Genomic DNA, 56882 nt, shown 5'->3' with positions numbered 1-56882 from the left:
CAGCTTGTTGTCGCCGTAGTCGTAAGCCATGATGACGAGTTCGTCGGCCATTTTAGCCAACGTTCCATAATCGTACCCTTTGTATTCGCCGTTCAGCGGCGGCACTGCGAGCGATACCTTGATTCCGTCCGGCTTGACGGCGGAGACGAGCTGCTTGACGTAGGCATTCAGCGCGGATTGCGCCATGACGGGATCGTCATGCCAGCCGAGTCCTTCAAAATCGAGCATAATCCCGCCGAACGCATGATCCTTCGCAAGCGTATGCAGCCGTTCGATCGAAGCGTCCCGCAGCGCCTTGTCGGTCAGCATCTTCATGAGCTGTCCCTTGCCGTCCTTGCCCAGAACGGCCAAGTAGCTGCCCGAGCCGTTCGCATTGACCTGCGCGACGATCGACTCCGGCGTATCCGCGCCGGCGGCTTGCGGCCAGTACCATCTGTCGCCGGTCGTATCCGTTAAGGTGATTGCCCCGTTGTAATCGACCTGGCTCCAGCCGAATGCAACGTCATTCATATCCTTCGTCAGCGGTAACTGACTGTACGCCGATACCGCGTAGAAGCCAAGCAGCCGCATTTCGCGCTGCGGCGATATGACGCGTACCGTTTTCGCCGGTCCGTCCCACGCGACTGCAGCCCCAAACGTTTGGCTAAAAAACGCAAGCGGTACGAGCACCGAATCGCCAGACATGATAGGGGCTGCGTTCAATGCATATTTAACGCCATTAATCGTGGCGGATTTCTGATCCAGCTTCAGCTGTACCTCGACCGCATTTCCGGCAGCGCCTTGGCCCTTGGCGATCACCGATTTGGTTGCGGGCACCCATACCGCGTCGACACCGAGCGCTTGGGCGAGCGAACGGAACGGCAGCATGATCGATCCGTTGCGATTGATCGGCGGCACGGATACGGGAAGCTTCACGTCGTCGAGCTCGATTGTAATTGCTTGGGCAGCGACCGCAGCCGACGCATTCTGCGCGCCGATCGGCAGCAGAATAGCCGAAGCCAGAACGGCCGGCAGCCATCGTTGAACCGTTTTAGGCAGTTTCATGGTTTAAGCTCCTTTTCTACCAAGCCATCTATGAATCTCTTCATTAGACGCTTCAGAAGAGCAGGAGTTGCTTACTTCCGCTAAAAAATCCCTAAAGAGGAGAATGATAGCGTCGCCCTAGAACGAATCTCTCATCTGTTTAACGACATAAAATAAATCGTCCTTTGTACGAACGTACGCACGCATGCTGCTCGGAGGGCGATTTTATCGCAATTAGTTTACATAATATATTTTATGATTCAATTATTATTCAGTCCATTCCGACCTCAATAATCCCATTTGGATCACGTCCGCATATCGGCCGTTTCGATACAGCTTTTCCCGCTGCCTCCCCTCCTCGACAAAGCCGCACTTCAAATAACTACGATAAGCCCGTTCGTTAAAATCGTATACCTCCAGTTCCAGCCGATTGAGATTGAGCTCGTTGAACGCATAACCGCACAGCAGCCGCATCGCCTCGGTCCCTAGCCCCTGACCGCAGCGCGCGAGCGTGCCGATCACGATGCCGATTCGCGCGTATCGATTTTTCCAATCGATCGTGTCCAGGCCGATCTGCCCGACGTACAGCTCCGTATCCGCCTCCGCGATCACGAAGCCGCGGTTATCCGGCCGTTGATCCATCATGTCGGCGAGAAAGCCCTCGGTCGACTCCAGACCTTGCGGAAAAAGAAAGATATCCGAAAGAAATCCCGTAATCGCTTCATCGTTCACCCACTGGCGGATCGGCACGAGATCCTCGTGGCGATATTCGCGCAGGCGCACCCGTTTCCCGATAATGTGCGGCATCCTAGGCATGTCTCCTTCTATCTTAAAATGTAGTTCCTTTATTCCCGCCGGTAAGCAGCTCTATCCATCCGTCAGGAAGCGTGACCGGATGTCTATGGACCGAAGATAGCTTGAAGGAAGCGACCAGATCGACAGGCTTCAGCGCTTCGATCCGATCGTGCAACCCGCCGAGCCAGGCGAGAAATCCGACGATCCGCTCTGCCCGGATGTCGTATTGTTCGCGAAGCTCCGATAGCGACACCGCCCCGTGCCGTTTGGACAGCCGGCTGCCGTCCGCGCCAAGCACGAGCGGCGAATGCGCAAAGCGCGGCGGCGTGCTGCCAAGCGCGTCGTACAACGCCAGCTGCCTGGGCGTCGAGTCGAGCAGATCCCAGCCGCGCAGCACGTCGGTAATCTCCATCTCGATATCGTCTGCGACGACGGCAAGCTGGTAGGCCACGATACCGTCCGCGCGCCGCACGACGAAGTCTCCTCCGCTCGCGCCGGCGAATACGGTCTCGCCCGCGATGCCGTCCTCGAATCGATAGGTCGCCACTTCGTCCATCGCAAAGCGCAGCGACGGCGTCTTGCGCAGCGCTCGCTCCGCACGCTCGGCCGCGGTCAGATGCCGGCAGGTGCCCGGATACGCCGGCCCTTCGGCGTCAAGGCCATGCGGCGCGCTCGCCGCAGCCTGCAGATCGGCGCGGCTGCAATAGCACGGATACAAGCGACCTTGCCGCTGCAGCTCGTCCAGCACGCGATCGTATTGCGCCGTCCGCCTGCTCTGCTCGTATGGAGCGTGAGGTCCGCCGACGTCCGGCCCTTCATCCCAGTCCAAACCGAGCCACCCGAGCTCGTGCGGCAGCAGCTCGGCGAGCTCGGGCTTGCAGCGCTGCCGGTCCAGATCCTCCAGCCGTAGCACGATCTCTCCTCCAGCCGACCGAATCTGCAGCCAGGCCAGCAGCGCCGTCATCGCGTTGCCCAGGTGCAGCCTGCCGGACGGCGTAGGCGCGAATCTGCCGCGAATTACCTTGCCGCTTAAAGTCATTTCCCTTCCCCTTTCTCCGATGATCGGTCTTGTAGCATAATAGGATTCATACTGAGTTCATATAACGACGTCAAAATATGTACTACACAGCAGGCTAAGTCAGGCAAAATTCCCTGCGCAAGCCTCCAATCCGAATTCAAAAAGGTGGCCGATACCGATGGCGCGCATTCTTATTGTAGACGATGATCCGCATATCCGCGAGCTGCTCGGTCACTTCCTGTCGGCCGAGGGCTTCGAGATCCAGGAAGCGACCGACGGCCAAGAAGCGCTGGCCTTGCTGGCCGACTCGGCGTTCGATCTGGTCGTGCTGGACATTATGATGCCGAACATGGACGGCTGGGAGCTGTGCCGCGAGCTGCGGACGCACTACGAGCTGCCCGTGCTCATGCTCACCGCGATGGGCGAGACCGCCCAGAAGGTCAAGGGCTTCCAGCTCGGCACGGACGATTACATGGTCAAGCCGTTCGAGCCGGCTGAGCTGGTCGTACGCGTCAAGGCGCTCATGCGCAGGTACAAGATCGCGGTGTCCCACCAGACGCAGATTGGCCGCGTGCTGATGAACCGCCAGACGTTCGAGCTGGAGCTTGACGGCCAGCCGCTGACGCTGCCGCTCAAGGAGTTCGAGCTGCTGTTCAAGCTGGCGAGCCATCCCGGCCAGACGTTCTCCCGCGATCAGCTCATCGAGCAGATCTGGGGCTTCGATTACGAAGGCGACGAGCGTACGGTCGACGTGCATATCAAACGGCTGCGCGAGCGGTTCCCCGACGACTGCGGCTTCCGGATCACGACGATCCGCGGCCTCGGCTACCGGCTGGAGGTGCTTGCTTGAACCGCAGCTTCTGGAGGCTCGCAAGTCTATGGCGCAAGTTCGCGCAAAGCCACAAGGAATATCGCGCGCTGCATAAGCAATTCGAGACCCGGATGCGCGAGCAGCGCCGGAGCGAAGCGCTTGCGGCCGGCGGGACGCGGGCCTGGTTCGAGAAACTGCCGCCCTCTTTGCACGCGCTTACCGGCTTCACCGTATTCCTGTCCTGCTACTCCGTCCTTTGGACAGCCGCGCATTTTTTACTCCGCGCCGTAAATCTTTACTTGCCCATGCGCAGCACGCTGCGCGAGTATTTAACGCTGATTCTGACTTTTTTCCTGTTCGGCCTGTCGATTGTGGTCATCCGTTATTTATTCAGGCCGGAAGCGAAGGCGATGCAGCTCGTGAACACGCTGACCGATGCCATGTCGCGCATGGGCAAAGGGGACTTTAACGTTAACGTCGAGGTCAATCCCAGATACGCGGGACAATATTATGAGGTCGTCAAAAACTTCAAGCAGATGGCGGCCGACCTGGGACAGATCGAGGATATGAGGCAGCAGTTCGTTGCCAACGTCTCGCACGAGATTCAGTCGCCGCTCACATCGATCAAAGGCTTCGCGCAAGCGCTCAAGTCGGACCGTCTCTCGGAGTCGCAGCGCCAGCATTATCTGGACATTATCGAAGCCGAGAGCGAGCGCCTGTCCAGGCTTAGCGACAATCTGCTCAAGCTCACGACGCTCGAGTCCAAGCGCCCGCCGTACCAGCCGCGCCCGTACAGACTTGACAAGCAGCTGCGGCAAGTCGTGCTCGCGGCCGAGCCCCAATGGCAGGCCAAGCGTCTGGAGCTCGACATCCGGCTCGCCGAATGCGAGCTGGAAGCCGACGAAGAGCTGCTGCGCCAGGTGTGGGTGAACTTGCTGCACAATGCGATCAAATTCGCGCCCGACGGCAGCACGCTTGGCCTCTCGCTGTCCATCACCGGCGAGAGCGTCGCCGTGCATGTCGAAGACACGGGACCCGGCGTTCCGGCAGAGCATCTTCCCCGGTTGTTCGAGCGGTTTTACAAAGCCGACAAATCGCGCAACCGCGCAACCGGCGGCAGCGGCCTCGGCCTGTCCATCGTCCAGCGGATCGTGCAGATGCATCATGGCGAAGTGTCGGTCGCGAACCGGCTCGTCGCCGGCATGCGCGTCACGGTCGAGCTCCCGCTCTCGCAAAGCGAATCGCAGCCTTGAGACTTCTCCTTAGAGTCACAAAAAAGAGTCGCAAAAAAAACTGCCGTCCCGATATGGAGACGACAGTTTTTTTTCATATCTTTGAACCTATAGCTTGAATGCGCTCACGGCTTGCTTGAGCTCCGCGGCGACGCCCGACAGCGTGCGCGACGAGGACGCCAGCTCCTCGCTGAATGCGAGCTGCTCCTCCGCGGATGCCGCGGCCTCCTGCGTCATCGAAGCGGTCATGGACGCCATATGGCCGATATTGGACACCGACGCGGATACCTCCTCCGAGCTCGCAGCCAGCTGCTCGGCGGCCGCTGCCGCCTCCTGGACGCGGGACGATACCTCGTACGATGCGCTCGCGATCTGCTTGAAGGCGTCTGCCGCCTCGTTCACGGCCGAGCTGCCGGCATGTACTTCCTCGATGCTCGTGCTCATCAGCGCGGACATCGATTCGACTTGCTCGCGCACCTCGGTGATCAGCGTGTATACGTTGCCGACGGATTCGTTGGTTTGGGTGGCAAGCTTGCGCACTTCGCCTGCGACGACCGCGAAGCCCGCGCCGTGTTCGCCGGCCCGCGCCGCTTCGATGGCAGCGTTCAGCGCGAGCAGGTTAGTGCGCGACGCGATCTCGCCGATGATGCCCGTGACCTCCCCGATCTGATGGGACTTCGCGACGAGGCTCGTAATTTGTTTGCCCGCAAGTCCGACGGTCTGCTCGAGCGAAGCCATGCGCTCCGTCACGTTAACGATGCGATCCGTTCCCGTCGTGGCCGCCGAAGCGGCGCCTGCGGACAGCTCCGCGACCTCGGAGGTCGTCTCGGCGATTCTGCTCACGCCCTCCGCCATTTCCTCCATGACTCTGTCGCATTCCGCCGCCGACTTGGCCTGGCTTTCCGAATTGGAAGCGATCAGGGAAACGGACTCCGCGATCTGGACCGAAGCCCCCTTGTTCTGATCGGAACCGCCGGACAGCTGAATCGACGACGTAGCGAGCACCGAAGCGCTGTCCTGCATCTGGCGGACGGAGCTGCGCAGCTTCGCTACCGTATCGTTCAGCCTCGTCAGCAGCGTGCCGAACTCGTCGCTTCGCTTGGTGTCCAAAATGGAGATCTGGAGATCCCCCGCAGCCACGCGGCTCAGCGCGTCCGTCACCTGCTTCAGCGGCATCGTAATGTTGCGGATCATAAGCCAGGAGAGCGCGATGGCCAGCAGTACGATGGCGATCCCGATGTAGAAGACGATCGATGCGCTGCTGTGGAACAAGTCGTCGTTGTCCTTGACGCTGCTCGCGGCGCCTTCGTGATTGAAGTCGATCAGCTTGTCCACGTCCTGATCGAGCGCCGTGAAGGCTTCGGATGCCTTGCTTGAGCTTGCCTGATCGCCGGCCTTCTGCGTCGAAGCCGCATAGCTTGTCTTGAACAGCGCCCAATCGCGCTGCAGCGCCTCATAGAGCTGCTTGTCCTCGTCGTTCGCCACCGAGCCTTTATACCCGTTAACGCTATTCTCGATCTCCGGGAATAAAGCGGCCATCTGTTCGGTCGCCTTCTTTTTGGCTGCTTCGTCGGTAGTGACCAGGGACTGGTAATACAGGTTTGTAATCTCTTGCAGATCGATTTTGATGTTGCCCATCGTTTCTACACCGCTTAACCAGTCGTTTCCGATCTCTTGGGCTTGCGTGTTCATCCTGCTCATATTGGCCAGGCTAATAAAGCCCAGCGCCACAAGCGCGACGAGTATGGCACTAAACGCCCCTACCATCTTTTTGCCGACCGTCCATTTCATCGTTGACTGCCTCCCCCGCCGCACGTCCGGCTCATCCTAATGTTGTTTTCCTTTAATCATATCGGTGCAATGTTAAAAAAACTTAACAAATTTCGTAGTTCTTGAAGACGAATTTTGATGGAAAATAAATGATATTGGCGAAAGATGTCGCGGTTTAAACGTAAATTACAGACAAAAACCCCGCAGCTTCCGTTGAGGAAGATACGAGGTTGCTTGTGCACTATCGACGGCTCATTATAAGAAGATCGTTCCATGGGCCCTCGCGATGTCGCCAGCGTCGTTCATTCATCGCAAAGCCTGCAAATGTACATCTTTTCATGCCGATATCGCCTATTGTAAGTAGAATAGATGCAAAAGCGCAGGTATTTCCCTTCTTCTGCCCGATTTCCGGCTTGCGCTTTGCCTTTGCCTGCATATTTGCAGGTATTTCAACGCATCCATGGCTTGGCGGAAAACTACCTGTACAAATGCAGGTTTTTCGGCCCGCAGAACCACAAAAACATCGAAAAGCATCGGAACGCCTTAAGCTGCGCTTACCGCCAGTCACGAATCGCGTTTTGCCCAACCGAATTCGGTTCCCGCTCATTTACGGGTTCGGAGACAGCGCGATAAATCGGGCGTAAGCAGCATCCCAGGAAGCCTTGTCCGCAGGCTCGTACGTTTCGACCGGAAAAGAGGCCGATACGAGGCGTCTGGCTTCCGCCAGATCGGCGATCTCGCCTTGGGCGACGAACTGCAGCAGCAGATTGCCGATCGCGCTGGCCTCCGCGGGCCCCGCGAGGACCGGCCGTCCGATCGCGCTGGCCGATAGCCGGCAGAGCAGCTTGTTCTGTATGCCGCCGCCGACCATGTGAAGCCCCGCAAACGCACGGCCGGTGAGCGACTCTGCCTGCTCGAGCGCCTGCCGGTAACGCAGCGCAAGACTCTCGAGGATGCACCGGGCAAATTCGCCCTGGTCCCGCGGCTCCGGCTGGCCGGTCTCCCGGCAGTAGGCACGGATTTTAGAAGTCATATCGGACGGTCCGTAAAAGCGCGCGTCGTCCGGATCGATCAGGCTGCGCAGAGGCTTGGCCGATTCCGCGAGCAAGGCGAGCTCCGGGTAGCCTACTGGCGTGCCGTTTTCGTCCCATTCCCGTTTGCATTCTTGCAAAATCCACAAGCCCATTATGTTTTTTAGCAGCTGATACGTACCGCCGACGCCGCCTTCATTGGAAAAGGACATGTCCAGCGTCTCGGGCTTAAGTACCGGCTCCGTCAGCTCCGTACCGAGCAGCGACCAGGTGCCGCAGACGAGGTAAGCGAACGGCTCGTCTCCCGCCGGCACGGCGGCGATTGCGGATGCCGTATCGTGCGAGCCTACGGCCACGGCCTCTACCGGGGGAATCCGCAGCTCCTCCAGCACCTCGTCCGACAGATTGCCGATTCGGGTGCCCGGCGCGACAGGCTCGAGAAACAGCGTCTCCGGGATGCCGAGTTCTCGCATCAGCTCCGTGTTCCAGCTTCGCGTGCGCGGATCGAACAGCTGCGTCGTCGTCGCCATCGTGAACTCGCAGGCAGGCACGCCGGTCAGCAGGTAAGTGAGCAGATCCGGCGTCAGCAGCAGCGTCTTGGCCGCGGCTAGCTTCGCCGATCCGGACCGGCTCATGGCGTAAAGCTGGTAAACCGTATTAAAAGGCATGAACTGAAGCCCGCTCGACGCGAAGAGCGCTTGTGCGCCGAACCGTTCGCTGAGCGCCTCGATCAGCCCTTCCGTCTGCGCATCGCGGTAGTGATACGGATTGCCGAGCAGCTCGCCGCCTTCGTCGATCAGGCCGAAGTCGACGCCCCACGTATCGATGCCGAGCGTCCGCGGCTCGTAGCCTGCCTGGAACGTCTTGCGGATGCCCCGCTTAATCTCCTGCAGCAGGCGCAGAATATCCCAGTGCAGGTGCTTGCCTACGCGCACGGCGTCATTGTCGAAGCGGTGCATCTCCGCCACCTTAAGCGTGCGGGCGCCGCCGGCTTCCTTGCTTAGCTCGCCGACATAGGCGCGGCCGGAGCTCGCCCCCATATCGAACGCAAGCGCCGTAACCCGCTCCGATCCGCCGCTTGCAGCCGTTGTCTCGCTCATCGCCCGTTCCTCCGCTTATTTCATTTTTTGCAGCAGCTCGATTCGATACGCCTCGCTCTCCAGCGACGCGATTTCCTTGTACTCTTCGTCCGTCAGCGCCTTGGGCGTCTTGATGGCGCTCGCGATCAGCCAGATCTTGGCGCTCTCCTCGACGACCTCGGTGCGGTAGTAGGCTTCGCGAAGATTGCGTCCCGTCGTGACGAGGCCGTGGTTGCCGAGCAGGATAGTGCTGTAATCGTTCACCTTGGCGACGACGGCGTCGGCGAGGCGGTCGGTCGTCGGCAGCACGTAAGGGACATAGGTCGTCGTACCTACAAGCGCGGCCTGGTCGGGGAACATGACCGGCAGCTCTTCGGCTACAAGCGTGAAGGCGATGCAATACGGCGGATGCGTATGGACGATCGCTCCGATGGCCGGGTTGGCTCTGTAGGCGTACAGATGCATCAGTACCTCGGACGACGGGCGCAGGCCGATATCGGTAATGTCGCCGCTCTCGATATCCACCTCGACCCACTGCTCTGGCGCGATCTCGTCAAGCGCGAAGCCGCTCGGGGAAAGGTACATTTTGCCCTCGTGCCGGGCGCTCAGGTTGCCGCCGGGTCCGACGACCAGTTTGTTCGATACCGTCTTGCGCGCGTATTTGCACAGCTCATTGCGAATATCCGTGGCGCTCATGCGTGATTGACCTCCAGGTAAGTAGAATGATTGCGTATAAGGAATGGATCAAATAGACGAAAGGATTAAACCCGACGAGAGCCGCCCGGAGCGGACGGCTTCGTTTTTTTGCCTTTTATTTGTAAAGCGGACCGAAGTTCGCGCAAGCTCTGAAGTCTGCGCCTTCGATGCCGTCGGTGCCGAACAGGCCCCAAGCGCGAGGACGGAAGACGCGCTCCTCGGCGACGTTGTGCATGCTGACCGGGATGCGAAGCATCGAAGAGAGCGTGATCAGGTCCGCGCCGATATGGCCGAAGCTGATCGAGCCGTGGTTCGCGCCCCAGTTGTCCATGACGTCGTAAACGGTACGGAATGCGCCCTTGCCGGTCACGATCGGCGCGAACCAGGTCGTCGGCCAGGTCGGGTCGGTGCGCTTGTCGAGCGCGTCATGCACTTCCGGCGGCAGCTCGACCGAATAGCCTTCGGCGATCTGCAGCGTCGGGCCGATGCCCTTGACGTAGTTCAGGCGGGACATCGTCATCGGCATGCCGCCTTGCGTCAGGAAGTCCGACGAATAGCCGCCCCCACGGAAGTATTCCGCGGACGCCGGGCGCCAGCTCGTCGCGTCGAGACACTTTTGCGCCTCTTCGGCCGAAATGTCCCAGAAAGGCTTCATCGCCGGCTTGCCGTCGATCGTTTGTTCGCCGGTGCCGTCCATCGTCGCGGATCCCGAGTTGATCAAATGCAGCAGTCCGCCCGCGGCAGCGCCAGTCAATTTGTGACCGGTAACTCTCTCCACCGAATCGGGTCCCCAATACGTCCGCACGTCGGCGAAAATCTGCGCGGTGTTGCTGAGCAGGTAGCCCATCAGCATCGGAATGCCGTTCAAGCTGTCGTTCTCCGTCGCTACAATATAAGGCGAGCGGATGCCGTTCCAGTCGAACGAGGAGTTCAGAATCGTCTCCAGAAAGTCGCCGTTCGGGAAATGATCGGTCCAAGCGCGCTGTCCCTGGAAGCCGGATACGATCGCGTTGTGGCCCATGGCTTCTTCGCCGAAGCCCAGCTCGGCGAGTCGCGGATTGCCGATCATCAGGTCGCGGGCGATCTGCGTCATTTTGACGACGGTCTCCCAATCCTTGTCTTTGTCCGCGCGGCTCTTCTGCAGGCGCTCCGGATTGTTGTCCGGTCCCTCCTTGCAGTTCTCCTTCACCCACGCGAGCGCCTTCTCGAACTCGGCCGGATCGTAGATCTCTTCTTCGATGCGGCGCACGAACTCGGACATATCGACATACTCCGTGCGCATGCCCAGATACTCCTGCAGCAATCCGTCGTTTACGATCGAGCCCGCGATGCCCATGGATACCGAGCCCATCGATAAGTACGATTTGCCGCGCATGATTGCGACCGCAAGGCCCGCGCGCGCAAAGCCGATCAGCTTCTCGCGCACGTCCTCCGGTACGGTCGTGTCGCCCGAATCCTGCACCTGCTCGCCGTAAATGCCGAACGCCGGCAGACCCTTTTGCGCATAGCCGGACAATACGGCGGCCAGATAGACGGCGCCCGGACGCTCGGTTCCGTTGAAGCCCCACACGGCCTTCGGCAGCGTCGGATCCATGTCCATCGTCTCGGTGCCGTAGCACCAGCATGGCGTGACGGTAAGCGAGACGCCGACGCCTGCCTTGGCGAACTTGTCCGCCGATGCTGCGGCTTCGGCGACGCCGCCGATACACGTGTCGGAGATTACGCACTCGACCGGCTCGCCGTTCGGGTACCGCAGACTGCTGCTGAGCAGCTCCGCCACGGCCTTGGCCATATTCATCGTCTGGTCTTCAAGCGATTCGCGCACGCCCTTGCGACGGCCGTCGATCGTCGGACGAATGCCGATCTTGGGAAACCCGCTTCGGAACCTGTAAGCATTGTCAGTCATGAATGATGCCTCCTTGAAAGCGATTAATATGTTATCGATAACTCTAAATTAACAACGAAACGTCTTGCTGTCAATCCATGACTTTTGTAAGATAGATATTAAGCATACGGCGGCTTTATGAAAGGATTGGACGCGCATGGTCACCATCTACGATATCGCGGAAAAAGCCGGCGTCTCGGCAATGACGGTGTCTAGAGTTATCAATAACACAGGGCGAATAAGCGAGAAAACGCGGACGAAAGTGAAGCTCGTCATGGACGAGCTCGGCTACGTCCCGAATCAAATGGCGCGCAGTCTCGTGCTCCAGGAGACGCGTCTGCTTTTTCTTATGATTACCGATATAACAAACCCTTTTTACACGACGCTTGCGCGCGGTGCCGAGGATGCGGCGAAAAAGCACGGCTACCGGCTGCTGTTCGGCAATACGGACGAGGATCTCGAGAAGGAGAACGATTACATCGACGCCGTGCTGAAGACGCGGGCGGATGGCGTGCTGCTGGCCCCCGCGGGCGATGCGTCTCTCCCTCACCTGGAGATGCTAAGGCGCCATCGCGTTCCGTTCGTGCTGCTCGACCGCGAAGTGCCGGGCATGGACAGCGACGTGGTCCTTGGCGACAGCAAAGAAGGCGCTCGCCAGCTGGTCAAGCAGCTGGTTGGCGGCGGCCATCGCCGCATCGCGCTCATCAACGGCGCGCGCACGATCTCGAGCGCCCGGGATCGGCTCGAGGGCTACCGGGAAGCGCTCAAGCTCAACGATCTCGCGTACGACGAAGCGCTCGTACTGGAGACGAGCTTCGGCCCGCGCAGCGACCTGTCGATCATCGAGGCTTGGCTCGATCGCATGAGCCCCCTCCCTACCGCCTTCGTTGCGGGCAATAACGTGCTGGCCATCGAGCTGATGCGCGCGCTTCGGTCCCGCGGGCTGCGCGTGCCGGAGGACGTGTCGCTCGTCTGCTTCGACGAGTTGGCCTCATACGCCGAGATGGACCCGTTCCTCACGGTAATTTCCCAGCAGGCGTATCAATTCGGACATCTCGGCATGCAGATGCTGCTTGACCGGATCCAATCGCGTGACGAGCAGCCGCATGGCTGGCGCAAGATCGTGCTGCCGGCGGAACTGATCGTGAGGCGCTCGGTGCGGCAGCTGTGACGGGAGACGGAGGGCTAGGGGTGAAGCATCGTGCTGGGGATGCTTGTCCGCCCGCTTGGTTTTGTGAGTACCATTGGCACTTGGGCAGTTACTTAAATCCAACGAATGGACCGTGGTTCCGCTAAATGTTGTTTTTAGGGCAAATAGACGTGTGTTACGGACACAGCGTCCGTTATTTGGCCAAAAACGATACTCCGAAGCATGCATAGTCACGGATAGCGGATCTGGAGTCACAAACCTTGCTGATATCCGGAGCGGTGTAGCAAAATAGCGCAGCCTGTGTCCGGAACCTGACCAGGCACATTCAAAAACGATATGGTTGCCGAAGTTATAGAGGCCGGGCCCAGCGAGGTTGATTGGCGGGAGTTGGTTTGCCGGGGTTCGTTTGCCGGGGTTCGTTTGCCGGGTTTGGACATATTGTCTGTTAGTTGTAATTTACGGTTCCGTGCAGCCCCACCTAAGAGAGGCCGTCAGGGTGATCTCCCCTGACGGCCTCTCTTAGGTGGGCGAATAACGAATCATGAGTCGCGTGGAATGCCTATTGATGGCTCATCAATCAGCCGTGCCCATGGGTCTTCGCGGCTCCTTTGCAGCAATGACTGCAAATATACATCTATTTCCGCCGATATCGGCCCTTATGAAGAGGATAGATGCAAAAGCGCAGTTATTTTACTTCGGAAACCGGATTTCCGGCTTGTGCTCTGCAATTACCTGCATATTTGCAGGCATTCCATCAAGTAACGTTGGTCTGCATAAAATACATGTATAAATGCAGGTTTTTTAATCCTCAAGCTACCGAAAAAAGCTGCGGCACGCCCAAGATGCGCCTATTGTCACAAATAGCCAAGCTACCGTCCAAGCCGTATATGCCCAGCCTTCGTCCGCAATCGATCCCAGCCCCGCTTCAGCGGGCCGCGTCGATCCGGAAGGAGCGCAAGACCGGACAGCTCGGCGATGCGTGACACGACTTCGCCCGCGCTCATCCCGTCCGTCTGTATTTGGACCTCGAACGCCTCCCGGGTCAAACCGGCCAGGCAGCGGTCGATCTGCCGGGCCGCCCAGGACCGCTCGCCCTCCCATCGGCTGCGAAGCCTTCGCAGCAGCGTCTCCCGCGACGCCGTCAGCGCATAGTGGTCGACCCTGATGCCCGAGCTGCGCAGCGCGCCGACCAGCTCGTCCATATAGCGCTCGTTCACGACCGTCATCGGTACGATGATCGGCCCTTCATGCCTCGCAGCCAGATAGGCCAGCATCTCGCGATTGATCGTCCGCCACATCGGGTAGTCCTGGAAGTCGTCGCCGTGCAGATGCCCCGGCAGCCTCGCGCGAATGTAATAGCCCGCTTCCTCCGGATCGAAGACGATCGAGCCCGGAAGCCTCCGGTACAGCTCGTATGCCGCCGTCGTCTTGCCTGCGCCGAAGGCGCCGTTGATCCAGACGATCAACGGCCCTGTCCTGCACCGCGCCTCGATTTGCGCCACCAGATGGCGCCGGCGGCGACCGCGGCTGCCGCGATCAGCAGCGACCATAGCCAGTCCAGCCGTTCCAGCGCCTCTCTCGTGCCGCTCAGCTTGCTGTCCGCGTAGGACTCCTGATAGACGGCTTTGACGTAAGAACCGCTTCCCGAGTCGACGGCGATCGCGTCTTGCACGTCGATTCCGAGAATCCCCTTGAACTCGGTGCCCTTCGGCAGCGCATTGGAGAAATTACCCTTGTAAGCGCCTTCGGTATCCGCATAGGTCGCGATCTTGCCCAGCTTCATGCCCAGCCGGTCGACAGGCACGGATTCGTCCGTAATCTTGTACAAATTGTCGTAATACACGACGAACGGCGTTTTCCAATCGGCCGCGGCGCCAATGGACGGGAAAAGCAGCAGCAGCGCTCCTAACAACAGCAGAAGCTTACGTGACATGGCCAGGCTCCTTTGGATCGATTGAATCGATGAGGAAAAAAGATGATTTGTTCACATTTTAAACCAAAAACGGGCCTTCGACCAGCCCTTGTATCACGTTATCGCCTAACGGCCAAAAAGGATGTCGAGCACCGTCCCGAGACTGCCCGGCTTGCGGCCGAGCAGCATCTCCGGATCGTAAATCTCGACCGCGCCGCAGCGCTCGCAGGAGACAAACAGGTAGTGGTGATGCTGAATGTCCCATAGCTTGCTGAGTCCCGTGCCGGTCATCGCCACTTGCTTGGCTATGCCTCCGTTGCTGCCGCATCTGCGGCAGACGAAGCGGTCCTCGAGCATCGCCGCGAGCTCGTCAACCCCCGCAGGCGCTCCGATGTCCGAAAGATCCGCAGACTCATCGCCGATCGGCACGGCGTCCGAATCGGGCGCTTCTTCATTAAAATCATCCTCGGTCACCTCGTACAGCTTGCGCCTGCAGCTCGGGCATCTCCCGGCGGCGCGCTCGATCTCAGCCTGACAATACGGACACTCCACCCCTATTCACGCTCCTCCGCTGAAGGTAACGGATAAATGCACGATCTCGCTGCGGCTCGCAAGCCGCACCGGCGGTCCCCAGGTTCCGAAGCCGGAAGAAACGACGGCGTGCAGCTTTCCTTTGCGCAAATAACCCCAGTCCAATTCGAACAGGCGACGCGTGACCCAATGGTTCGGCGCGAACTGGCCGCGATGCGTATGGCCGGAAACGAGAATATCGACGCCGGCGTCCGCAGCGGCCGAATATCCGTAAGGCTGATGGTCCATCAGCACGATCGGCAACCTGGGATCGAGGCCCTGAAGCAGCTCCGCCACCGGCTTGCGGCCTTCCGGGTCCATCGATTCCGCCGTCTTGTCCTTGCGTCCGACGACATGCAGGACGCCGTCCGGCGTCGCCCGCTCGTCGCGGAGTACGGGGATCCCGAGCGCAGCCATGCGGCCGACGTATTCCTCGATATGCCCGCCGTAATATTCGTGATTGCCTAGCACGGCATACACGCCGAGCGGTGCAGAGAGCCGTCCGAGACGCTCGGACATCCGATTGCGAACGAACGGCTCGATGACGTCGTCAAGCACGTCGCCGGCCAGCAGGATCAGATCGGGCTTGATCCGCTCCACCCGCGGGAGCAGACGGTCCAAGTGGCGGTTGCCGACGATGTTGCCCAGGTGCAGGTCGCTCACAAGCACGATGTCCATCCGCCGCCGGCCTTTCGCATCCTTCGCTACGTCAAACTCGTATTTGCGCACGATCGGCGTCCAAGCGTTCCAGGTTCCCCAAGCGAACAGAAGCAGGAGCAGGACGGCGACGATGAAACCGATCGTTTCTAATGTATTGCTATAATCCGATCCTCCCGCATAGAACAACCATACCGCCAGATCCGCGAACGGCAGTACCAGCACGGCATATTCGAACAGTCCGATATAATACGCGCCGAATACTTTAAGTCCGCGTCCCGCCGGCTTGGGCAGAAAACGAGCGCGCCCGATCAGATAGCCGAGCGCGGCCAAGGCGAGTACGGTCCAAAGGACCGCATCCGGAAAACCGGGCAGCCAGCTGTCCAGCCAAGTCTGCGCGTTCCAGCCAATAAAGAAGTTCAATCCGAGGTAAGCGGCGATAATCAGCGCAAAGTTAACGACTGCCCGCAGTCCCCCTCTTCTCATCGCGCCGCCTCCTCTGCCTCGGCATCCGGCTCGGCAATGAGCGGCGTCGGCAACTGCGCGTACAGCAGCTTAAGCCGATGGAGAGCGCGGGTGCATCCGACGTAAAGCAGCTTGGCATCCTCAGGCTTATAATCCGCCGCGTCCGCGTCCGGAATCAGGACGGCATCGAATTCGAGGCCTTTGGACAGATACACCGGCGCCACCGTAATTCCGCCTTCATAATTTTGATGCTTGGCCTCGAGTAGCGAAGCCTGAATGCCGCGTGCCGTAAGTTCGCTATAGATGCGCGCGCAGGCCGCCGCCGTTCGTCCCAGCACCGCGATGCTCTGGAGCTCCGGCTCCTTCCGCCAATCCTGGACGATCGAAGCGATCGCTTCCGTGTCTCGCGCAAGCGAAGTCCGCTCGACCTCCACAGGCTGTCCGCTGCGGAAGACGGGCCGCGCCGGCTTGACGCCGCCGCCCATTCCCCTAAGAATGCGGTTTGCGAATTCGATGATTTCCAGCGTCGAACGATAGCTCCGGTCCAGCTCGTAATAGGAAGTCTCGTCTGCGGGAAATAAACGCTTGAGCTCCTCCCAGTCGGTAATGCCCGCATAATCGTGAATGCCTTGCTGCAGGTCGCCGAGCACCGTCATCGACGTGATCCGCTGATGCTGTCTGAGCACTTGCAGCTGCGCGGGCGAATAATCCTGCGCTTCGTCGATCACGATATGGTCGTAGGCGGGAGCCGTCGGTCCTAGCAGCTTCAGGTGGATGTGCACGAGCGCTGCCAGGTCTTCTCTGGCGAAAACGGCGGTTGCCTTGCTTTTGCCCTTGCCCTTCGCCTTAGACGTTGCACCCGCGTTCTTCGCGTATTCGGCTGCGCCGTCCGCTTGCCAGCCGCCGGCCCTATAAAAGGAAGCCGCCGTATGCTGCGGCAGCTTGCCGGCATACGCCTTCCAGCGGGCGTTCGCCTTCTTGCGGACTTCGGCGTCGCTCCACTTGGCTTTGCCGATCTCGATCTCCATCCAGCGCTTGATCCGGTTCAGCACCCGTTCCCGCTTTTTCATGATCGGATCCAGCGGATTCTCCTCGGCGAACCAGGCGCGTACCTGCTCCGCCGTCAGCGTGCGCCGATCGTCCGGCGAAAACGGCTCTTCAGGCACCATCGTCCGTGCAAGCGCCTCGATCGCTTCGTCGATATCGGCGAGAAAGCCGAGGCTGCCCTTGCGCTTGGCGGGCGCATCAGCCCGACTGACTGCCGCGTCGTCCGCCTCGAACCATCGGGCCAGCTCCTCCGCCGGATCGCGCAGCTGGAGCTTCTCTCCGATCTGCTCGAGCGCCCAGTCCTCGAACGTCTGCTGGCCGATATCTCCGACGCCAAGCTCCGGCAGCACGCCGGATATATAATTCAAGAACATTTTGCTCGGCGCAAGGATCATCATGCGATCGGCGCGCACGCGGTCCTGGTAGCGGTACAGCAGGTAAGCGAGCCGGTGCAGCGCGACCGTCGTCTTGCCGCTTCCCGCCACGCCCTGGATAAAGACGGCCTTGTTTTTCTCGGTACGGATAATCGCGTCCTGCTCCTGCTGGATCGTCGAGACGATATCCCGAAGCTTGTTGTCCTTGCTCTCGCCGAGCTTGTGGAGCAGAAACTCGTCGCCTGCGGCGCCGCCCTGTTCGCCGCCTTCGGCGTAGCTGTCTACGACGCGCTGCAGCTCGCCTTCCCGCACGAGCAAATTGCGCTTCAGATAGACGGTGCCCGACACCTCTCCTTCGGGAGATTCGTAAGCCACCTCGGGATTGCCGCCCGAGAAGGCGTAGAACAGGCTCGATACCGGCGCCCGCCAATCCACGACCAGCAAGTCGTGTCCGTTCTCCTCGCCGACGCCCGACTTGCCGATGTACAGCGGCAATGGCTCGTTTTTCCCTTCCTCGCGGAAGTCGAGCCTGCCGAAGTACGGCTCCTTTTCCGACGCAGAGAGCCGGACCTTGCGCGCCTGTCGGATCGCGTCAAGCGTCTGCTCCGTATAATCGTTGCCGGTATAACGCGGTCCGATGCCGGCGATTTGATCGCGAATCGACGTCTTGGTATGTTCGAGCTTCACGGTTTCTTCACTGAATCGTTTATCTTCTGACACGAATCAAAGCTCCCTTCAAATTGATTACGGCGGATTAAGTATGGTTAAATAAAGGAAGATACATGGCTTATGCAAGTTACATAGATCGGCGAGGAGGCTATTCGATGAGCTACAACAACATTTTGGTCGCATTCGACGGTTCGAACCTGTCGCGCAAAGCAATCTCCCATGCCTCCGCGCTCGCGGAGAGCAGCGGGGCTACACTTACGGTGCTGCACGTCTACCAGGTGCCGCTCGTCAACAACGGCGACTTCATGGTCACGCTGCCGGCGGACTGGTCCCAGCAGTATATGGACCATTCCTTCAAGGTTCTTGAGGAAGCGAAGGCGCTCGTGCCCGGCACGATCAACGCGACGTTTAAGCTGATCGACGGCGATCCTGCGAACACGATTCTCGATTACGCAGGCGACAACGGCGCCGACCTCATCGTGCTCGGCAGCCGCGGACTCGGCGGCATTCGCGAGTTCGTCCTCGGCAGCGTCAGCCACAACGTCATGCAGCACGCCAAGGCGCCGGTGCTCATCGTCAAGTAATATGGATAGGACGGCATGCAGCTGCAGCCAGAGCCAATGACAAAAATCGGTCTCTTCCCGGACGGGAAGGGACCGATGTCTTTTATAAGGGGCATATGCAGGCTGAACGTGCAGGTCTGCCCTATAATATATCCTATATCGTTAGCCAAGTAAAATAATAGGAGACGCTTCTCTCCGTGCCGTTGCTTCTATAATAAATGAGATCAGCTGGCTTAAGCTTGCTCCATCGCGTCGATCGCTGCGTCCAGCAGACGCTCGTAGAGCTCGTCGTTCGACTCGATCTCCGCGTCCACCTCATCGATTTGCTCCTCGCTGCCCGACTTGCCCGCAAAAAACAGCGAATAACTCCACTCCTTGCCTTTGTCGCTCTGCAGCGCCATCTCGTATGCCGCATCATGTCCCTCGACCTCGAACACGACCTTTCCTACATATCCGTTTACTTCGTCCTTCGTCATTGTCGCCTCGCGAATGGTTACGTTCATGCCGATTCTCCTTTGTGTCGGGCCGTCGCTCGATCCTGTCTCGGCTTATTGCCCCAATTTAACGGTTTCAAAACCAATTTTGCATAAATAGCGCACATCGACCATTTGTCTAGTTGTCCAGAATTAATATTTTCTTAGTTGTTTCTCATATAGTCTCGCAAACAGCCGCGCATCAAGCTTTACGCCGCTTAGAGGGAAATGGAGGGAAAATTCGATCTGGTATATTGATTCTAGCAGCAAGCGCACCACGACTTCAACATCAGGGGGAATCGCATCCATGGCAACATCCTATAAGTTTAAGAAACTGATGGCATCGGCCGTCGCACTCACCGTTCTGTTCGGAGGCGCGGCAGCAGCTTTGCCGGCCAAGCCGGCCAGCGCCGCGGAAGCGACCGTCGCCGCCAGCTCCAAAGCATCCAGCATTATCGCCCTCGGCAAAAAATACATGGGCGTCAAATATAAGTTCGGCGCAAAAACCGGCGTTACCAGTTCCTTTGACTGCTCTTCGTTTACGCAGTTCCTGTACCGCAAATACGGCGTATCTCTGCCCCGGGAGTCCAAGGCGCAGTCCAAGTCCGGCAAGTACGTGTCCAAGGCGAACCTGAAGCCGGGCGATCTCGTATTCTTCTATTCCCCGATCCACCACGTCGGCATCTACATCGGGGGCGGCAAGGTGATCCATACGTACGGCAAGCCGGGGGTTACGATTTCGAGCATCAACTCGGGCTGGTGGAAGGATCACTATACGACCGCTCGCCGCGTCCTTTAGTCGCAAGTCATTCAGACAAGCCGTCCCCGATCGGGGGCGGCTTTTTTCCTGGTCCTGCGCTCCGGCTCGTCTCATTATAGCTTAAGCTTTCCCGAATTCGTCATTTTTAAGTCGACGACGACATCGATCGGAATATCCGTAACTTCCCCTCCCTCCGCCTTCAGCTTTTTCCATGCCTTCAGATGGTGCCGGTACAGCTCGTCCTCCAGGCCGATCAAGTCGATCTTTTTCGCGCGTCCCATCGCCAAAGACTGCTTCAACTTCTCGCGAATGCCGTTTTCCGCCCATGCTTCCAGTTGCCGTTCGCCGGCCTTTTCGTGCAGCTCGTACACGTAAGCTTGCACGGGTACGACGGCTTTAAAGGCCCCTTCTTTATTGCGGACGGCGTAGGACAAGCGCCCCTTGCCTTTCGTTACGACGAAGATGGCCACGAATTTCCCTTTATCGTCCCTCACCTCAAGAAAAGCGCCCCTTTGATCCGATAGGAACCATTTTACCCCCTGCACGGCTTTTTCATCGAGCGCTGCACGGTCTTTTCGTCCGACGATAGCATGGGCGCCGTCGTAAAAAATATAGGATTTCGGCTTCCCTCCCTGCTTCCAGCTGCTGCGGTCGAGTTTAAGCACAGGCAGCAGCGTCGTGCGGCTCGCCTCGTAAAATCGGCGCACGAAAACTTGCAGGCTCAGCATCGGAACGGCTGGCAGAGCGGGACTACGAACGCTGTGCGTGTACAGAAACGTATACATCGGCGAATTAAAAAGGGTATCCGCCGACAGCAGTTCGTCAAGCGGCTCGGTCGTCGACGCGATAAAAACGTTATAACGGACCGTTCGGCTTCGATTAATGCTGTCCAAAATGTCCGATATCCGCGATAACGCTCCTTCCTTAACGACGATTGTCATGAGATGGTCGAGAGAAGGTCTGAGCTGGGTGCTTCGATACAACGTTTCCAGCGCGAGCTGCGGGGATTCGCCTTCGCCGTGCCCGATGTAAGAAGGGAACGCCATGCCGCTTGCGCCTTCCGACTTGGCGACGTCTGACATCGTGATCAGCGCCCCGTAAATGGAGTAAAGCTCCTTCTTTTCGTCAAAATCGATCCCGAGGCTCGTAAAATAACTGGTCTCCTGGATCGAGCGCTGGTCCCAGCAAGACGTCAGGACTACGGCCATGAGGGCCAGCACAACCATACGTTTCGCAGCGCGCATACCGTTCATCTCCCCGCTCTGCCGCGCTTCGGGCTTCCTTTGCTTTTCTGATCTATATATGGCAGCTTGATGAAGGCGCCGCGCACGCGCCCCGCCTCGAACGGAGCCGCAGGCTTCAGGTAAGGCTCTCCGAACGACCTCAGCGACACCATGTACAGCAATATCGCGAACACCCCGATAAAAAAGCCGAACATGCCGAGCGCGGTCGAAAACAGCAGCACGACAAAACGCAGCAGGGTGACGGATCCGAACAGCGTCTGGTTGACGAGCGTAAAGGAAGTGACGCTCGTCACGGCGCTGACGACAAGCATCGTGGGGGAGGTAAGCCCCGCCCGGATGGCCGCGTCTCCGACGATGATGCCGCCCACGACCGCGACCGTCTGTCCGACGGCCCTCGGCAGACGCACGCCCGCTTCGCGGAACAGTTCGAACATGAAGAGCATGAGAAACATCTCGATCGCGGTCGAGATCGGAAGTCCGATACGCGAGACGACGATCGTCGCCATAAGCGGAAACGGGATCTGGTCGACGTTAAACGTTGACACCGCAACCCAAAATCCCGGCAAAGTAAGCGTGATGAACAAACCGAGCAAGCGAAGCAGCCGCTCCATCGTCACGTAATAATACGAATTGTGGAGGTCCTCCGGCGATTTGAGCAGCTCGAACATGTTGGTCGGCGCCGTATACACGAGCGGCAGGCCGTCTACGATGATCGCTACGCGTCCGGCGGCCAGGCATTCGACGATATAGTCTGGACGGCCGGTATAATCGATAAGCGGAAACAGGGAGCGGGACCTGTCGGACAGCATCTCCTCGATCTGCCCGGCGCCGTTCACGATTTCCGGAGACAGCCGCCGGATCCTTTTGCGCGCCTCTTCGACGAGCGAGCGGCTCGCGGCCGACTTTAAAAACAGCAGGTTCACTTCGGTACGGCTTTCCGTCCCCACGGTGAACGATTCTATTTTCAGATCCGGCGATTTTAATCGCTTGCGCACCAGCGCCCGGTTGACGTGCAAGCTCTCGACGAACCCGTCGCGCGGCCCCTTGACGGAAATTTCCGAAGCGGACTCCTCCGGCGCACGCTCGGGCTGCATGGGGATCGGATAAGCGAGCAACTTGCCGCGCATCACGATGATCACGCTGCCGGAAAAAAGATCTGCGAGGATGCGCTCGCGTTCGGCATCGTTCGAAGCCGAGCGCGGAATCGCGCCCGCAAGACCATCAGTGGCACCAGTACCTGACATCCATTCACCGAGCGAAGGCAGCAGCCGTTCTTTGTAAACCGCGTTGTCGACCATGCCAGGCACCGAAATGAGCGCAGCTAACCTGCCTCCCGCCGTCAGCGATTCGACTACGACGTCCGCGCATCCTTCCAGCTCGGCATCCAGCCAGTCAAGCCCGGTTGGCATGGAGATCCCCCCTCTCCCCGCGCTTGCGCAGCGCCAACGCCCATACGTAGAGCAGCATGCCGATCTGCGTCGCAAGAGCGAATGGCCGCAAGGCTTTGTAAAACAAATACTGGTTGCTGTCACCGAACGGATAGACGGTCAAGCCGATGAGGGCGATCCCCAGGATTGTCAAAGCGATTAACTTGACCTTGCGTTTCTGAATGCCGGTTAGCTCAAGCAGGACGCTGATCGCCAGCGAGGTACGTATGAGCGCGCCGCTTATCCATTGGAAGATGGCGAGAAAATCGAGATGCTCGATATAGCGGCCGACTCTTAAGATCCGCCACTGCGAAAAAGCGGGGAAACGCATGATGCCCGACTCGTGAACGCCGAATTCGCAAATGGCGGCCATGGTTGGGCCTAAGGACAGCATAATGACGAACAAACCCGTCGCGTACAAATGGATCGGGCGAAACGGCTTGTTGGCGTAAATTTGCAGCAGCAAAAACAATAAGATTTCCGTTAATCCGCTGCCCGATACGATCGCGCCCCGAAGCACAGGCCCCCAGCCGTGCTCCATCAAAGGAAGCAGCTGCGAATAGTCCTTGCGGTTCGCATTGCCGGAAGCGACGAATACGCCCAAACCCGATACGACTGGAAGGGCGATGCAGGACATATAGACGATCGCCCGCATGCCGATCAATACGGCGGCGATGCAGAGCGCCACAAATACCGCGGAAGTGATGAGCGGAGGCGTATCGGGCAAATAGGTACTATTGGTCCACGTGAGCATGTCGACAGTCGTAACGATCGCTTCCAGCAGCAAATAGCCTGCGACGACCGTTAAAATGAGCAGCTTGGAGAAAGATCCACCCTTTTTCTTGAGCCATGCGGGAAAGGGCTGCAGACCCATGTCGCGCAGTACCGCGGCCAGCGGCAGAAGCATGATCAGCATCAGGATGCCTGCCAGGAGGACGGAGATCCACGCATCTCTGCCGGCCGTCCCCAGCACGATCGGCAAAATGATGACGTGATTGACGAGTCCGACGGACAATACCAAGCTGGTGATGATAGACACGCGCCCTGCTTCGAATCCCCTCATTTACCGGAACCTCCCTTCCGGGATTAAGGTTCCCTCGGCTGGTCCCGATTATGTAAAGAGCGGCTTACTGCCGCCTGCTCTCAAGGCTGACGAGCCGCTCGCGCATGTCTGGTTCGCTGAAATCTTCGCCGATGAGGACGATCACGTCTGGAACCGGCTTCTGCGGCGTGATCGGCATGAAGTCGGATTCGCGATAAGCGAACTGGAACAAATAACGGGTGGCCGTGTCGGTAAAGGTAACGATTCCCTTGGCTCGGTACACCGAGGCCGGCAGTTCGCGCAGGAAGCGCTCGAAGTCCTCGCTCGGGAATCGCGCCGCGGGATAGTGCGTAAGCACGTGCACGTGATCGTGCAATCGCGGCTTCGAGTGGCCATGTTGGTCGTGATGGGCATGATCGTGATGGGCAGGATCGTGATAATCGTCGCGCTGTTCTTCTTTCGTCCGCAGCGGTACAGTCGCGTCGGCAGCACCCGGCAGCAGCGAGAATAGATCCTCCTCGGTCTCTCCCTTGACGGAATCTACGATCGCCGCGGAAGAGTTCCACTCGCGCAGCTGCGCGCGCACCTCCTCCGCCTCCCCCGGTCCGACGAGATCCGTCTTGCTCAGCAAGAGCAGCGCTGCGCCTCGGATCTGCTCCCGCATCAGACGAAGCGTCTTGCCGGCGCCGAGCCGCAGCCGGTCGAGCAGATGCCTCGCGTCGACGACGGTGATCAGCCCCCGCAGCTCGAGCCTCGCATACATGGATACTTCCGTCACGGCGTCCATCATCTCAAGCGGCTGCGCCACGCCGGTGGACTCGATCCAGATCACGTCCGGGCGATGCTCCTGGACGAGCTGCAGCAGCGAGACGCCCAGATCGTTTTTGACGGAGCAGCAGATGCAGCAGCCCAGCAGCTCGGCCATGGGCACGTCCTTTGCCAGCAGCTCGCCGTCGAGATTGACGTCGCCCGCTTCGTTCATGAGCACCGCCGTCTTCCAGCCTTTCGCCTTGGATCCCTCGAGCAGTTTTTGCAGCACGGTCGTCTTGCCGCTTCCCAGATATCCGGACAAAACATACACCTGTACAGGCCGCTCGCCGTTATCGTTCACTGTTGCGCACATTGCGGTTCCTCCCCCGACAAAATGAATCGACCCTCCGTCGCGGCTGCGTGGAGGGCCTCTAGGACGTTCGTTATGGCTACTCCCGGATCGCGGAGTAGAAGTTGCGGATCGGCTCGACGCATTCCGGCGTCTCGCGTTCCCGCTCGTTCACGTAGGCGCCGACCGGGTACATCATCATCTCGTCCGCCGAGATGCCGCGGATTCTGCCCAGGACGCCCCGATATTCCGTGTTCGTCTCGTTCAGCCATGCGTCGATGCCTTCATCGTCCAAAATGGCCGGCATCCGGTCCGAATACGGACCGACCATATCGTTGGGCAGCGTCGTCAGCATCGTATACGCGCGGATATCGCCGCCTTCGACGCGCGGCCACACTTCGTAAAACCCGGGGACGGCGAATGTTCCTCGCCCCTTTAGCACGAAATGGATAGGCTGACGGGCCCTGCCCTTCGTCTCCCAGCCGTAAAAGCCGCTGACGGGGATGACGCAGCGCTGCTTGTTCGTCATGCGCTTGAAGATCGGCCGGTCGCCGATGCCCGGCCCGTCCGCATTGACGGCATCGCGGGACCAATAAGGCATGAGGCCCCAACGCAGCGACTCGAGCTTGCGTTCGCGCTGCTCCTCGACGATGACTGCGGCGTATTGCGTCGGGGCGACATTGTATCTGGGCCTGTACGAACCGACGACCTGATCGATCCGGTAACGTTCGGTGAGCTCGGGCAAATCCGCGGCAAGCGAAAATCTTTGGCACATAGGGGGCACCGCCTTCTTGGGTTTCCCCCCAGTATTTGCTTGAAGGCGCCGCTTCTATTCGCCCGAAGCCCGGAGCCCGAACGTTAACGGATGGAATCCCGATTAAGCGTCCTGCGGATGGCCGGCCGGGACCAGCGCGACGGCAGCCGCGTTGGCCTCGACCTGCGCGACGTCTTTGCAGCCGGGAATGACGGCGGACACGGCGGGATGCCGCAAGCACCACGCCAGCGCCCAGGACGCCATGTCGACGCCTTCCGGCACTTCCGCGCGCTTGATCTCCTCGACTTCGCGCAGCAAGCGGTCGGCATCCTCGCGATCCCGCTTCGAACGAACGTCGTCGCTCGGGAACGTCGCGCCGGGCTTGTACTTGCCGCTCAGAAAGCCGCTTGCGAGCGGCACCCGGGCAAGCACGCCGAGTCCCTGCGCCTCGCAGGAAGGGAATACTTCCTCCTCCGGCGCGCGATCGAGCCGGTTGTATACTACCTGGATCGCCTGCGCGCCGACCTCCGTCGCCTTGGACGTCTGATAGACGTTGCGGTTGGAGCCGATCGAGATGCCGAGATGCCTGATCTTGCCCGCTTCGACCTGCCGGCCAAGCGCCTCCCAGAGTCCGTCCGTATCGAACTCGGCGTCCGGCCCGGAGTGGAATTGATAGAGATCGATATAGTCGGTCTGAAGCGCCTTCAGCGAAGCGTCAAGCTGACGCACGACGTCCTGCGGATCGTATACGTCGGTCCGCTCGAAAGGTGCGTGGAAATGATGTCCGAACTTCGTGGCGAGCACCCATTCGGAGCGGCGGCCGCGGATCGCCGGACCGATCAGCGACTCGGACAGATGATCGCCGTAGCATTCGGCGGTGTCGATCAGATTAATGCCCAGCTCGGCCGCCCTGCCCAGAATGGCGTCCGCCTCGCGCTGCTCGTAATTCCTGCCCCACTCGCCCCCGAACTGCCAAGTGCCGACGCCTACCGCGGATACTCTCAGATCGGTAGATCCTAGCTTGCGATACAACATGCCGGAGTCCTCCCTTTCATAGATGACGATTCGCTAATGTTCCATCATTTAAGATTAAGCCTCGACGGTTACCGCAGTGCCGCTTACCGCTACCATAAGCATGCCTTCCCGCACGACCTCGTAATCTACGTCGACGCCGACGATCGCGTTGGCGCCCATCCGCTTCGCTTGTTCGACCATCTCCGAGACCGCGATATCCCGCGCTTGCTTCAGCTTGTTTTCATAGGAGCCGGACCTGCCGCCGACAACGTCGGTGATCGAGGCCATGAAGTCGCGGAAGATGTTCGCGCCCATGATCGTCTCTCCGTTCACCATTCCGTAATAGGACGTAATTCTGTATCCTTCCACATTGGGCGTGGTCGTCACGAGCATGATTATAGCCTCCTTGAAGATGTTGGGAACGCCCTCATTCTATCATAACGGCCTCCCGGACAACAATGAGAGCCGCCGGCGTCCGCCGGCAGCTCTCAAGGGTTGAATTCGCTCGGAGCGGGATTCTCCTCCACTGCGAATTCGTAATCGTCGATATCGAATACCTGGACCGGGATCGCGTTCTGGACGACTTTGTCCTGGAATTCGATATGGTCGGTCAGGATCGGACTTTGCGCCCGCAGCGAAGTCAGCACGATCTCCGTCTCGATCGGGTCAAGCAGCTCGCCATACTGCATGTTCTCTGCCGCGTTGACGACGACAAGGGTCACCTTGTCGTTGATCGGCAGCGGCGGGCTCTCCCGCCATGGAGCGAGCAGCGAGCGCTCAAGCTTCTTTTTATTGAACGGATCTTCGAAGTACGCGATCATTTCCCCGATCTTGCCCTTGACGTGACGGTCGTCGTCCGGGTCGGGCATGACGGGCTCGTCGCTTTCCTTCATATCGTACAATTCCATCACTGTCGAATACGGAATCCGGTATTCCACAGGCCGTTTCGGCAGAAGCAGCTGACCATATATGGCGATCATGACCGCCTCGATGACAAAACGCCTTTCCATTGTAGCCAGTCCCCCCTAGTAGCGGCAGAAAAACCTTAAGCGCATTGCTGTACATTATATCATAAATTCGCGTCAGACATGCCGACGGCGGGTATAATAGGCCGACGTAAGGAGGCGAGTCAGGATGACGTTGACGACGGCTAGACCCAAAACGGCCGATCTTGATGGACTGCTGCGCGCGGCCGAAGCCTGCAGGATCGACACTTGCCGCGTGCGGATCGGCAGCGGCCGCGACGCGCAGAAGCTGGATTATGCGCGTACCCCGCGTTCGGCGGAGCGGCTGCACAAGGTCAACTCGGTGACGAAAAGCGTGCTCTCGCTCCTCGTCGGCATCGCGCTCGGGCGAGGCGACTTCCCTTCGCTCGATTCGCCGCTCGCAGGCTGTCTGCCGCGCGTCTCCGCTTCGCTCGGACGAATTCGGCTGCATCATTTGCTGTCGATGACGGCCGGCATGGACTGGCCGGAATGGGGCGCCTGGGGCGGACGTCCCAATCCGATGTGCGAATCGGACGACTGGATCGCTTTTATCCTGGATAGACGAACGACGATGCGGCCTGGAGGCGCGATGTCCTACAACTCCGGCTGCTCGCATCTGCTCAGTCTCATTCTGCAGCAAGAGACCGGCATGACCGCCGAAGCCTACGCCGCGAAGCATCTGTTCGGGCCCCTCGGCATCCGCGACTGGCAATGGCACGCGGATCCGCAAGGCGTGTCGATCGGCGGCTTCGGCCTCGCCCTTCGCGGCGGCGACCTGTTCAAGCTCGGCCTGCTCATGCTGGCGCGCGGCCTCTGGGCCGGCCGCCAGGTCGTTCCCGATGCGTGGATCGCGGAGTCGACGGCAGCCAGAAATCACACATACGATTGGCTCGGCTCTTATGGCTATCATTGGTGGACGTTCACCGGCGGCGGTTGCGAGGCTGTGAACCCGCACATTTATTACGCCATGGGCTACGGCGGCCAATTTCTGTTCGTCATCCCGGAGCGGGAAACCGTCGTCTCGTTCACCAGCGATTTATACCGTGAACCTTTAAGGCCATTAAAGATTTTTTCGCAGTTTGTCGCTGGCGTGCCTTACGGCTCGTAAATCATCTTGCGGGTCATGCCGCCGTCCACGACAAGATTCGTTCCGGTGACGAAGCCGCCCTCGGGGTCCGTTAAATAAAAACAGGCCCTGACCACGTCCGAAGGCTTGCCTACGTGCCCGGACGGATGCTGCTCGTGATCGACAGGCCTCAAGGCGGCATAGTCGCCGTATTCGATCCAACCCGGACTGACCGCGTTGACCGCGATGCCGTCCGGACCGAGGGACAACGCGAGCGCGTGCGTAAGCGCCAGGATACCGCCCTTGGAGGCTGCGTACGCTTCCGAGTTCGGCTCGGATTGGAGTGCGCGCGTCGAAGCGATGTTGACGATGGCGCCGCCGCCTGTACGTTTCATCGCTTTGGCCGCTTCGCGGCCGCACAGGAACGCGCCGCGCAAATTGACGTTCATGACGCGGTCCCATTCCTCGAGCGACAGCTCAAGCGGCGACCTCCAGATGCCGATGCCCGCATTGTGCACGAGCACGTCGACGCGCCCCGTCCAAGCCATAGCTTGCTCTACGATATTCGCGGCAGCCTCGGCTTCGTTCAGATCGGCCGGGATATATCTCGCGGCTAAGCCTTCGCCCGCCAATTGCGCCGCCAGCGCCTCGCCTTCCGTGCCGGGCGCGTCGCTAAGCGCGACCGAAGCGCCCGCTTCGGCGTACGCCCGCGACAGATGGCGACCGATGCCGCCGGCTGCGCCCGTCACGATGACCGTGCGGCCCGCGTACTTGCCTGGCATCAAGATTGCGCGAGACGCGACAGCCTTGCCGTTAGCGTCTCCCTCCAGCTATCGGCCAACGCACCGACCGCAAGCAGGCGCTGCATGCCTTCCCGGTCTTCTTTACCCCGATGCATGACCCTGTTCGCTTCTTCTACCGTGACGCCGCCGGAGTCGCGCGAGACGAGGACGAGCTTGCCCGGTTCGACTGCGCCTTGAGTCAGCACGCGGAAATAAAATCCCGTTTTCCCCGTGTCGCGAACCATCGCAGGCAGATCGTCCGCGTCCCACTTCATCGCCAGCTTCCAGCATGGCACGCGCGGCTGGCTGACCTGAAGCGTCACTTCGCCGATCTTGAATACGTCGCCGATGCAAACTTCGGACTCGACGATCTCGTCGATCGTGAAGTTCTCGCCGAACGCGCCGAATTCGAGCGACTTGCCGAGCTTCTCTTCCCAATAGGCGTAATGACGGTACGGATAGGCGCACACTGCCTTGTCAGGGCCGCCATGATTGACGGTATCCGCCTGCTCGTCTCCGGACAATCCTTCAACATGGACGTCGACGGCGTTTTGCGCGCGTTGTTTGTTGATGCCTGACTTCGCGATTTTGCCCTTGAACCGCCCCTCGCTAGCCGCGCCTACGTTCACCGCCAACAACGGGTAGACGCTGCCTGGCGCTATGTGCGGCGCCGTTGAATTCGACATCGTTCGAACCTCCTCGATTTGGGATTTGGGATATTTTTTTCCCCCATGCGCCCTCGCCCGTACGACCTCGCCCGTGCGATCTCGCCCCTACGCGCCTGGTGCGTCAGGGGATGGATAAGGGACAATCGTCCTTGCCATGCTAAATCAGCGGGCCTTCGACGCCCCGGATTGGAGATGATCACCGATGACCACGTCGAAACGGAGAAAAGAAAGCGCATGGAAGAGTAGAAAAGAGCGCTCCCAACTCCGCCCGGCAAAGGCGCCGGAAGGACAATCGGAAGCCCCGCTTCAACCTTAATCGCAGCACGCTGCATGTCGGATCGTCCCCGGGAAGGGCGGCGGCTTTAGGAAATCTGGTTTTTCTCCGCGCCAGTGAGCCGTCTTCCCCGGACGGTCAACACGGCCCGCCCGTCATGAAGTCCCCAGATTTCGTCCGCGAACTTCTCGGCCAGCTCCAGCCGGTGCAGCGCGACGACGATGATCATATTCTTGTCTTTTGCCTGCTGCTTAAGCATGCCCATGATGCTCTCCTGCGAATGCGGATCAAGTCCGGTAACGGGCTCGTCCGCCAGCAGCACCTCGGCGCCGTGCGCGATCGCCCGCGCGATCGCCACGCGCTGCCGTTCGCCGCCGCTCAGCTTCTCCGCCGGCTGGTGCGCCCTGTCGATCAAGCCCACGTTTTCCAGCGTTTCCATCGCGTCCATATAGTCGTCGCTTCGGACCATGCCCGTCATCCGGCGAAACCAGGACACCTGGCCGACCGCGCCGATAATGACGTTTTTAAGCGCCGTCTTTTTTTCGTACATGAGCGCCTTTTGCTCCAGATAAGCGATTTTGCGCTTCAGACGAAATCTGGCGAAGGCGCCGCCCGCAATCGCGTCCTTGCCGTCAATACGGAGCTCCCCGCTCGTCCAGGGCTCCTTGAGACCGAGGCAGCGCAGCAGCATCGATTTGCCGCTGCCGCTCGCGCCTACGACCGCATAGAGCTTGCCCGGTTCAAGGTGTCCATGGATGCCGTCGAGTACCTTTTTGCCTGTCGGCAGCTTGCGCGTGAGACCGATGATATGTATCATTCCCGTCCGATTGCCCCCTGACTATCATTCCTGCCTTTTTTCTAGTGTAATTCTTTACGGAACGGCTTTCCATACGAACAAACGTTTGGTATACTATAAACAAGAACATGTGTTCTATCGATTCCAGTCAAAGGTGGGATGATGGATGGAGAACTGCGAGCACCTCCGCTATTTGGAGCCTTCAAGGGGAACCCGGCCGTCACGAGATCTGACTTTCAAATTTTACGACAGCGGCCGTCTCGTGATCGTTGACAATGACAGCGGCAATACGATGAACCCCCGCGAGTTAAGCGGGGGCAGCTACGACTTTTATGTACGCCAGCGGCTCGCTTTTATCAAGCGCGACCTCAAGTCCAAGATCGAGAAGTACGCTTAAGGATGCCGGGGCTTTGCCCCGGCAAGCTTGCGCATTTGCGATTAAGGCAGGTTTTTATCGATTCCGTTCAAGCTGGGCGGCAGGCGGGACATTTTGTCCAGCTTCGTCGCCTGGCTTTTTCCGCGTCCTCCGGCCGTAATGCTCTTCGCTCCCGCTTTAGGTCCTTGATACGGCGGCATATCCGACTCACCTCCATAGGATGCTTCAATGATCGGGGCAGTGCCCCACTGCCCGATTAGGTTGCCCGCCCCGCGCATTTACAAACACCCGCCGGACAGACATAATAAATTCATGCCCGGCCGCACGAATGGCGAGCGGCCCGGCGCGGCAAGCTGACGAAGGAGCCACGGACATGAAGCAAAACATCCTGTTCGACCTGGACGACACGCTGATCCACTGCAACAAATATTTTCATTTCGTGCAAGAACAGTTCGCAGACCTGATGACCACCTGGTTCGCGCCGTTCGGACTGACCAAGCAGGCTGTTCTGGCCAAGCACAGCGAGATCGATATTGCCGGCGTGCAGATCGTCGGCTTCAAGAGCGAGCATTTTCCCCAATCCTTTGTCGACACGTACCGCTATTACAGCGCCCTGCACGGTCGCTCCGAATCCGCCGACGAGGAGACGCTCCTGTGGAAACTAGGAATTAGCGTATTCGAGCAAGAGACGGAGCCTTACCCGTTCATGAACGAGACGCTCGAATCGCTCGCGGCCGCAGGCCATCAGCTTCACTTATATACGGGCGGAGACCCGGATATCCAGAAGCGCAAGATCGAGGCCGCGGGCCTGGAACGCTATTTTCGCGACCGCATATATATTCGCCTGCACAAAAACGTCGAAGCGCTCAAAGAAATTTTACATTCGCGCAAGCTGCGGATCGATCGCACCTGGATGATCGGCAATTCGGTCCGCACGGACGTCCTGCCCGCGCTGTCATGCGGCCTTCATGCTATTTATTTAAAACAGGAACGCGAATGGGACTACAATGTGCTGCCGATCACAGGCGCCAAGCCTAGCGGGGCGTTTCTCACGCTGTCCTCGCTTGGACAGGTACCGTCCGCGATCGCATCGTTTTTGGCTCAAGGCTAAGGTAGGAGCTAAGATCAGCGCTAAGGACGAAGTCAAGTTTGGGGCTGCAGCGAGGGGACTCGCAATTAAGGTCCGACGATACGCCTGAAGCGGTCGAAGGCGGCGGCGTCCGCCCCGCCCGCGCGTGCGGCCAGATGATAAAAGCTGTAAGGGAATTTGAAGGCATGGCCGAAATCCCAGACGTCCCCGCTTCGATCCTTGTCCCAGAATTCGGACTCTGTCGGCAGCGAGGACGACGGCTGCGCCGGAGCGAGCGGCTCGCGGTCGACAGGCGAATGGAGCTTAACGGGTTCTCCTGGACGCAGATGCCGGCTTGCCCGCAGCGCATGGACCAGCTTGAATAGCGGCCCAAGCCCTCTCTCGAACAACGCCCGGTAACCGAGCTCCTCGAGCGTTACCAGCGCATGCGAAAAGGTCAGCATATGGCCGATCAGATCGTGATGGGCTTCCGCCTTGTAGATCGTCTCGAAGGCCGTCAGCTCTCGCAGGATGGCGCGCGACAGCGCTGCGCCGTCTTCGATGCCTGAGGGGCCGTCCTTTTCAGGCAGCGCCAGCACCTTGACCTCGGACGTTTTGTAGCCGATCCAGGAGCGTCCTGGAATCTTCCCTTTAAACGATCGGATCAGCTCCGCAATCTCTTTTACATCCTCCGGTTCGCCCCAGCCGTCCATTTCGCGAATGGCCTTTAAGCTCGCCGCCGCGTAGATCGCGTTATGACCGACCCAGTGCAAGCCGTCGATCGTCTCTTCCAGCGCCTTCGCAATCGCGCGTTCGCATTCGCTCGCACGGCGCAACGCCTTATTTCCCGACGCTGTCCGATCCGATCGAAAGCAGCCTGCCGGCCCTTCGATATGTTCCGACACCATCCGATCGGCTTGATCGGCGATTTTGCGCGCGACATCGGCTTCAAGCCGGTTCTCGGCGATAAAAAAATAAGCGGCGATCGCCGCCGCGCCAAAGTGCGCCTCCCATATATCGCCCGTCCGCCTGCGAGATGTCGCAATGACGGCCAGTCCATTCTCCAAAAGCGCGCGATCCGTCATAAAATTCCCGCCTCCTGCTGCTCCTTCTCCCCCTCTTGCTGCCGGCCAAGCGATTTCAGTTTGTCGTAAATCGCGCGTACGCCGTCGGACCATCGCGGGTCCTCCGCATAGGTCCGGTTCATCCAGGCGAACGGTTCCTCGCCTTCGGGAATGCCGGCCGCCAGCTTCGCCAGCAGCTTCGCCGCAATGCTCGACGAATCGCTGATATTCGTATTGTACGTCTCCCAGCTGTTAAAGACGTTAAACGGATTGTTCGCGATTTGCTTCGCCTTTTTGGCGGACTTCGGGACGAAGCCTTGCTCCTGTCCGGCCACCGCGAACAGAAGCAGCGGATCGATGCCATGCTGTCGGGCGCTCTCGACGATCGCTTCGAAATAAGGCCGCTCGGCCAGCAGCGAATCCCGGCCGGCAAGATAGGTCCTCACCGCCTCCGTATCGAACGGCGAATAGGCAAAAAGAGCCGAGGCAATGGCTTGATTAGAGGAAGGCTGCATGGCCGTACCGTCTGCGATGAAGTCGGAGCGCGGCGCTTCTGCTGCGCGATCGCTGCGCTGCATCGTCGCCAAGAGGATACCCGCAAGCGCAAGCAGCGTCATAGTCGCCAGAACAAGCGGCCGCAAGGCGGTTGGCGACAACCAGCCCGTTCTAGGCGTAGCGACGTCGTTGGCGGCTGTATCGGCGTGCGCAGCGTCGGCGCTCATGCCGCTTTTTACGTTTGGGTTCGCGTTGCCCCGGGAGGCGTTGATAGGTGAAGCGCTATCAAATGACGTTGCGCGAGAAATAAGCATTTCCGCTGGATCGGACCTCAGTACAAGCCCCTGCTCGGTACGATCGGCAATCCGATCCAGCGTCCATGCTTCGTCCGTCCAATCGTTTAACCATCCCAGCAAGCTGATCGCGTGCGCTTCATGCGCAAGCGCCAGATCGCCGCAGACGCGCAGCACGTCGGTCGGGTAAACATCCCGCTGCTCGCCAACGACGCAGGACGCCACCAGGCGGTCCGCAACGTCCGCCCGGAGCGCTTCCGGCCATTCGGGCAGCCGCTTGCGAATCGTACGCACGATCGCATCGGCGATTATCTCCGCCTGATTGGCGGCGGGCATCGGCGAATATTTGGTTCGAACGTAACGCCTGATGACCGAGACGTCTCCCGGCGTCAACAATGCAGCCCCTGCCATGATGCGCCTCTCCTCCTCCGCCCGATGCTTGTCTTTCGGATCCGACTACTGACTTCCATAGTTTAGCATAAGGCCGTGGCCTGAAAAAGCGCGCTCGCCTATGATCCATCCCCGGCCGCAAACTCAGCGCGAAGCCGCTGCGATCCGCGCTTGCATCTCTTCGCTGCGGATATAACGCTCGATCTGCTCCTTCTCGAACATCGTGAACTGGTATTCGCAATCGATTCCATCGTCGAGCGCTTCGATCTGGATCGGGTGTCCGGCATGCGTACATACGACAAGCGCCGTCAGATCGATGACGTCGTCCGGCAGCGGGGTTGCCGCATCGATGCCAAGCCGAAGTTCCGCATCGATCCACTGACCGTCGCGCCTGTCCACGCTTGCTTCGAATCCCGTAAACCTGAGCTCCTGCGGAATATCGTCGCCGTATCGAAACATCGTTTTTTCCTCCGTCCGCAATAAAGGGCCGTCACCCGGCGGCTTCGATTCGAAGCCGGCCCGGGTGCGACCCTGAACTTATAAATGGTCTGGCGCGTAAATCTTAAGGCAACATCGTCGAACCCATCAGATAGCGGTCGACTTCGCGGGCCGCCTCGCGGCCTTCGTTGATCGCCCATACGATAAGGCTCTGTCCGCGGCGCATGTCGCCGGCCGCGAACACCTTGTCAACGCTCGTCTTATACTTGCCGTAGGCGGCCTTTACGTTCGTTCTGCGGTCCGTCTCCAGGCCAAGCTGTTCGACGATCGTCGATTCCGGACCTTCGAAGCCGACGGCCACGAGAACGAGATCGGCCGGCCATACTTTCTCCGTGCCGGGAATCTCTTCGTAAACTTTGCGGCCCGACTCGTCGACATAGCGACGGATTTGCACGGTGTGCAGTTCCTTGACGTTGCCGTCTTCGTCGCCGACGAATTTTTTGGTCAGCACCGAGAATGCGCGAGGGTCTTCGCCGTACAGTACCTTCGCTTCTTCGTGCGCATAATCGAGCGTGTAAACGTTGGGATATTCCGGCCAAGGGTTGTTGATCTGGTCGCGCGTGAGCGGCGCCTTGGCATGCGTGCCGAACTGGGATACGCTAGTGCAGCCGTGACGCAACGCCGTTGCGACGCAGTCCGTTCCCGTATCGCCGCCCCCGATGACGATGACATGCTTGTCCTTGCCCGAAATATAATTGCCGTCTTCGAGGTTCGAGTCGAGATAGCTCTTGATCGTCCCGTTCAGGTAGTCCATCGCCTGATGGATGCCCTTGAGGTTCGCGCCTTCGACTGGACCGAGCCCGCGCGCCTTCGTCGCGCCGCCGCACAGGATGATCGAATCGTACTCTTCAGCCAGTTGCTTGGCGGAGATGTCCTTGCCGATCTCGGTGTTCGTGACGAACTGAATGCCCTCTTCAGCGAGCAGATCGACGCGGCGCTTAACGATATGCTTCTCGAGCTTCATCGTCGGGATGCCGTAGGTGAGCAGTCCGCCCGGACGGTCCGCGCGCTCGAATACCGTCACGCTGTGGCCGGCCTTGTTGAGCTGAGCTGCGGCGGCCAGACCTGCAGGTCCGGACCCGACGACGGCGACGCGTTTGCCCGTACGCTGCTTCGGAGGCTGGGGCACCACCCAGCCCTCTTCGAAGGCGCGGTCGATGATCGCTTGCTCGATCGACTTGATCGTCACCGGATCGCCGATGAGACCGACGGTACAGGATCCTTCGCAAGGCGCGGGACAGACGCGGCCCGTGAACTCGGGGAAGTTGTTTGTCTTGGCCAGTCGCTCGTAAGCCTCTCTCCACAGTCCGCGGTAGATGAGGTTGTTCCATTCAGGTATGAGGTTGTTGACCGGGCAACCCGATGCGCCGCCGGACAGTTCCATGCCGGTATGGCAGTATGGCGTGCCGCAGTCCATGCAGCGCGCACCTTGGGTGCGCAGCTGTTCTTCGGAGAACAGGCGGTGGAACTCGTTCCAGTCCTTGATCCGTTCAAGGGGGTCGCGATCGCTTGGCAGCTCGCGTTGATATTCCATAAATCCCGTAGGCGTCGACATCCCATTTCCTCCATCTGTCGGTAATTCGCGTGTCTGACCGGATATTGCCGCCGGGTCAGGGCACCGTTATATGATAGACCATCTTACCTGACGATCCGTGTCATCAGAATGGATTATCCCCTCTATTGTTTGCACTTTCCGCTGCGCGGCGCTCGTAGACGCACATATCGAAGGCGATCGGATTGCGTTCGTTGGCTTCTTGCGTCGCTTTAGATGCGATAATCCAGTCCGCGCGGTCGAAACTCGGAAATACGGCATCGCCTGCGACGTCCTCGGACAGCTCCGAAAGCAGCATCCGTCCCGCGTATGGCAGCAGCTGCGCGTAGACGTCGGCACCCCCGGCCACCATCAGCTCTTCATCGCCGTAGCGTTCGAGCGCTTCCTTCACGGAACGGACGATGACGCAGCCTTCGGGCGCCTCGGTCATCGATTTGGACAAAATGACGTTCGTCCGTCCGGCAAGCGGCTTCGGCAGCGATCGGAACGTCTTGCTCCCCATCAGTACGGGCTTTCCCATCGTCTGGGCCTTAAAATAGGCCATCTCGTCCTTCAGACGCCAAGGCAGGGCGTTATCCGCCCCGATGACGCCATTCTTCGCGACGGCGGCAATTAACGTGACGGACATGCGCCACCGCCTCCCTGCAATCGTTCATTTGTATAACTATCATAACATACGATGCTTCTCGTCGACTATCAGCCAAAAAACGACTGTTTTTCGACAATAGCCAGGATCGCGCATCATCGGCTTATATCGCTACGGGCGCTTTGATCGCCGGATGGTATTCGTAGCCCTCAAATGCAAAGTCTTCGAATTTGTAGTCGAAAATCGAGTCGGGCTTGCGCCGGATGACGAGCTTGGGCAGCGGCAGCGGCTCGCGGGAGAGCTGCAGCTTCACTTGCTCGAGATGATTGGCGTAAATATGGACGTCGCCGCCGGACCAGACGAATTCGCCGACTTCGAGACCGCATTGCTGCGCCACCATGTGAGTGAGTAGCGCGTACGAAGCGATATTAAACGGCAAGCCAAGGAACGTATCTACGGAACGCATCGTCAGCATGCACGAGAGTTTGCCCTCTGCCACGTAAAATTGAAAAACGAAGTGGCAAGGCGGAAGCTTCATCCGGTCGATCTCCGCGACGTTCCAGGCGCTGACGAGATGGCGGCGCGACTCGGGATTATGCTTGATGGACTCGACTACCTGCGCGATCTGGTCGATCGTGCGCCCGTCGGGCGTCTCCCAGGCGCGCCATTGCGAGCCGTAGACGGGACCGAGATCGCCGTTCTCGTCGGCCCACTCGTCCCAGATGGAGACGCCGTTCTCCTTGAGATAACGAATATTGGTGTCGCCGCTCAAAAACCACAGCAGCTCGTGTACGACGCTTTTCAAATGGATCCGCTTGGTCGTGACGAGGGGGAAGCCTTCCTGCAAATCGAACCTGAGCTGCCTGCCGAATACGCTGAGCGTACCGGTGCCCGTTCGGTCTCCTTTTTCCGTGCCGCGGTCCATAATATCCTGTAATAGGTCCAAGTAATTGCGCAAGAGACGTCTCACCTTTTCATTGTAGCGTTATTCCCGATTGTATCATTTGTCGCGTCCATCTGTCGACGAGTAGCGCTGGCCACGCCGCAGCTGACGCTGCTCGTAGCGGGCGAGGGCGCTCTCGTGAAGCAGCCGCTCCTCTTCGGTCTCGGGATAGACGCCGGGCACTGGCGCGGACTTGCCGTCCGCCCCGAGCCCCACGAACGTGCTGAAGGCAGTGACGGTCAGCCGCCGCTCGCCCGTGAACAAATCCTCCGCACGGACGACGCAGTAAATCTCCATGGAGCTGCGGTGCGTCCAGGTGACGCATGCTTCAAGCTCGAACGCCTCGCCTACTCGGATCGGCGACAAGAAGTCGAGGCTGTCCTGCGCGACCGTCACGACTGGCATATGGCAGTGCCGCATCGCCGCGATCGTCGCAATTTTATCGATATACTGCATAAGCGTGCCGCCGAACATCGTGCCATGGTAATTCGTATCGCCCGGGAACACCATTTCGGTCAGCACGGACCTGGATGCCGAGATCGGTTTGGGTGAAGCGGTCATCGTATGGATTTCCTCTTTTCTGCTGCCGTACGCGGTTATTAAAGCGTCGCCTCTTGCAGTCGTTGTTGTATCTCTTCATTATATCGCAAGCGCGCGCCGGACGCCCGGCGCATAAAAATAAGGCAGCCGCCAAGGGCTGCCTTATTTTCCGAAAAGCGAGTAGAGCATCGCGAGAAACGAATAGCGAACCTTTTTCCCGCGGATGCTTCCTTCCCTGAATTCATCTGCATTTACTGCTTCGTCCCGAAGCCCGAGCTCCCTGTATTCGGCCAGTTTTTCGAGCGTGTATTGAATGTCTAACATGCGGGTTCCTCCTCCGCTTTTCGCCTTGCCGCCAAGAGCGGCCGGCGTGCCTGGTTGATGTCTCCATTATGCGTTGTCCAAAAGAGGATAAAAAGCGTATAATGCAAGCAATGGATTTCCTCTTTTATCGGAACACGAACGAAAACATCAGGGAAGGAGCAGATTCGACTGCTGGCATCCGAACGGTATTTGACCCTATTCGAGCGTTTCGACGGCGGGCGCACGCTGGGCGAACCGATCGAGGCTACGCTCGAGGAACTCGCCGAGACGTTGTACTGCACGCCTCGCAACGCCAAACTGGTGCTTAAGAAGCTCGAGGAGGACGACCTGATCGCCTGGTTGCCCGGCCGTGGCCGCGGCAACCGCTCCCATATTGCATTCAAAGCGGACAAAGAGCCGTTCTTGTTCGATTTGGTTACCGCAAAGGCCGAACAAGGAGACTATCGCTTGTCGTTCGATCTGATCTCGAGCTTTGGCGCGGGCACGGAAGTCAAGGCACGGTTTATCGACTGGCTGAACGTGCGATTCGGTTATCAAAAGGAAACGGTAAGAGGGCGCATCGATTGCGATACGCTCCGGATTCCCGTCTACAGGCAAGTGCAAACGCTCGATCCCGGCTGCGCCAACTTTGCGTTCGACGGCCATTTGATGTACCACATCTTCGATCGGCTCGTCTCCTTTGACGAATCGCTCGGCCGGATCGTTCCGGGCATCGCGCATGCCTGGAGCTCCGATCCCGCCGGCACGGAATGGACTTTTTTTCTGCGTAAAGGCGTGCAATTTCACGATGGGCGCGAGCTGACGAGCGAGGACGTTGTTTTTACGTTTGAGCGGCTTCGGCAACCAGGCGTACCGAACAGCTGGATGATGCGCGCATTGGCGCGAATCGAGGCCCTAGGCAAGCGTACCGTGCGTTTTTCCCTTTCGCGGCCGAATCGCATTTTCGACCGGTTCCTGTGCGCTGCGGCCGCCTCCATTTTACCGCTCGACTTGTGCGGACTTGGCGAGTCGTACTGGCGTCTGCCGATCGGAACCGGCGCGTTCCGGCTTGTCACGCTATCCCCCCATCGGATCGAGCTCAGCGCCAACACGGCATACTACGCCGGGCGTCCGTTTCTTGATGTCGTGGATATCGTCATCATGCCCGAGGACTGCCGCGAGCGATCCACGATCGGGATGCCCTCGATTATGCGCGCGCCAAGCGGCGAGAACGAGGATGACGGTCTGGATCCCGTCATGGATTGGCAAGCGCTCGCGAGACTTTGCAACGGATGCACGATGATGACCTGGAATACGACCAAAGACGGCTGGCAGCAAAACGAAGCGTTCCGAAGAGCCGTCCGCCTGATGATCGATCCCGTGGCGATGCAGGCCGATCTTGGCGGCGAACGCGCGCTGCCCGCCTTCTGCATCCGCCCCGAGGACAGCCTGAAGTATATCGGGAAATCCGCCGGCGAGCCGCAGATCCGAGAAGCGCTCCGCGCTTCCGGCTACGACGGCAAGGCGCTTCGGCTTGTCGTGCACGAGAAATACGAGCTGGACGGAAAATGGATCGCGGCGCGGCTCGAACGATATGGCGTGCATGTCGATCTGTTCGCGGCCGATTGGGTGCAATCTGCGGACCCGGCAATTATCGCGAGCGGCGACTTCACGGTATCCGGCATCGTACTCGCCGAAGACGAAGTGTGCGAGATCGATCTGTATGAACATGAAGCTTGCATGACCAGCGCCTATTTGAATGCTTCACTCAAGAGTTGGATCGTCGAGCGGATCGATCGGGCGCTTGCCGCATTCAGCGCGGAGGAACGCCGCAGCCATATGCGGGAGATCGAAAACCGGCTTCGCGACGAATGTTATCTCGTATTTCTTCATCATCGCCGGCTGAGCACGCAAATGCATCCTTCCGTCAGAGGCGCCAGCTTTAGCCCGCAGGGCTGGATCGATTTTAAGCAGATCTGGCTGGAGAAAATCGTTTAAACGCCTATCAACGCAAAAAGAGGAAAGCGTCCGATAACTCTCGGCGCTTTCCTCTTTTATATGAAAAAGCTTATTTCTTAGGCGCGATCGTATGGATCGGGTGACCCATAGCAAGCTCTGCCGCATCCATCGTAATCTCGCCCAGCGTCGGGTGAGCGTGGATCGTCAGCGCGATGTCTTCGATCGTAGCGCCCATCTCGATCGCGAGACCCAGCTCGGCGATCATGTTGGACGCTTCGACGCCGGCGATCTGCGCGCCGACGACAAGGCCCGTGTCGACTTCGGAGATCAGCTTCAGGAAGCCGTCGGCGCCGCCCAGCGTAACCGCACGGCCGTTGCCGCCGAACGGGAACTTGCTGGACTTCACGTTCAGGCCTTTATCCTTCGCTTCCTTCTCGGTGTAACCGACGCTTGCGCATTCCGGATCGGAGAACGCGACGGCAGGGATGCACTTGTAGTCGACCTTGGAAGGCAGACCTGCGATTGCTTCGGCGGCTACCTTCGCTTCGTAGGAAGCTTTGTGCGCCAGTGCAGCGCCGGGCACGATGTCGCCGATCGCGAAAATGTGCTTGATGTTCGTACGGCATTGGTCGTCGACTTCGATCAGGCCGCGGTCGGTCGTCTTGATGCCGATCAGGTCGAGGCCCAGCTCGCCGTCGGTGTTCGGACGGCGGCCGACTGTGACGAGCAGGTAGTCCGCGGTGACGGTCTTCTGTTCGCCGCCGACTTCGTACGTCACGGTGACGTCCTTATCGGACTGCTCTGCGCCCTTGGCGAGCGCGCCGTTGACGATCTCGACCTTGTTCTTCTTAAGCTTCTTGACGACGAGGTTGCTCATGTCCTTGTCGAAACCAGGCATGATCGTATCCGCGCCCTCGAGGATCGTAACTTCGGTTCCGAACTTGGCGTACATCTGGCCGAGCTCGATGCCGATGTAGCCGCCGCCGATGATGACCAGGCTCTTCGGTACTTCAGGCAGCGACAGCGCTTCGGTCGACGACAGGATCCGTCCGCCGAACGGGAACGGCTTCAGCTCGATCGGGCGTGAGCCCGTCGCGATGATGCAGTTCTTGAAACGATAGCGAGGCGCTTCTTGGTCGTTGAACAGACGCGCTTCGTTTTCGTTGATGAACATGACTTCGCCCTGGAACATTTGAACCTTGTTTGCCTTGAGCAGCATCTCGACGCCGCTCGTCATCTTATTGACGACGGAGCTCTTGTACTCCTGCACCTTGCCGAAGTCGACCTTGACGTTCTCGGCGGACAGACCGTACTCCTCGGCATGCAGCATGGATTCGTAGTGATGCGCGGAGTTGATCAGCGCCTTGGAAGGGATACAGCCGACGTTCAGACAGACGCCGCCGAACTTGCCCTTGTCCGCGATGATGACCTTCTGGCCCAGTTGTGCCGCGCGGATGGCCGCGACGTATCCGCCGGGGCCTGCGCCGATTACTAATGTGTCGATGTCCAGAGAAGCGTCTCCTACTACCATCGATTACACCTCCATGACGAGCAGCTCAGGATCGCTAAGCAGCTGTTTAATGTAGTTAACGAATTGTTGCGCGGTAGCGCCGTCGACGATGCGGTGGTCGAAGCTCAGGCTGAGCGCCATGACCGAAGCGGGCACGATCTCGCCGTTTTTGATAACCGGCTTCTGATCGATGCGGCCTACGCCCAGGATCGCGGATTCAGGGAAGTTGATGACCGGCGTGAAGAACAGGCCGCCAGCCGAACCGATATTGGTAATCGAGATCGTGCTGCCTCTCAGCTCGCCAGCGCCCAGCTTGCCGTCGCGGCCGCGGGTCGCCAGATCCTTGATTTCCTTGGCGATATTCCAGATGTTCTTGCGGTCGGCGTCAAAGACGACCGGGACGAGCAGACCGTTGTCCGTGTCGGTGGCGATGCCGATGTTGTAGTACTTCTTAAAGACGATCTCGTTCGCGGCTTCGTCGATCATCGCGTTCATGACCGGGAACTCGCGTACGGCGGCGACGAGCGCCTTGACGATGAACGGCAGGTACGTCAGCTTGACGCCCTTCTTCTCCGCGAATGCCTTGGAACGGTTGCGCAGCGCGACGAGCGCGGTGACGTCCACTTCGTCCATCAGCGTGACGTGCGGCGCCGTATAAACGGACTTGACCATCGCGTTCGCGATCGCCTTGCGGATGCCCTTGAACGGTACGCGCTCTTCGACGCCCGGACCGGATTGCGCGGCGCGAGCGGCAGGCGCGGCAGCCGGAGTCGCAGCAGGCGCTGCGTCGGCGGATGCGGCTTCGCTCTTCGCGGGCGCTCCGCCTTCGGCAAAGCCGGCGACGTCCTCGCGGGTGATGCGGCCGTTCTTGCCGCTGCCGGACACGTCCGCGATGGCGACGCCCTTCTCGCGGGCAAACTTGCGCACGCTTGGCGTAGCCAGCACGAGCGCGGCGTCCTTGGCTGCAGGCGCAGGCGCTGCAGCTTCGGAAGGCTTGGCGCCTTCGGTTGCGGTATCTTGAGCCGGCGCCTGGGCTGGCTGACCCTTCAGGTCTGCGCCGCCTTGCGCGGAAGCGGCTTCGCCGCTGTGGCCGGAAGGCTCGGCGCCGTGGCCGCCGTCAGCCTGCTCGGGCAGCTCGCCTTCGGCATCGATGATGGCGACGACTTCGCCGACGCGCATCGTCTGCCCGTCTTTGCCGAACACTTCAAGCACCTTGCCGTTGACCGGGCAAGGCACTTCCATGATGGCTTTGTCGTTCTGGACTTCCATCAGAATATCTTCGTCGGTCACGGCTTGTCCGGCGGCGATGTGCATTTTGACGATCTCGCCTTCGTGCAGACCCTCGCCGAGCTCCGGGAACCGGTATTCAAATCTAGCCATGCGCTATCCCTCCTTCACTTTAGAACTGAAGCGTTTGGTTGGCGGCCTTCACGATGCGTGCAGGCGTCGGCAGCCAGGCGTCCTCGATCAGCGCGAACGGATAAACCGTATCCGGACCCGCGACGCGGAGCACAGGAGCCTCCAGGTGAAGAATCGCCTTTTCGTTGATTTGCGCGATGATCTCGGCGGCGGCGCCGGAGGTCTTCTGCGCTTCTTGGACGACGATCGCGCGGTTCGTCTTCTGGATGGAAGCGACGATCGTATCGATATCGAGCGGCACGAGCGTGCGCAAGTCGATAACTTCGGCGGACACGCCGTTTTTAGCGAGCTCGTCGGCTGCCTTGATCGCGGTGTGCACCATCAGGCCGTAGGCGATGATCGTAATATCCTTACCCTCGCGAACGATGTTCGCCTTGCCGAGCGGAACCGTGTACTCACCTTCGGGCACTTCGTCCTTGAACGCGCGGTACAGGTTAAGATGCTCCATGAAAAATACCGGATCGTTGTCGCGGATCGCGGAGATCATCAAGCCCTTGGCGTCTGCCGGATTCGAAGGCACGACAACCTTGATGCCCGGCGTCTGGATCGCCAGGCCTTCGAGCGAATCGGTGTGCAGCTCGGCCGCCTTGACGCCGCCGCCGAACGGCGTGCGGAAGACGATCGGCGCGTTGTAGCGGCCGCCGGAACGGTAACGCAAACGAGCGGCCTGCACGAACATTTGGTCGAGCGCCTCATATATAAAGCCTACGAATTGAATCTCGGCGATCGGGCGGAAGCCTTGCGTAGCAAGTCCGACCGCGAGGCCGCCGATCGCGGATTCGGCCAGCGGCGTATCGAATACGCGCTGCTCGCCGAACTCGGCTTGGAGACCCTCCGTCGCGCGGAAGACGCCGCCGACCTTGCCGACGTCTTCGCCGAAGAGCAGGACGCCCGGGTCGCGCTTCAGTTCGACGCGCAACGCGTCCTTGATCGCTTCAATCATGTTCATTTGCGCCATTGGAATTTGTTCTCTCCCATCTAGAGGATGACGGCCGCGAAAAAAGCGGCTGTACCGTATATATTGAACGGACCGGCATAAAGCGAGCCCGTACCGGGGGCGCCGGACGAAGTACCGTCCGCGCGCTTCCGCGGATATCTTTTATAACGTTTTAGAACTCGGCTTTTTGCTCTTCGAGATGCGGAGGCGTCGTCTCGAACATCGAGTCGATCAGCCCCGCGACCGTCATCTTCTCGGTCTGCTCGGCCTTCTTGATATGCTCGTTGACCGTAGCCTTGGCTTCTTCCTTGACGCGAGCCGTGTCCTCTTCCGACCACAGGCCCTTCGATTCAAGGTACTTGCCAAAGCGTACGAGCGGATCGCGAAGCGCCCACTCCTGCTCTTCTTCCTTCGTGCGGTACTTGGTCGCATCGTCGGACATCGAGTGCGGACGGAAACGATAAGTGACGGCTTCGATTAGCGTCGCGCCGCCGCCTTCGCGGGCGATCTCGGCAGCTTCCTGCACGGCGGAGATGACAGCCAATACGTCCATGCCGTCGATCTTCACGCCGCGGATGCCCGCTGCGAGCGCCTTGTGCGCGATCGACTGCGCAGCCGTCTGCTTGGCGAACGGCGTCGTGATCGCATAGCCGTTATTTTGCACGAAGTAAATGACCGGCAGCTTGAACGAGCCGGCAAAGTTCATGCCCTCGTAGAAGTCGCCTTCGGAGGAGCCGCCGTCGCCGGTGTAAGTAATGGCAACGCGCTTTTCGTTCTTGAGCTTGAAGCCCATCGCGACGCCCGTCGCGTGCAAAATCTGCGCGCCGATGATGATCTGCGGCATCAGCACGTTGACGCCTTCCGGAATCTGGCCGCCGTGCTGGTGGCCGCGGGAGTACAGGAACGCCTGATACAGCGGCAAGCCGTGCCAGACGAGCTGCGGCATGTCGCGGTAGCCCGGGCATACGAAGTCTTCCTTGGTCAGCGCGTATTCGCTGCCGACCATCGTACCTTCCTGGCCGGATACCGGCGCATAGAAGCCCAGGCGTCCTTGACGGCCCAGGTTAACCGCGCGGTCGTCCCAAGTACGGGTAAATACCATGCGGTACATAATTTCCTTTAATTGCTCGTCGGTCAGGTTAGGCATTGCTGCCGCATTGACGACTTCGCCTTCGGGGGACAATACCTGAAGCGGCGTGACGTCTTCCGAATGCACGATATGTGCTGCTTGCTGCTCCGGCTTGGCCGGTGCGTCCAAAGAACCTTTGCTCATTGTTACATCTCCTCGTCATGAATTGTGGAAGAGGGGTTTCTGTTATAGAATTATTATATAGCTGCCCTAGTGGTTTGGTCAAAGCAAAAAAGGCATATTTATTGAATTCTTCACGCTTGAAAGCGCACAATGTTTCTAGTACAGTTTCAATTTTATTGTATAACACATTAATACAAATCCCGATCCGCCGTCCTTAAAATGGCAGGCGCGGCAACGAACATTCCTATGTTTTGCCCATGCCGGGGCGCCGTCATACCCGAATCGCGTACAAGAAAGGAACGATGTCCAATGTCAGAGTCGCCCGTCCGCAGAACCGTCGTCAAACATGTAGTTCCCAGCAATTACCTGCAAGCCGGCGAACGCGCAGTCCGTTTCTATTTACCCCCAGGGTACCAGGAGTGGCTCAGCTATCCGGTTATTTATTGCCAGGACGGCGAAGATTTTTTCAATTTCGGCAGAATCGCCACCATCTCCCATGGACTCATACTCGAGGAGAGCTGGGAACCGTTCATCATCGCGGCCGTCGACGTCGATAAATCGGTCCGGACCGAGGAGTATTTGCCGGGCAGCGGACGGCATGAAGCCTACTTGAACTTTTGGGCGCACGAGCTCGTTCCTTTCGTTGAGAATACGTTCGCCGCCCGCTCCTCCGCAGACGCGCGACTGCTTGCCGGCGACTCGCTCGGAGCGACCGTCTCGATGTCGATCGCCCTGCGGCGCCCTGATTTGTTTAACCGCCTTCTGTCTTTGTCCGGCGCGTATTACGGCGCTTCGATTGCACAGATGAAGGAAGCCGACGATTTGTCCTGGCTGTCCGCCTGGATGACCGTCGGCCTGCAGGAGACCGCCTATGAGACCGAACGCGGCGTACACAACTTCGTCGAACTGAACCGCGCGGCGAAGCGAATCCTCGAAGACAAGGGCGCTTACGTCGATTACCGGGAAAAAGACGGCGAGCATAAGTGGGGCTTTTGGCAGAAGGAGCTCCCGGAGGCGCTGGGCGCGTTCCTCGGGCCGAAGGCGCATATGTAACAAAAAGGCAGTCGTTGAAGTCATGGATCACATGACTTCAACGACTGCCTTTTTTGAATACACATTTGTGTTGAAATGGGCTTTATCCTCCACTTTAATTTATTTTAATTTTTTTCCATTTCTGTATTGACTCGTTTTTTTTCTCGTGATAAATTCTCTTCGTTACAATTTACCTTTTTTTATATATTTCAAGTAATTATTTCAAACACAAGGAGGTGCCATTGCATTACGATCAACGTTTACGCGAATTAAAAACATTCATTTTCATGAAGGAGGATACTGACGTTGTTTAAAGCCAAAAATTTCAAAGTTGTTCACGTAGCAGTTTTTATGTTTGTGCTTTTCTTTACATTTGCTTCGTATGCTTTAGCGTACAACAATTATGACAATCACAGTTGCAAATGGGCATCGCCAGGCACAATAAAATACAAGTTTATCAGCACCACACCAACCGACTATAAAACTATATTTGCAACTGCAGTCGTGCGGTTTAATGCTGAGGGAACGAATGCGAACATGTCGTTGGATTATAGTGAAACAACACCAAATACCTTTGGAATATATAATGAAGACTCCAACACAATGGGGACCACATCTTACACATGCACTTTAATTTTCGGATCAACAATCAATAGTTCAGATTCGGGATTGAATAACTTGTATTTCTATAATAACCCTTATAGAAAAGATGAGCTTCAAATTAAAGTGGCACTCCATGAATTGGGACATTTCCAAGCTCTTGGACATTCATCTGTAACGCCAGCCGTTATGCAGTCTGGAATACTTTATTATCAATATCCTCAAACCGACGATGTAAGTGGTTTAAATTCTCTATACCCATAAAAACACATAAAATACCATACCCATCCAAAAAAAGGAGAGACAGAATAAATGACATATCGTTACCGCAGCTTGGGTCTGACTGCATTGGTTGCGATCGTCCTCGCCACAGTATTGTTCTATGGTCTGTCTTACATGAATAACCGAACGCATACAGATCAGGATGAGGCTATAGCAACCAATATTGAAGTCGCAATCTTAAATGCGCCTCTCGTTATTACCGGAAAGGTAATAGACGGCAAAGGAGAACCGCGAAATCTGAGACGAGACGTGTCTGATCCGACTAAAGAAAATCAAGAGGTTGTTGTCCCGGGAACAGACTATCGTGTCCTCGTATCTAAAGTGTTAAAGGGAGAGTTAATGGCTGGAGATGAGATTAAGATCGCAATAGGTGGTGGAAATTACAGAAATGCGAAAGCCCCCTTGCGAGCAACTTTGGTTGCAGGCGAGGAATACATTTTTACTATCGCGCAAAGCGGCGCAGGCGGTCCGAACTACTATGGGATTATCGAACCTTTTATCTATCAGTTAAAAGAAGGACGTATTATTGCCGTGAGCAACATCGAGAAGTACAAAAACGCTTTTCAAGAAACCGCGATGAGCGAAGAGGAATTTTACAGTAAATTCAAGTGAATGAAGGAAGCCGAGACGATGCGCCTCGGCTTCCTTCATTCTGCTTAAGGTGCAGTCATCCTCTTACTTTGCGGCCGCGCTCACTTTGCCGGTCTCCAACAAATGCGCAAGCAGTCTGTCGCTCGCTTCACTGATCAACTCGTACGTCTCTTCAAAATTCCCGGTATAGTAAGGGTCCGGCACATCGGCGAGACGCGAGCCCGGCACGAACGACAGGAAGCGTACGACTTCCGCTATCGACTCGTTCCCAAGCGCTTCGCGAATCGCCGCAACGTTGCTCTCGTCCATCGCGACGAGCAGATCGAAGCGTTCGCCGTCTGACGGCTGTATCCCCCGCGCCAGCATGCCCTCATAGGAAATGCCTTGACCGTCCAAAATGCGCCGCGTCCCTTCGTGCGGCGGCTTGCCCAGGTGCCAATCGCCGGTGCCGCATGAGTCGATCTCGATCGATCCCGCGAACCCCGCTTTCTCTACCCGGTCCCGGAATACCGCCTCCGCCATCGGCGAGCGGCAAATGTTGCCAAGACAAACGAACAATACGCGATACATGGCTTACATTCCCTTCCTTTCTTCAGCAGCCGGCCCTTCATATCCGCCGTATGCCAGCAGCTTCCGCCGCGGCAGCCGCCATTTATAATGAACGGACAGCATCCGCATCGCAACCGTCGCCGCGAAAAGCGCGAGCAGCGCCCAAGCGATCTTGATCGGTCCGATTCCGACGGCCAGTCCAGCGAGCAGCGCCCATACCGCATAGATCTCGTCGCGGAGCACGAGCGGCTTGCGCCCGGCCATAATATCGCGGATCATCCCGCCGCCGATGCCTGTCATCATCGCGGCGACCATGACGGCGCTGACGGGCAAATGAGCTTCCACGGCATACAGCGCGCCTTGAATGGCGAATGCGGCCAAGCCGATGGCGTCGAAAAACGCTTCGCTTCTTTTCCAATGATAAATCCATGCGGTCGGCAGCACGAACACGATAACGATCGAAAATACCGCCGTTTTAAGCAGTAGCCCCTGGCTCCAGAGCGTCGTAACGGGTACGCCGATAAGCAGATTGCGCACGATCCCGCCGCCGAACGCGGTCACGAGTCCGAGCACGAATACCCCCAGCATGTCGTAATGCTCCTCCATCGCGACGATCGCGCCGCTCACGGCAAAAGCGATGGTGCCGATGATGCTGAACCATTCAAATACGTCCAAACTCAAAACGATAACCCCCGGCCGTTTCTCATAGTGGAGGCGGCGCCGCGCATCGAAAACAGTGAACCGCCTCATATATTGTATCGGCAACCGCGTACGGGCCGCAACGGAGAATTTGAACCAAAAGAGAGAGCTTCCGTCGCATCTCGGCGCAACTGCCGTTATACTTAATAAAAACGCGGTCCAAGCCGCAAATGACCTGCAGGAGGAAACAACCCTTGTCACAGCAATCTTCGTCACGACGCGCCGTCATCTATACGGGAGGCAGCCTTGGGCCATGGAGCCTATCGCTTGCTCAGCCGGACGACTACCTCATCGGCGCGGACAAAGGCGCCTATTATCTCATACAGAACGGAATCTCGCCTCATCTGGCGCTCGGAGACTTCGACTCGGTGGACGCGGATGCGCTTGCAAAAATACGCGCCGAAGCGGCCGAGACGGCCGAGTACGACGCGGTGGACAAGGACTGGTCCGACACCGAGCTCGCGCTTCGGGAAGCGCTGGCACGCGGCTATCGGGATATCGTTATCGCAGGCGGACTCGGCTCCCGGTTCGATCACAGCCTGGCCAATGTCCAGCTCCTCGCCGTCGCGGCTGAAGCAGGTGCAGCGGCCTTGCTCGTGGACGACCATAACGAGATCCGCCTCTTGACCGAAGCGGCTCGTCTGCCCGCGGATGACCGCTACCTTTATGTATCCCTGCTGCCGCTCACGTCGGAGGTGACGGGCGTAACCTTGACCGGGTTTGCTTATCCGCTGCAGGATGCCACGCTGCGTCAGGGCATGTCTCTGGGCGTCAGCAATCTGCTGTCGGCGGACGAAGGCTTCATCTCGCTTCGGAGCGGGTCCCTGCTCGTCATCCGCAGCAGAGACTAGGCCTGAAGCCAAATCGGTTGAGAGGCGTATGCTCGGTTAGCGGCGGACACGATCGGCTCGGCTACGAGTCGATCCGCATCAGCATCTCTTCGAGCAACCGCACGCGGGCCAGCGAAGCCCTCAGAAGTCCAAGCCCGATGTCCGGATACAAACGGATAAGTCGGGTAAGCGCCTCACGCTGCAAACCGAGCGCCCGCACGTCGCCGAGCAGCGCATGCGCCGACACGGTCGAAGCCGATTCGTCCAGCGCTGACGTGGCGCCGCACACCTCGCCTGCTCCGAGCACGCCGAGCGTCGCTTCAAGCCCTGCGGCCGTAACGCTCGTCAGCTCAACGTTGCCGTCCACGATGACATAGAGCGCATCGCTGGCAGCGCCCCGAAGCAGCAGCGCCTCGCCGTCCTCGAATACGCGCTCCGTAGCGATGCCGGCGATTAATCCAAGCTCCTCCAGCGTCAGGTCCGCGAAGAACGGCACATTTTTCAAATAGATGACTTTTCCGAGCCTGCCGAGCGCCCCTTGTGCTTCCATTTGACCGCCACGCTCCCTTCCCGCTTCCGCCGCCATTTCCGGCCACCAATCGTCTTCCGAGCGCGACGCGTGATCGAGCGCCAGCCGTGCCGCCTCCGTCGTCACCGACAGTTGTCCCAGGCTAGCATAGTCAGTCTGCAGAACGACTGCAAGCCGCTGCGCGAGCCTGCGGTCGCCCGCACCTTCGGCGAGCACCTCGAGCCCGCTGCTCCTTGTCTCATCGTCGGGATCGTCCAGCGCGCGCCGGATCGAAGCGACGACCTGCTCGTCGGTCAGCCGCACGAGCAAAGACCAGACGCCTTCGAGTACCCGTTGGCGTTGTCCGTTGAAGCGCAGCGTCGCAAGCTCGGCCAGCTCCTCTCTCCCTACCGCGCGAAACGCCGACGCATAACCCGCCACCTTGTCCAGCTCGCCCATCCGCCGAAGCGCCTCGTCCGTCAACCTCCCTCGGATGTCTTCCTCGGGCAGCAACGCGGCGAGCGCCCCGATCGCGACGCGCCATGTCTGCGCATGCGCGCCCGACAATGCCGCGAGCAGCGGCTGGATCGAACGATCGCCCATGTCGATCAGCGCTTGCTCGGTGACGACCAGCAGCTCCTGATCTCCGGCAGGCAGACGCTCCAGTAATTGCAAAACGACATGCGCCGCACCCAGCTTGCCGAGGCAAGCCGTTGCCGCGAGCCGAACCGCCGGATGCGTGTCCTGCAGCAGCCGCTCGACCGATTCCCCGAACCGCGCAAGCCTTAACTCGGCCACGACGCCGCATACGTGGGCAGCGGGTTCGCCGCCTTGGCCGAGCAGCCGCTCGATCGCCTCGAAGCATGCCTCGTAGCTCGACTCGCTCTCCAGCGCATACATCGCCTTGACCGCCTCGGCGACGACCGCCGGATGCGGATCCAGCAGCTTCACGCGCAGAAAGAAAAACGCCTGCGAAGACAGATGCTTCATCTGCGCCATCTGCCGCACGCCCTCCGCCCGAACGGCCGGCTCCTCGTCCTCCAGCACGGCACCGATCCGCACGAGCGCCTGCAGATCGGCCGCGGTCAGCTTCATAGCCCTTAACGCTGCCGTTCGCACGCCGGGACTGGCATCGGCGAGAAGAGCGAGAAGCTCTGGCAAATAACGTTCGTCCTGCGTACGGCCGACGATATCCGCAGCGATCTGCCGAACGCCCTCTTGCTCGTCCCGAAGCAGCGTCAGCACGGCGCCCATCGCCTTCGTATTGCTGAAAAATTCGCGGTACGATTCCATCAGCTCCCGATCGTCCAGACCGATCGTCTGGACGCCTCGGACCAGCTCCCGCATGTATAGACGCCGTACCGTCCAGGCGAGCGCCGTCAGCAGCAGCGCAGCGCCAGCCCCGACAGCAGCCAACACCGGAAAACTAAGGCCGGCAGCCTTGTGAAGCGACTGAAGCCCTGCGCCGAGCAGGATGCCGAAGAAGGAAGCGAGCCCCTGCGCCGCATACCGGTAGCCGTCCCGATGCTGCATCGGCAGCGTCTTGTAATACAACTGATAAGAAGGCTCAGCCGAATAGAAAATTAATACGTTCGTAAGCATGTAGGCGCCCGCGGCGGCCATGACGGCCGCTGCCGCACTTCCGAGGAGCACAGACGCAAGGCCGAATGCCGCCGCATATGCCCCCGAGATCGCCACGAGCATCCCGCTCGCGCCGAACCAGGCGACGAGCTTGCCGGATACGAGCTGTACGGCGAACGCCAGCAAGAAGAGCAGCGTCGAAACGATGCCGAACATGCGCGCGAACTGCTGCTCGTCAGGATAAGCGGCATGCGCCGTATTCAAAAATAAAAACTCCGCCAAGTAATACAGAGCGGGCATGAGCGTCATAAGTCCCATCACGCTGAGCAAAAACGGAGAGCGGAACGTGCGCTTCATATAATCGAAAGAAGACACGCTCTCTTCCTCGGTCGTAGCCTGGGCCTTCAGTGCAAGCGGCACTAAGTACTGCACGATCGCTTTGCGGTAGTTGAAGGAAGCCGCGATCAGCAGCAGCGGGCCGAGTCCGTAAACCAATTCCGCGCCAAGCGGACTGAGCGCCTGCGTAAGCAGACCGCCTGCCGCGCCTCCGAGCGTCGCGCCCGAGACAAAAAGCGGCATGAGCCGCTTGGCTTGCTGCGTCGGGCACACGTCGACGGCAAGGCTCCACAGGAGCACCGTCTGCTGGCGTACGACAAAGCTGGAAGTGAGGAAAAGGACAGGATAAAACCATCGGGCGTCCAAATTCGCCAGCTTAAGCGCCGCGAGTACGCCCGTATCCGCGAGCAGAATCGCCGCCATGACGGCATACATCGTTTTCATGAGCGCCGGCTTGGACAGCTTCATGGCCAGCCAGCTCATGAACCACGCTTCGAGCGGCAATATAAAAGCTTCTCCTGTATATAAGTATGGCAGGTACTCGCTACCGAACCGCTGGCTGAACAAAGTAATGAAGCCGTTATAAGTTAGCGCTTCGGCGATGCCGCATACGAGAAAAATCGGGGTCATCAGCCGCAGCTTGCGCCTGTCCTCCGCACGAACGCCCAATCTGCCGAGGGCCCCAGCCATATTCATGCCTGTCACTTCTTTCTACTGTTGCATCTCCGAGAGACGCGGCTTGCGCAGGTCCAAATAATAGACCAGCCTGTCCTCGCCGTCAAAGTAATAATCCGGCAGCCGTCCGTTGAGCGTGAAGCCCAGCCGATCGAACAAACGCCTCACGCCGGCGTATACCGGCAAATCGCAAGTGTATGTAACCAAATAACGAGCCCCTTGCTCGCGCAAATATTCAAGCATGGCTCCCGCCAAGCGCAGAGCCGCGCCGCCGCGCCGATAATCTTTGCGAACGACAAGATAGTCCCAGGTATAGCCGCCCGTACGCTGTTCGTTGGGCGCAACGCCCGTAACGGCGACGATCTCGCCGGCACCGTCCGTCATATACCAATAGACGGTCTTGCCCTCCAGCGCCAAATAAGGCAGCGTGCGAAAATGCTCTTCTTCGCCGGGCGTCGGTCGCTCGTCGTCGAAAGCCTGCGGAGAGATCAGGAACGCGACGACCGCGTCCGCAGCCCCTCGCGAATCGACGCGGCGAACGGCCAACTCAACAATTGCCAATTTAAACCCTCCGCTTCTAGGCTTCGATCATCCTTGGCGCAGCGATCCGCCGCGCGCCAATCCCCTGCGCCGCGTCATACGGCGAGCGTGCCGTTCCAGCCGGCGCCCGCGCCCTTCTGATAATATTCGTCGCACAAGTAGAAGTAGAGCTTGGCGGCTCTGTCCATCCGGTTTTGCTTGATGACTTCGACAAATGTCTCTCGGGCGTCGTAGAATCGTCCTGCCTGGCACAGCGCCAGTCCGCGCTCGAACAAGACTTTCGTCCGTTCCTTGGCCGCGCGCTGCTGCTCCGGGTCGCCCTCGAACACGTCGATCAGCTCCATTGCCTCGTCGCTGCTCTCCAGCCGGATCCGGCCGAGAGAGCGATGCATGAACCGCTCCGGCGAACGCAGCTGCTCGTAATAATCGCGCGTGACGACGATACAGCATCCGACGATCTCCGAGATCTGCTCGAGCATCGTCGTGCGCTGGACGTCGTCGGAAATGACATTGCCCTCCCAGCGGCGCTCCTCGCCGATGATGCCGAGCATGAGCGGCCCTTTGTGAATCGCGATGCCGATGTCGACCGTCGCGTAGCCGGAGCTGCGCCGATGCTGATTGTAAACCAACAGCTCGCGGCGGATCGCCACGGCCGCCCGGATCGCCTCCTCCGCATAGCCGGGAAACAGCGCCATAAAGCCTGCGCCCAGGTATTTGCTGATCAGACCGTCCTCCTGACGGACGATCGGCCCGAAGCGCCGGAGAAACGAGTTCATGAAGTCGAAGTTTTCCTTCGGACTTAGCGTTTTAGACAGCTGCCTGAATTCGCGAAGGTTAGCGACCATGACCGCCATGTTCTTTTGAATCTGGTCTCCGAGCCGGATGTCGAGAATGCCCTTTTTGCCGAGCGAGTTAAAAAATTGCTGCGGCACGAATCGGTAAGACGCCTCGCTGAAAGATGTAATGTCGGCAATATGCTGCCGTATGTAGCGGGCCATCCGGTTGAACTGCTCGCCGAGATCGCCGACCTCGTCGCGGTTGCGCAGCTTGACCTCGGTGTCCCAGTCTCCGTTCGCCATCGCCATGACGCTTCTCCTCAGCTTTCGGATCGGCGATAGCAGCACGAACGTCGCGATCATGACGAGCACGACCAATCCGCCCGTAATCATAAGAATATTTTCAATGATGTTGTAATAGATCTTGCGGTTCTCGCGATGAAGCACGCTAAGGTCCCGCCCGGTCTCGTAAACGCCGACGATCTGGCCGGCGCTGTCGTAGACCGGACCGATGGCATACAGCCATTTGCCGTCGGCGTCCTCCCATTGTCCGGTGCGCACGACGCCTTGACTGAGCACGTCCGAGTTGACCTCGTTCTTCTCGAACGGCTTAAACATGTTGACGCCGTCGTCGTCGTCCATGACGATATAAATCTGATCGCCTTCGTATTTGTACAAGGTGCTGTACAAGCCTTGCCGCTGCTCGCTGTCCTCGCCTTCGAACAGGAAATTCATTTTTGCGCGAATGGCCATATAATCCTCGTTGCGATAATCGGAGGGGGAATGCAGCCTTGCAAGACGGTCGCCGTCGATCAGATTCTGGCCGTTGCGTGCGAGGAGCGCCAGCTCGCGCTGCATCTGCGTCTCCATCCGCGCGGAGAAGCTGTTGTATATGAAATTCGAGAGAAGGATCATCGCGATCAGGATGGCGGGTACGGTTGCGAGAACTTGCTTTAGAAAAAGAGACGAACGCCGTTCAAGGACGTGAATATGGAAGAATCGAACGGAAAACACGAGCAGCAGCAAGCCGAGCCAAAAGACGGCCCATAGCAGGCGGCGGTCCCACAACGTCTTGCCGTCGAAGCCGACCTTCGAGATTTGGCCCGCGGGCGCGAAGTCTGCCGACATCAGCAAGATCCGATCGTTAAGGACAATCGCGAAGCCCGTCGGCGTTTGCTTGATGTCCATGATTTCGTAGCTGTCCAGCCCCGGCGCGATACGCTGCAGCGCGGCATCGTCCAGCACCGTCTCGGTTCCGGCAGGCGCAAGCGGGTCGAACGTCGTCACCGCATTGACGAGCCGGTCGACGAACATGAGCGAGCCGTCCGTACGGAGCATGACAAGCTCGGGGAAATTTTTAGCGTCGCTTGCCCTCGTCGTGCTCGGATAGAGCTTGGTGCTGACGCCTTCCGGGGATACCTGGTAGATGCTCCCCCTGCGCGTCGTATAATAGATTTGTCCGGGTTCCGTGCCCGTAATCTCCGACAAATAGCGATCCTTGGGCAGCGTGAACGCAAATACGGTCTCCGGCGCGTTCTCGGGCAGTACGATGCGCTTCAATTGCA

55 protein-coding genes (2 of these 55 cut by a window edge) are annotated in these 56882 nt (G+C 59.0%); 13 read left to right on the top strand and 42 right to left on the bottom strand.

What is annotated here, in order from left to right; translation table 11 throughout:
* From ACFOTD_RS24560 to gluQRS, 3 genes are all read right to left on the bottom strand, one after another.
* Positions 1–1044 carry the 5' portion of a stalk domain-containing protein gene (locus tag ACFOTD_RS24560; RefSeq protein ID WP_378122581.1) on the bottom strand. Its footprint begins 237 nt before the window's first position, so 1044 of the gene's 1281 nt are visible here — the first part of the coding sequence; it begins with the start codon at positions 1042–1044; the stop codon falls past the left edge of the window.
* A gap of 246 nt (positions 1045–1290) precedes the next feature.
* Entirely contained in the window at positions 1291–1830 is a 540-nt protein-coding gene (locus ACFOTD_RS24555) for a GNAT family N-acetyltransferase (protein WP_378122580.1), read from the bottom strand.
* Between the two features lie 22 nt (positions 1831–1852).
* The gene (gene gluQRS, locus ACFOTD_RS24550) at positions 1853–2857 is read right to left on the bottom strand and encodes a tRNA glutamyl-Q(34) synthetase GluQRS (protein ID WP_378122579.1); all 1005 of its coding nucleotides are present in this window, start codon (positions 2855–2857) and stop codon (positions 1853–1855) included.
* Positions 2858–3014: 157 nt separating this feature from the next.
* On the opposite strand from gluQRS, the gene ACFOTD_RS24545 reads away from it, so the two are divergent.
* Together ACFOTD_RS24545 and ACFOTD_RS24540 are read left to right on the top strand one after the other, a co-directional pair.
* Complete coding sequence (locus tag ACFOTD_RS24545) at positions 3015–3686, top strand: response regulator transcription factor (protein WP_378122578.1); 672 nt, start codon at positions 3015–3017, stop codon at positions 3684–3686.
* Entirely contained in the window at positions 3683–4900 is a 1218-nt protein-coding gene (locus tag ACFOTD_RS24540; protein WP_378122577.1) for a sensor histidine kinase, read from the top strand. The genes ACFOTD_RS24545 and ACFOTD_RS24540 overlap by 4 nt, the downstream gene beginning before the upstream one ends.
* An 87-nt stretch (positions 4901–4987) precedes the next feature.
* On the opposite strand, the gene ACFOTD_RS24535 is transcribed toward ACFOTD_RS24540, so the two are convergent.
* The 4 genes from ACFOTD_RS24535 to ACFOTD_RS24520 form a co-directional block, all read right to left on the bottom strand.
* Complete coding sequence (locus tag ACFOTD_RS24535; protein WP_378122576.1) at positions 4988–6670, bottom strand: methyl-accepting chemotaxis protein; 1683 nt, start codon at positions 6668–6670, stop codon at positions 4988–4990.
* 586 nt (positions 6671–7256) lie between these two features.
* Positions 7257–8780 (bottom strand): rhamnulokinase, encoded by a 1524-nt coding sequence (locus ACFOTD_RS24530; protein WP_378122575.1) that lies wholly within the window; start codon positions 8778–8780, stop codon positions 7257–7259.
* Between the two features lie 15 nt (positions 8781–8795).
* A complete protein-coding gene (locus ACFOTD_RS24525; RefSeq protein ID WP_378122574.1) occupies positions 8796–9455 on the bottom strand; it encodes a class II aldolase/adducin family protein in 660 nt (219 codons plus the stop codon).
* A gap of 115 nt (positions 9456–9570) precedes the next feature.
* Complete coding sequence (locus ACFOTD_RS24520; protein ID WP_378122573.1) at positions 9571–11361, bottom strand: L-fucose isomerase; 1791 nt, start codon at positions 11359–11361, stop codon at positions 9571–9573.
* Positions 11362–11497: 136 nt separating this feature from the next.
* On the opposite strand from ACFOTD_RS24520, the gene ACFOTD_RS24515 reads away from it, so the two are divergent.
* Complete coding sequence (locus ACFOTD_RS24515; RefSeq protein WP_378122572.1) at positions 11498–12511, top strand: LacI family DNA-binding transcriptional regulator; 1014 nt, start codon at positions 11498–11500, stop codon at positions 12509–12511.
* Positions 12512–13359: 848 nt separating this feature from the next.
* Here ACFOTD_RS24515 and ACFOTD_RS24510 read toward each other — a convergent pair.
* From ACFOTD_RS24510 to ACFOTD_RS24490, 5 genes are all read right to left on the bottom strand, one after another.
* Positions 13360–13956: an AAA family ATPase gene (locus ACFOTD_RS24510; protein ID WP_378122571.1), complete on the bottom strand. Its 597-nt coding sequence runs from the start codon at positions 13954–13956 to the stop codon at positions 13360–13362.
* A complete protein-coding gene (locus ACFOTD_RS24505) occupies positions 13953–14423 on the bottom strand; it encodes a hypothetical protein (RefSeq protein WP_378122570.1) in 471 nt (156 codons plus the stop codon). Before ACFOTD_RS24505 ends, ACFOTD_RS24510 begins: the two co-directional genes overlap by 4 nt.
* Positions 14424–14528: 105 nt before the next feature.
* Entirely contained in the window at positions 14529–14954 is a 426-nt protein-coding gene (locus tag ACFOTD_RS24500) for a zinc ribbon domain-containing protein (RefSeq protein ID WP_378122569.1), read from the bottom strand.
* Between the two features lie 6 nt (positions 14955–14960).
* Positions 14961–16115, bottom strand: a complete 1155-nt coding sequence (locus ACFOTD_RS24495; protein WP_378122568.1) for a metallophosphoesterase — start codon at positions 16113–16115, stop codon at positions 14961–14963.
* The gene (locus ACFOTD_RS24490; RefSeq protein WP_378122567.1) at positions 16112–18235 is read right to left on the bottom strand and encodes a HelD family protein; all 2124 of its coding nucleotides are present in this window, start codon (positions 18233–18235) and stop codon (positions 16112–16114) included. The genes ACFOTD_RS24495 and ACFOTD_RS24490 overlap by 4 nt, the downstream gene beginning before the upstream one ends.
* A gap of 104 nt (positions 18236–18339) precedes the next feature.
* On the opposite strand from ACFOTD_RS24490, the gene ACFOTD_RS24485 reads away from it, so the two are divergent.
* Positions 18340–18768: a universal stress protein gene (locus tag ACFOTD_RS24485; RefSeq protein ID WP_378122566.1), complete on the top strand. Its 429-nt coding sequence runs from the start codon at positions 18340–18342 to the stop codon at positions 18766–18768.
* Between the two features lie 212 nt (positions 18769–18980).
* Here the strand turns inward: ACFOTD_RS24485 and ACFOTD_RS24480 are convergent, their stop codons facing one another.
* Complete coding sequence (locus tag ACFOTD_RS24480) at positions 18981–19250, bottom strand: hypothetical protein (RefSeq protein WP_378122565.1); 270 nt, start codon at positions 19248–19250, stop codon at positions 18981–18983.
* Between the two features lie 277 nt (positions 19251–19527).
* Between ACFOTD_RS24480 and ACFOTD_RS24475 the strand changes: the two genes are divergently transcribed.
* The gene (locus ACFOTD_RS24475) at positions 19528–20019 is read left to right on the top strand and encodes a C40 family peptidase (RefSeq protein WP_378122564.1); all 492 of its coding nucleotides are present in this window, start codon (positions 19528–19530) and stop codon (positions 20017–20019) included.
* Positions 20020–20093: 74 nt separating this feature from the next.
* Here the strand turns inward: ACFOTD_RS24475 and ACFOTD_RS24470 are convergent, their stop codons facing one another.
* The 8 genes from ACFOTD_RS24470 to ACFOTD_RS24435 form a co-directional block, all read right to left on the bottom strand.
* Positions 20094–21224, bottom strand: a complete 1131-nt coding sequence (locus tag ACFOTD_RS24470) for a Ger(x)C family spore germination protein (protein WP_378122563.1) — start codon at positions 21222–21224, stop codon at positions 20094–20096.
* A gap of 5 nt (positions 21225–21229) precedes the next feature.
* Positions 21230–22633 (bottom strand): spore germination protein, encoded by a 1404-nt coding sequence (locus tag ACFOTD_RS24465; RefSeq protein WP_378122562.1) that lies wholly within the window; start codon positions 22631–22633, stop codon positions 21230–21232.
* Complete coding sequence (locus ACFOTD_RS24460; protein ID WP_378122561.1) at positions 22617–23714, bottom strand: GerAB/ArcD/ProY family transporter; 1098 nt, start codon at positions 23712–23714, stop codon at positions 22617–22619. The genes ACFOTD_RS24465 and ACFOTD_RS24460 overlap by 17 nt, the downstream gene beginning before the upstream one ends.
* Before the next feature lie 64 nt (positions 23715–23778).
* Positions 23779–24816, bottom strand: a complete 1038-nt coding sequence (locus tag ACFOTD_RS24455; protein ID WP_378122560.1) for a CobW family GTP-binding protein — start codon at positions 24814–24816, stop codon at positions 23779–23781.
* A gap of 76 nt (positions 24817–24892) precedes the next feature.
* Positions 24893–25567, bottom strand: coding sequence for an SOS response-associated peptidase (locus tag ACFOTD_RS24450; protein WP_378122559.1), 675 nt, complete (start codon positions 25565–25567; stop codon positions 24893–24895).
* Between the two features lie 102 nt (positions 25568–25669).
* Entirely contained in the window at positions 25670–26581 is a 912-nt protein-coding gene (locus tag ACFOTD_RS24445) for an aldo/keto reductase (protein WP_378122558.1), read from the bottom strand.
* A gap of 54 nt (positions 26582–26635) precedes the next feature.
* On the bottom strand, positions 26636–26953 hold the full coding sequence (locus ACFOTD_RS24440) for a YbjQ family protein (protein ID WP_282908613.1): 318 nt from the start codon (positions 26951–26953) through the stop codon (positions 26636–26638).
* Between the two features lie 95 nt (positions 26954–27048).
* Complete coding sequence (locus ACFOTD_RS24435; protein WP_378122557.1) at positions 27049–27570, bottom strand: ADP-heptose synthase; 522 nt, start codon at positions 27568–27570, stop codon at positions 27049–27051.
* Positions 27571–27694: 124 nt separating this feature from the next.
* On the opposite strand from ACFOTD_RS24435, the gene ACFOTD_RS24430 reads away from it, so the two are divergent.
* Positions 27695–28654, top strand: a complete 960-nt coding sequence (locus tag ACFOTD_RS24430) for a serine hydrolase domain-containing protein (protein ID WP_378122556.1) — start codon at positions 27695–27697, stop codon at positions 28652–28654.
* Here ACFOTD_RS24430 and ACFOTD_RS24425 read toward each other — a convergent pair.
* The 3 genes from ACFOTD_RS24425 to ACFOTD_RS24415 form a co-directional block, all read right to left on the bottom strand.
* Positions 28642–29394, bottom strand: coding sequence for an SDR family NAD(P)-dependent oxidoreductase (locus ACFOTD_RS24425; RefSeq protein ID WP_378122555.1), 753 nt, complete (start codon positions 29392–29394; stop codon positions 28642–28644). The two genes, ACFOTD_RS24430 and ACFOTD_RS24425, sit on opposite strands and share 13 nt — an antisense overlap.
* Positions 29394–30080, bottom strand: a complete 687-nt coding sequence (locus ACFOTD_RS24420; protein ID WP_378122554.1) for an MOSC domain-containing protein — start codon at positions 30078–30080, stop codon at positions 29394–29396. Before ACFOTD_RS24420 ends, ACFOTD_RS24425 begins: the two co-directional genes overlap by 1 nt.
* Positions 30081–30424: 344 nt before the next feature.
* Positions 30425–31153, bottom strand: a complete 729-nt coding sequence (locus ACFOTD_RS24415) for a phosphonate ABC transporter ATP-binding protein (protein WP_378122553.1) — start codon at positions 31151–31153, stop codon at positions 30425–30427.
* Between the two features lie 145 nt (positions 31154–31298).
* Here ACFOTD_RS24415 and ACFOTD_RS24410 point away from each other — a divergent pair, with 145 nt between their 5' ends.
* Positions 31299–31529 carry a hypothetical protein gene (locus ACFOTD_RS24410; RefSeq protein WP_378122551.1) on the top strand — a complete coding sequence of 77 codons (231 nt, stop codon included), beginning with the start codon at positions 31299–31301 and terminating at the stop codon, positions 31527–31529.
* Positions 31530–31570: 41 nt separating this feature from the next.
* Here ACFOTD_RS24410 and ACFOTD_RS24405 read toward each other — a convergent pair whose 3' ends face one another.
* Positions 31571–31708, bottom strand: coding sequence for a hypothetical protein (locus ACFOTD_RS24405; RefSeq protein ID WP_177244219.1), 138 nt, complete (start codon positions 31706–31708; stop codon positions 31571–31573).
* Between the two features lie 173 nt (positions 31709–31881).
* Here ACFOTD_RS24405 and ACFOTD_RS24400 point away from each other — a divergent pair, with 173 nt between their 5' ends.
* A complete protein-coding gene (locus ACFOTD_RS24400) occupies positions 31882–32619 on the top strand; it encodes an HAD family hydrolase (RefSeq protein ID WP_378122550.1) in 738 nt (245 codons plus the stop codon).
* Between the two features lie 65 nt (positions 32620–32684).
* Here the strand turns inward: ACFOTD_RS24400 and ACFOTD_RS24395 are convergent, their stop codons facing one another.
* The 8 genes from ACFOTD_RS24395 to ACFOTD_RS24360 all read right to left on the bottom strand — a co-directional run bounded on the left by ACFOTD_RS24395 (position 32685) and on the right by ACFOTD_RS24360 (position 39262).
* Entirely contained in the window at positions 32685–33662 is a 978-nt protein-coding gene (locus tag ACFOTD_RS24395; protein WP_378122549.1) for a hypothetical protein, read from the bottom strand.
* On the bottom strand, positions 33659–34840 hold the full coding sequence (locus ACFOTD_RS24390; protein WP_378122548.1) for a lysozyme family protein: 1182 nt from the start codon (positions 34838–34840) through the stop codon (positions 33659–33661). The genes ACFOTD_RS24395 and ACFOTD_RS24390 overlap by 4 nt, the downstream gene beginning before the upstream one ends.
* 123 nt (positions 34841–34963) lie before the next feature.
* A complete protein-coding gene (locus ACFOTD_RS24385) occupies positions 34964–35278 on the bottom strand; it encodes a hypothetical protein (RefSeq protein WP_378122547.1) in 315 nt (104 codons plus the stop codon).
* A 103-nt stretch (positions 35279–35381) separates the two neighbouring features.
* Positions 35382–36872, bottom strand: a complete 1491-nt coding sequence (locus ACFOTD_RS24380; RefSeq protein ID WP_378122546.1) for a glutamate synthase subunit beta — start codon at positions 36870–36872, stop codon at positions 35382–35384.
* Positions 36873–36975: 103 nt separating this feature from the next.
* Positions 36976–37497, bottom strand: a complete 522-nt coding sequence (locus ACFOTD_RS24375; protein WP_378122545.1) for a dihydrofolate reductase — start codon at positions 37495–37497, stop codon at positions 36976–36978.
* A gap of 121 nt (positions 37498–37618) precedes the next feature.
* Complete coding sequence (gene thyA / locus ACFOTD_RS24370; RefSeq protein WP_378122544.1) at positions 37619–38413, bottom strand: thymidylate synthase; 795 nt, start codon at positions 38411–38413, stop codon at positions 37619–37621.
* Between the two features lie 42 nt (positions 38414–38455).
* A complete protein-coding gene (locus tag ACFOTD_RS24365) occupies positions 38456–38959 on the bottom strand; it encodes an acyl-CoA thioesterase (RefSeq protein ID WP_378122543.1) in 504 nt (167 codons plus the stop codon).
* A 141-nt stretch (positions 38960–39100) separates the two neighbouring features.
* Positions 39101–39262, bottom strand: coding sequence for a hypothetical protein (locus ACFOTD_RS24360; RefSeq protein WP_378122542.1), 162 nt, complete (start codon positions 39260–39262; stop codon positions 39101–39103).
* Positions 39263–39451: 189 nt separating this feature from the next.
* Here ACFOTD_RS24360 and ACFOTD_RS24355 point away from each other — a divergent pair, with 189 nt between their 5' ends.
* Positions 39452–41239, top strand: coding sequence for an SgrR family transcriptional regulator (locus ACFOTD_RS24355; RefSeq protein WP_378122541.1), 1788 nt, complete (start codon positions 39452–39454; stop codon positions 41237–41239).
* A gap of 70 nt (positions 41240–41309) precedes the next feature.
* Here the strand turns inward: ACFOTD_RS24355 and lpdA are convergent, their stop codons facing one another.
* The 4 genes from lpdA to pdhA all read right to left on the bottom strand — a co-directional run bounded on the left by lpdA (position 41310) and on the right by pdhA (position 46339).
* On the bottom strand, positions 41310–42731 hold the full coding sequence (lpdA, locus tag ACFOTD_RS24350) for a dihydrolipoyl dehydrogenase (protein WP_378122540.1): 1422 nt from the start codon (positions 42729–42731) through the stop codon (positions 41310–41312).
* Positions 42732–42734: 3 nt separating this feature from the next.
* Positions 42735–44090, bottom strand: coding sequence for a dihydrolipoamide acetyltransferase family protein (locus ACFOTD_RS24345; RefSeq protein WP_378122539.1), 1356 nt, complete (start codon positions 44088–44090; stop codon positions 42735–42737).
* A 19-nt stretch (positions 44091–44109) separates the two neighbouring features.
* A complete protein-coding gene (locus ACFOTD_RS24340; protein WP_378122538.1) occupies positions 44110–45087 on the bottom strand; it encodes an alpha-ketoacid dehydrogenase subunit beta in 978 nt (325 codons plus the stop codon).
* A 151-nt stretch (positions 45088–45238) separates the two neighbouring features.
* Positions 45239–46339 carry a pyruvate dehydrogenase (acetyl-transferring) E1 component subunit alpha gene (pdhA, locus tag ACFOTD_RS24335; protein WP_378122537.1) on the bottom strand — a complete coding sequence of 367 codons (1101 nt, stop codon included), beginning with the start codon at positions 46337–46339 and terminating at the stop codon, positions 45239–45241.
* A gap of 288 nt (positions 46340–46627) precedes the next feature.
* Here pdhA and ACFOTD_RS24330 point away from each other — a divergent pair, with 288 nt between their 5' ends.
* From ACFOTD_RS24330 to ACFOTD_RS24320, 3 genes are all read left to right on the top strand, one after another.
* Positions 46628–47371, top strand: a complete 744-nt coding sequence (locus ACFOTD_RS24330) for an alpha/beta hydrolase (RefSeq protein ID WP_378122536.1) — start codon at positions 46628–46630, stop codon at positions 47369–47371.
* A gap of 285 nt (positions 47372–47656) precedes the next feature.
* Positions 47657–48214 (top strand): matrixin family metalloprotease, encoded by a 558-nt coding sequence (locus tag ACFOTD_RS24325; protein WP_378122535.1) that lies wholly within the window; start codon positions 47657–47659, stop codon positions 48212–48214.
* A 48-nt stretch (positions 48215–48262) separates the two neighbouring features.
* Positions 48263–48844, top strand: coding sequence for a hypothetical protein (locus ACFOTD_RS24320; protein ID WP_378122534.1), 582 nt, complete (start codon positions 48263–48265; stop codon positions 48842–48844).
* A gap of 63 nt (positions 48845–48907) precedes the next feature.
* Here the strand turns inward: ACFOTD_RS24320 and ACFOTD_RS24315 are convergent, their stop codons facing one another.
* Positions 48908–49393 (bottom strand): low molecular weight protein-tyrosine-phosphatase, encoded by a 486-nt coding sequence (locus tag ACFOTD_RS24315; RefSeq protein ID WP_378122533.1) that lies wholly within the window; start codon positions 49391–49393, stop codon positions 48908–48910.
* A gap of 3 nt (positions 49394–49396) precedes the next feature.
* Positions 49397–50047, bottom strand: coding sequence for a trimeric intracellular cation channel family protein (locus tag ACFOTD_RS24310; RefSeq protein ID WP_378122592.1), 651 nt, complete (start codon positions 50045–50047; stop codon positions 49397–49399).
* A 218-nt stretch (positions 50048–50265) separates the two neighbouring features.
* Between ACFOTD_RS24310 and ACFOTD_RS24305 the strand changes: the two genes are divergently transcribed.
* On the top strand, positions 50266–50922 hold the full coding sequence (locus ACFOTD_RS24305; protein WP_378122532.1) for a thiamine diphosphokinase: 657 nt from the start codon (positions 50266–50268) through the stop codon (positions 50920–50922).
* A 61-nt stretch (positions 50923–50983) separates the two neighbouring features.
* Here ACFOTD_RS24305 and ACFOTD_RS24300 read toward each other — a convergent pair whose 3' ends face one another.
* The 3 genes from ACFOTD_RS24300 to ACFOTD_RS24290 form a co-directional block, all read right to left on the bottom strand.
* Positions 50984–54022 carry a HEAT repeat domain-containing protein gene (locus ACFOTD_RS24300; RefSeq protein WP_378122531.1) on the bottom strand — a complete coding sequence of 1013 codons (3039 nt, stop codon included), beginning with the start codon at positions 54020–54022 and terminating at the stop codon, positions 50984–50986.
* A gap of 15 nt (positions 54023–54037) precedes the next feature.
* Positions 54038–54562, bottom strand: a complete 525-nt coding sequence (locus ACFOTD_RS24295; RefSeq protein WP_378122530.1) for a GNAT family N-acetyltransferase — start codon at positions 54560–54562, stop codon at positions 54038–54040.
* 74 nt (positions 54563–54636) lie between these two features.
* Positions 54637–56882, bottom strand: partial view of a HAMP domain-containing protein gene (locus ACFOTD_RS24290; RefSeq protein ID WP_378122529.1) — the 3' portion only. Its footprint extends 502 nt past the window's final position; the window shows 2246 of its 2748 coding nt (coding positions 503–2748); the start codon falls outside the window, past its right edge; it ends in the stop codon at positions 54637–54639.

This window comes from Cohnella sp. GCM10012308 (assembly GCF_042649185.1).
Taxonomy (GTDB): Bacteria; Bacillota; Bacilli; order Paenibacillales; family Paenibacillaceae; genus Cohnella.
Note: the sequence above shows the minus strand (reverse complement) of the source record. Positions and strands in the feature narration are given on the sequence as shown.

Excerpts from the sequence above, each read along its gene's own strand:
- ACFOTD_RS24555 (WP_378122580.1), bottom strand. The coding sequence starts at position 1,830 with ATGCCGCACATTATCGGGAAACGGGTGCGCCTGCGCGAATATCGCCAC.
- gluQRS (WP_378122579.1), bottom strand. The coding sequence starts at position 2,857 with ATGACTTTAAGCGGCAAGGTAATTCGCGGCAGATTCGCGCCTACGCCG.
- ACFOTD_RS24545 (WP_378122578.1), top strand. The coding sequence starts at position 3,015 with ATGGCGCGCATTCTTATTGTAGACGATGATCCGCATATCCGCGAGCTG.
- ACFOTD_RS24535 (WP_378122576.1), bottom strand. The coding sequence starts at position 6,670 with ATGAAATGGACGGTCGGCAAAAAGATGGTAGGGGCGTTTAGTGCCATA.
- ACFOTD_RS24530 (WP_378122575.1), bottom strand. The coding sequence starts at position 8,780 with ATGAGCGAGACAACGGCTGCAAGCGGCGGATCGGAGCGGGTTACGGCG.
- ACFOTD_RS24525 (WP_378122574.1), bottom strand. The coding sequence starts at position 9,455 with ATGAGCGCCACGGATATTCGCAATGAGCTGTGCAAATACGCGCGCAAG.
- ACFOTD_RS24520 (WP_378122573.1), bottom strand. The coding sequence starts at position 11,361 with ATGACTGACAATGCTTACAGGTTCCGAAGCGGGTTTCCCAAGATCGGC.
- ACFOTD_RS24515 (WP_378122572.1), top strand. The coding sequence starts at position 11,498 with ATGGTCACCATCTACGATATCGCGGAAAAAGCCGGCGTCTCGGCAATG.
- ACFOTD_RS24505 (WP_378122570.1), bottom strand. The coding sequence starts at position 14,423 with ATGTCACGTAAGCTTCTGCTGTTGTTAGGAGCGCTGCTGCTGCTTTTC.
- ACFOTD_RS24495 (WP_378122568.1), bottom strand. The coding sequence starts at position 16,115 with ATGAGAAGAGGGGGACTGCGGGCAGTCGTTAACTTTGCGCTGATTATC.
- ACFOTD_RS24485 (WP_378122566.1), top strand. The coding sequence starts at position 18,340 with ATGAGCTACAACAACATTTTGGTCGCATTCGACGGTTCGAACCTGTCG.
- ACFOTD_RS24480 (WP_378122565.1), bottom strand. The coding sequence starts at position 19,250 with ATGAACGTAACCATTCGCGAGGCGACAATGACGAAGGACGAAGTAAAC.
- ACFOTD_RS24475 (WP_378122564.1), top strand. The coding sequence starts at position 19,528 with ATGGCAACATCCTATAAGTTTAAGAAACTGATGGCATCGGCCGTCGCA.
- ACFOTD_RS24470 (WP_378122563.1), bottom strand. The coding sequence starts at position 21,224 with ATGCGCGCTGCGAAACGTATGGTTGTGCTGGCCCTCATGGCCGTAGTC.
- ACFOTD_RS24465 (WP_378122562.1), bottom strand. The coding sequence starts at position 22,633 with ATGCCAACCGGGCTTGACTGGCTGGATGCCGAGCTGGAAGGATGCGCG.
- ACFOTD_RS24460 (WP_378122561.1), bottom strand. The coding sequence starts at position 23,714 with ATGAGGGGATTCGAAGCAGGGCGCGTGTCTATCATCACCAGCTTGGTA.
- ACFOTD_RS24455 (WP_378122560.1), bottom strand. The coding sequence starts at position 24,816 with ATGTGCGCAACAGTGAACGATAACGGCGAGCGGCCTGTACAGGTGTAT.
- ACFOTD_RS24450 (WP_378122559.1), bottom strand. The coding sequence starts at position 25,567 with ATGTGCCAAAGATTTTCGCTTGCCGCGGATTTGCCCGAGCTCACCGAA.
- ACFOTD_RS24445 (WP_378122558.1), bottom strand. The coding sequence starts at position 26,581 with ATGTTGTATCGCAAGCTAGGATCTACCGATCTGAGAGTATCCGCGGTA.
- ACFOTD_RS24440 (WP_282908613.1), bottom strand. The coding sequence starts at position 26,953 with ATGCTCGTGACGACCACGCCCAATGTGGAAGGATACAGAATTACGTCC.
- ACFOTD_RS24435 (WP_378122557.1), bottom strand. The coding sequence starts at position 27,570 with ATGGAAAGGCGTTTTGTCATCGAGGCGGTCATGATCGCCATATATGGT.
- ACFOTD_RS24430 (WP_378122556.1), top strand. The coding sequence starts at position 27,695 with ATGACGTTGACGACGGCTAGACCCAAAACGGCCGATCTTGATGGACTG.
- ACFOTD_RS24425 (WP_378122555.1), bottom strand. The coding sequence starts at position 29,394 with ATGCCAGGCAAGTACGCGGGCCGCACGGTCATCGTGACGGGCGCAGCC.
- ACFOTD_RS24420 (WP_378122554.1), bottom strand. The coding sequence starts at position 30,080 with ATGTCGAATTCAACGGCGCCGCACATAGCGCCAGGCAGCGTCTACCCG.
- ACFOTD_RS24415 (WP_378122553.1), bottom strand. The coding sequence starts at position 31,153 with ATGATACATATCATCGGTCTCACGCGCAAGCTGCCGACAGGCAAAAAG.
- ACFOTD_RS24410 (WP_378122551.1), top strand. The coding sequence starts at position 31,299 with ATGGAGAACTGCGAGCACCTCCGCTATTTGGAGCCTTCAAGGGGAACC.
- ACFOTD_RS24405 (WP_177244219.1), bottom strand. The coding sequence starts at position 31,708 with ATGCCGCCGTATCAAGGACCTAAAGCGGGAGCGAAGAGCATTACGGCC.
- ACFOTD_RS24400 (WP_378122550.1), top strand. The coding sequence starts at position 31,882 with ATGAAGCAAAACATCCTGTTCGACCTGGACGACACGCTGATCCACTGC.
- ACFOTD_RS24395 (WP_378122549.1), bottom strand. The coding sequence starts at position 33,662 with ATGACGGATCGCGCGCTTTTGGAGAATGGACTGGCCGTCATTGCGACA.
- ACFOTD_RS24390 (WP_378122548.1), bottom strand. The coding sequence starts at position 34,840 with ATGGCAGGGGCTGCATTGTTGACGCCGGGAGACGTCTCGGTCATCAGG.
- ACFOTD_RS24385 (WP_378122547.1), bottom strand. The coding sequence starts at position 35,278 with ATGTTTCGATACGGCGACGATATTCCGCAGGAGCTCAGGTTTACGGGA.
- ACFOTD_RS24380 (WP_378122546.1), bottom strand. The coding sequence starts at position 36,872 with ATGTCGACGCCTACGGGATTTATGGAATATCAACGCGAGCTGCCAAGC.
- ACFOTD_RS24375 (WP_378122545.1), bottom strand. The coding sequence starts at position 37,497 with ATGTCCGTCACGTTAATTGCCGCCGTCGCGAAGAATGGCGTCATCGGG.
- ACFOTD_RS24365 (WP_378122543.1), bottom strand. The coding sequence starts at position 38,959 with ATGACCGCTTCACCCAAACCGATCTCGGCATCCAGGTCCGTGCTGACC.
- ACFOTD_RS24360 (WP_378122542.1), bottom strand. The coding sequence starts at position 39,262 with ATGTTAGACATTCAATACACGCTCGAAAAACTGGCCGAATACAGGGAG.
- lpdA (WP_378122540.1), bottom strand. The coding sequence starts at position 42,731 with ATGGTAGTAGGAGACGCTTCTCTGGACATCGACACATTAGTAATCGGC.
- ACFOTD_RS24345 (WP_378122539.1), bottom strand. The coding sequence starts at position 44,090 with ATGGCTAGATTTGAATACCGGTTCCCGGAGCTCGGCGAGGGTCTGCAC.
- ACFOTD_RS24340 (WP_378122538.1), bottom strand. The coding sequence starts at position 45,087 with ATGGCGCAAATGAACATGATTGAAGCGATCAAGGACGCGTTGCGCGTC.
- pdhA (WP_378122537.1), bottom strand. The coding sequence starts at position 46,339 with ATGAGCAAAGGTTCTTTGGACGCACCGGCCAAGCCGGAGCAGCAAGCA.
- ACFOTD_RS24330 (WP_378122536.1), top strand. The coding sequence starts at position 46,628 with ATGTCAGAGTCGCCCGTCCGCAGAACCGTCGTCAAACATGTAGTTCCC.
- ACFOTD_RS24320 (WP_378122534.1), top strand. The coding sequence starts at position 48,263 with ATGACATATCGTTACCGCAGCTTGGGTCTGACTGCATTGGTTGCGATC.
- ACFOTD_RS24315 (WP_378122533.1), bottom strand. The coding sequence starts at position 49,393 with ATGTATCGCGTATTGTTCGTTTGTCTTGGCAACATTTGCCGCTCGCCG.
- ACFOTD_RS24300 (WP_378122531.1), bottom strand. The coding sequence starts at position 54,022 with ATGAATATGGCTGGGGCCCTCGGCAGATTGGGCGTTCGTGCGGAGGAC.